General features: G+C 31.5%; 61 protein-coding genes (1 of these 61 only partly in view). 38 read left to right on the forward strand and 23 right to left on the reverse strand.

Going from position 1 to position 57,671, the window contains the following annotated elements; genetic code table 11:
• Both CD135_RS01760 and CD135_RS01765 read left to right on the forward strand, forming a co-directional pair.
• Positions 1–325, forward strand: partial view of a DUF423 domain-containing protein gene (locus tag CD135_RS01760; RefSeq protein ID WP_016999450.1) — the 3' portion only. The gene continues 38 nt to the left of window position 1, outside the view; 325 of the gene's 363 nt are visible here — the last part of the coding sequence; its start codon lies beyond the left edge, outside the window; the stop codon is at positions 323–325.
• Between the two features lie 53 nt (positions 326–378).
• On the forward strand, positions 379–1,857 hold the full coding sequence (locus CD135_RS01765) for an APC family permease (RefSeq protein ID WP_064211521.1): 1,479 nt from the start codon (positions 379–381) through the stop codon (positions 1,855–1,857).
• Between the two features lie 86 nt (positions 1,858–1,943).
• Here the strand turns inward: CD135_RS01765 and CD135_RS01770 are convergent, their stop codons facing one another.
• Positions 1,944–3,302: an APC family permease gene (locus tag CD135_RS01770; protein WP_064204230.1), complete on the reverse strand. Its 1,359-nt coding sequence runs from the start codon at positions 3,300–3,302 to the stop codon at positions 1,944–1,946.
• Positions 3,303–3,778: 476 nt separating this feature from the next.
• On the opposite strand from CD135_RS01770, the gene gltS reads away from it, so the two are divergent.
• Positions 3,779–4,987 carry a sodium/glutamate symporter gene (gene gltS, locus CD135_RS01775; RefSeq protein ID WP_103268676.1) on the forward strand — a complete coding sequence of 403 codons (1,209 nt, stop codon included), beginning with the start codon at positions 3,779–3,781 and terminating at the stop codon, positions 4,985–4,987.
• A 259-nt stretch (positions 4,988–5,246) separates the two neighbouring features.
• Here gltS and hemQ read toward each other — a convergent pair whose 3' ends face one another.
• Entirely contained in the window at positions 5,247–5,999 is a 753-nt protein-coding gene (gene hemQ, locus CD135_RS01780) for a hydrogen peroxide-dependent heme synthase (RefSeq protein WP_016999454.1), read from the reverse strand.
• Positions 6,000–6,248: 249 nt separating this feature from the next.
• Here hemQ and CD135_RS01785 point away from each other — a divergent pair, with 249 nt between their 5' ends.
• The 19 genes from CD135_RS01785 to CD135_RS01875 all read left to right on the forward strand — a co-directional run bounded on the left by CD135_RS01785 (position 6,249) and on the right by CD135_RS01875 (position 22,470).
• Positions 6,249–6,941 (forward strand): methionine ABC transporter ATP-binding protein, encoded by a 693-nt coding sequence (locus CD135_RS01785; RefSeq protein ID WP_245942542.1) that lies wholly within the window; start codon positions 6,249–6,251, stop codon positions 6,939–6,941.
• Between the two features lie 25 nt (positions 6,942–6,966).
• Positions 6,967–7,638: a metal ABC transporter permease EmtB gene (gene emtB / locus CD135_RS01790; protein ID WP_064204227.1), complete on the forward strand. Its 672-nt coding sequence runs from the start codon at positions 6,967–6,969 to the stop codon at positions 7,636–7,638.
• 7 nt (positions 7,639–7,645) lie between these two features.
• Complete coding sequence (locus CD135_RS01795) at positions 7,646–8,449, forward strand: MetQ/NlpA family ABC transporter substrate-binding protein (RefSeq protein ID WP_016999457.1); 804 nt, start codon at positions 7,646–7,648, stop codon at positions 8,447–8,449.
• 118 nt (positions 8,450–8,567) lie between these two features.
• Positions 8,568–9,554, forward strand: a complete 987-nt coding sequence (pta, locus tag CD135_RS01800; RefSeq protein WP_103268677.1) for a phosphate acetyltransferase — start codon at positions 8,568–8,570, stop codon at positions 9,552–9,554.
• 2 nt (positions 9,555–9,556) lie between these two features.
• Positions 9,557–10,393, forward strand: coding sequence for a lipoate--protein ligase family protein (locus CD135_RS01805; RefSeq protein WP_026023639.1), 837 nt, complete (start codon positions 9,557–9,559; stop codon positions 10,391–10,393).
• Between the two features lie 81 nt (positions 10,394–10,474).
• A complete protein-coding gene (locus CD135_RS01810; protein WP_016999460.1) occupies positions 10,475–10,801 on the forward strand; it encodes a YuzB family protein in 327 nt (108 codons plus the stop codon).
• A 273-nt stretch (positions 10,802–11,074) separates the two neighbouring features.
• The gene (locus tag CD135_RS01815) at positions 11,075–11,551 is read left to right on the forward strand and encodes a GNAT family N-acetyltransferase (RefSeq protein WP_016999461.1); all 477 of its coding nucleotides are present in this window, start codon (positions 11,075–11,077) and stop codon (positions 11,549–11,551) included.
• Between the two features lie 13 nt (positions 11,552–11,564).
• A complete protein-coding gene (locus tag CD135_RS01820; protein ID WP_103268678.1) occupies positions 11,565–12,326 on the forward strand; it encodes a 2-keto-4-pentenoate hydratase in 762 nt (253 codons plus the stop codon).
• Between the two features lie 23 nt (positions 12,327–12,349).
• Complete coding sequence (locus CD135_RS01825) at positions 12,350–13,648, forward strand: HD domain-containing protein (RefSeq protein ID WP_016999463.1); 1,299 nt, start codon at positions 12,350–12,352, stop codon at positions 13,646–13,648.
• Positions 13,649–13,715: 67 nt separating this feature from the next.
• Entirely contained in the window at positions 13,716–14,228 is a 513-nt protein-coding gene (locus CD135_RS01830) for a YwhD family protein (protein WP_103268679.1), read from the forward strand.
• A 202-nt stretch (positions 14,229–14,430) separates the two neighbouring features.
• Entirely contained in the window at positions 14,431–14,850 is a 420-nt protein-coding gene (locus CD135_RS01835) for a YwiB family protein (protein ID WP_245942539.1), read from the forward strand.
• Positions 14,847–16,505 (forward strand): arginine--tRNA ligase, encoded by a 1,659-nt coding sequence (gene argS / locus CD135_RS01840; protein ID WP_103268681.1) that lies wholly within the window; start codon positions 14,847–14,849, stop codon positions 16,503–16,505. Before CD135_RS01835 ends, argS begins: the two co-directional genes overlap by 4 nt.
• 95 nt (positions 16,506–16,600) lie before the next feature.
• Positions 16,601–17,488, forward strand: a complete 888-nt coding sequence (locus tag CD135_RS01845) for an ABC transporter substrate-binding protein (RefSeq protein WP_103268682.1) — start codon at positions 16,601–16,603, stop codon at positions 17,486–17,488.
• Positions 17,466–18,464 (forward strand): FecCD family ABC transporter permease, encoded by a 999-nt coding sequence (locus CD135_RS01850; RefSeq protein ID WP_016999468.1) that lies wholly within the window; start codon positions 17,466–17,468, stop codon positions 18,462–18,464. Before CD135_RS01845 ends, CD135_RS01850 begins: the two co-directional genes overlap by 23 nt.
• Positions 18,465–18,596: 132 nt before the next feature.
• Positions 18,597–19,289, forward strand: coding sequence for an HAD family hydrolase (locus CD135_RS01855; protein ID WP_016999469.1), 693 nt, complete (start codon positions 18,597–18,599; stop codon positions 19,287–19,289).
• Between the two features lie 2 nt (positions 19,290–19,291).
• Positions 19,292–20,083 (forward strand): alpha/beta fold hydrolase, encoded by a 792-nt coding sequence (locus CD135_RS01860; RefSeq protein ID WP_103268683.1) that lies wholly within the window; start codon positions 19,292–19,294, stop codon positions 20,081–20,083.
• Between the two features lie 111 nt (positions 20,084–20,194).
• Positions 20,195–20,722, forward strand: coding sequence for an SA0570 family protein (locus tag CD135_RS01865; RefSeq protein ID WP_103268684.1), 528 nt, complete (start codon positions 20,195–20,197; stop codon positions 20,720–20,722).
• A 105-nt stretch (positions 20,723–20,827) separates the two neighbouring features.
• Complete coding sequence (locus CD135_RS01870; protein ID WP_016999472.1) at positions 20,828–21,544, forward strand: MFS transporter; 717 nt, start codon at positions 20,828–20,830, stop codon at positions 21,542–21,544.
• Positions 21,545–21,684: 140 nt separating this feature from the next.
• Positions 21,685–22,470 carry an alpha/beta fold hydrolase gene (locus CD135_RS01875; protein WP_064204218.1) on the forward strand — a complete coding sequence of 262 codons (786 nt, stop codon included), beginning with the start codon at positions 21,685–21,687 and terminating at the stop codon, positions 22,468–22,470.
• Positions 22,471–22,569: 99 nt separating this feature from the next.
• Here the strand turns inward: CD135_RS01875 and sarA are convergent, their stop codons facing one another.
• The 11 genes from sarA to CD135_RS01930 all read right to left on the reverse strand — a co-directional run bounded on the left by sarA (position 22,570) and on the right by CD135_RS01930 (position 34,217).
• Complete coding sequence (gene sarA, locus CD135_RS01880) at positions 22,570–22,938, reverse strand: global transcriptional regulator SarA (RefSeq protein ID WP_016999474.1); 369 nt, start codon at positions 22,936–22,938, stop codon at positions 22,570–22,572.
• Between the two features lie 370 nt (positions 22,939–23,308).
• Positions 23,309–24,427: a mannitol-1-phosphate 5-dehydrogenase gene (locus CD135_RS01885; RefSeq protein ID WP_103268685.1), complete on the reverse strand. Its 1,119-nt coding sequence runs from the start codon at positions 24,425–24,427 to the stop codon at positions 23,309–23,311.
• Positions 24,427–24,861 (reverse strand): PTS mannitol transporter subunit IIA, encoded by a 435-nt coding sequence (locus CD135_RS01890; RefSeq protein ID WP_016999476.1) that lies wholly within the window; start codon positions 24,859–24,861, stop codon positions 24,427–24,429. The genes CD135_RS01885 and CD135_RS01890 overlap by 1 nt, the downstream gene beginning before the upstream one ends.
• A gap of 6 nt (positions 24,862–24,867) precedes the next feature.
• Entirely contained in the window at positions 24,868–26,910 is a 2,043-nt protein-coding gene (locus CD135_RS01895) for a BglG family transcription antiterminator (protein ID WP_103268686.1), read from the reverse strand.
• Between the two features lie 24 nt (positions 26,911–26,934).
• Positions 26,935–28,449 carry a PTS mannitol transporter subunit IIBC gene (locus tag CD135_RS01900; RefSeq protein ID WP_016999478.1) on the reverse strand — a complete coding sequence of 505 codons (1,515 nt, stop codon included), beginning with the start codon at positions 28,447–28,449 and terminating at the stop codon, positions 26,935–26,937.
• 336 nt (positions 28,450–28,785) lie between these two features.
• Complete coding sequence (locus tag CD135_RS01905) at positions 28,786–29,565, reverse strand: transporter substrate-binding domain-containing protein (RefSeq protein WP_016999479.1); 780 nt, start codon at positions 29,563–29,565, stop codon at positions 28,786–28,788.
• Positions 29,566–30,903: an MmgE/PrpD family protein gene (locus CD135_RS01910; RefSeq protein WP_103268687.1), complete on the reverse strand. Its 1,338-nt coding sequence runs from the start codon at positions 30,901–30,903 to the stop codon at positions 29,566–29,568. It lies immediately after the preceding gene.
• Positions 30,900–31,658, reverse strand: a complete 759-nt coding sequence (locus tag CD135_RS01915; RefSeq protein ID WP_016999481.1) for an amino acid ABC transporter ATP-binding protein — start codon at positions 31,656–31,658, stop codon at positions 30,900–30,902. Before CD135_RS01915 ends, CD135_RS01910 begins: the two co-directional genes overlap by 4 nt.
• 11 nt (positions 31,659–31,669) lie before the next feature.
• Positions 31,670–32,296 (reverse strand): amino acid ABC transporter permease, encoded by a 627-nt coding sequence (locus CD135_RS01920; protein WP_050988897.1) that lies wholly within the window; start codon positions 32,294–32,296, stop codon positions 31,670–31,672.
• A gap of 34 nt (positions 32,297–32,330) precedes the next feature.
• Positions 32,331–32,900 (reverse strand): GNAT family N-acetyltransferase, encoded by a 570-nt coding sequence (locus CD135_RS01925; RefSeq protein ID WP_103268688.1) that lies wholly within the window; start codon positions 32,898–32,900, stop codon positions 32,331–32,333.
• Between the two features lie 9 nt (positions 32,901–32,909).
• Complete coding sequence (locus tag CD135_RS01930; RefSeq protein ID WP_372508397.1) at positions 32,910–34,217, reverse strand: LLM class flavin-dependent oxidoreductase; 1,308 nt, start codon at positions 34,215–34,217, stop codon at positions 32,910–32,912.
• 372 nt (positions 34,218–34,589) lie between these two features.
• Here CD135_RS01930 and CD135_RS01935 point away from each other — a divergent pair, with 372 nt between their 5' ends.
• From CD135_RS01935 to CD135_RS01955, 5 genes are all read left to right on the forward strand, one after another.
• On the forward strand, positions 34,590–34,922 hold the full coding sequence (locus CD135_RS01935) for a YflT domain-containing protein (protein ID WP_016999485.1): 333 nt from the start codon (positions 34,590–34,592) through the stop codon (positions 34,920–34,922).
• Between the two features lie 145 nt (positions 34,923–35,067).
• Positions 35,068–35,391, forward strand: coding sequence for a hypothetical protein (locus CD135_RS01940; RefSeq protein ID WP_103268690.1), 324 nt, complete (start codon positions 35,068–35,070; stop codon positions 35,389–35,391).
• A 13-nt stretch (positions 35,392–35,404) separates the two neighbouring features.
• The gene (locus CD135_RS01945) at positions 35,405–35,590 is read left to right on the forward strand and encodes a helix-turn-helix transcriptional regulator (RefSeq protein ID WP_016999487.1); all 186 of its coding nucleotides are present in this window, start codon (positions 35,405–35,407) and stop codon (positions 35,588–35,590) included.
• A gap of 21 nt (positions 35,591–35,611) precedes the next feature.
• Positions 35,612–35,818, forward strand: a complete 207-nt coding sequence (locus tag CD135_RS01950; RefSeq protein WP_016999488.1) for a hypothetical protein — start codon at positions 35,612–35,614, stop codon at positions 35,816–35,818.
• A 59-nt stretch (positions 35,819–35,877) separates the two neighbouring features.
• Entirely contained in the window at positions 35,878–37,098 is a 1,221-nt protein-coding gene (locus tag CD135_RS01955) for an MFS transporter (protein ID WP_103268691.1), read from the forward strand.
• 19 nt (positions 37,099–37,117) lie between these two features.
• Here the strand turns inward: CD135_RS01955 and CD135_RS01960 are convergent, their stop codons facing one another.
• Complete coding sequence (locus tag CD135_RS01960) at positions 37,118–37,429, reverse strand: thioredoxin family protein (protein WP_016999490.1); 312 nt, start codon at positions 37,427–37,429, stop codon at positions 37,118–37,120.
• Between the two features lie 68 nt (positions 37,430–37,497).
• On the opposite strand from CD135_RS01960, the gene CD135_RS01965 reads away from it, so the two are divergent.
• Both CD135_RS01965 and CD135_RS01975 read left to right on the forward strand, forming a co-directional pair.
• Positions 37,498–37,695, forward strand: coding sequence for a DUF6440 family protein (locus CD135_RS01965; RefSeq protein ID WP_103268692.1), 198 nt, complete (start codon positions 37,498–37,500; stop codon positions 37,693–37,695).
• A 435-nt stretch (positions 37,696–38,130) separates the two neighbouring features.
• Positions 38,131–39,633: a carboxylesterase/lipase family protein gene (locus CD135_RS01975; RefSeq protein WP_167543694.1), complete on the forward strand. Its 1,503-nt coding sequence runs from the start codon at positions 38,131–38,133 to the stop codon at positions 39,631–39,633.
• A gap of 125 nt (positions 39,634–39,758) precedes the next feature.
• On the opposite strand, the gene CD135_RS01980 is transcribed toward CD135_RS01975, so the two are convergent.
• The 7 genes from CD135_RS01980 to CD135_RS02010 all read right to left on the reverse strand — a co-directional run bounded on the left by CD135_RS01980 (position 39,759) and on the right by CD135_RS02010 (position 46,149).
• Positions 39,759–40,175 carry a DUF2188 domain-containing protein gene (locus CD135_RS01980; protein WP_103268694.1) on the reverse strand — a complete coding sequence of 139 codons (417 nt, stop codon included), beginning with the start codon at positions 40,173–40,175 and terminating at the stop codon, positions 39,759–39,761.
• An 87-nt stretch (positions 40,176–40,262) separates the two neighbouring features.
• Complete coding sequence (locus tag CD135_RS01985; RefSeq protein ID WP_103268695.1) at positions 40,263–40,850, reverse strand: undecaprenyl-diphosphatase; 588 nt, start codon at positions 40,848–40,850, stop codon at positions 40,263–40,265.
• Positions 40,851–41,073: 223 nt separating this feature from the next.
• Positions 41,074–42,423, reverse strand: a complete 1,350-nt coding sequence (gene mgtE, locus CD135_RS01990) for a magnesium transporter (protein ID WP_103268696.1) — start codon at positions 42,421–42,423, stop codon at positions 41,074–41,076.
• Positions 42,424–42,541: 118 nt separating this feature from the next.
• On the reverse strand, positions 42,542–43,387 hold the full coding sequence (locus tag CD135_RS01995) for an NmrA/HSCARG family protein (protein WP_103268697.1): 846 nt from the start codon (positions 43,385–43,387) through the stop codon (positions 42,542–42,544).
• Positions 43,388–43,494: 107 nt separating this feature from the next.
• Positions 43,495–44,052, reverse strand: a complete 558-nt coding sequence (locus CD135_RS02000) for a TetR/AcrR family transcriptional regulator (protein WP_016999497.1) — start codon at positions 44,050–44,052, stop codon at positions 43,495–43,497.
• A gap of 229 nt (positions 44,053–44,281) precedes the next feature.
• The gene (locus CD135_RS02005) at positions 44,282–45,103 is read right to left on the reverse strand and encodes a trypsin-like serine peptidase (protein ID WP_239738744.1); all 822 of its coding nucleotides are present in this window, start codon (positions 45,101–45,103) and stop codon (positions 44,282–44,284) included.
• 59 nt (positions 45,104–45,162) lie between these two features.
• Entirely contained in the window at positions 45,163–46,149 is a 987-nt protein-coding gene (locus CD135_RS02010; RefSeq protein WP_103268699.1) for a YeiH family protein, read from the reverse strand.
• Positions 46,150–46,246: 97 nt separating this feature from the next.
• Between CD135_RS02010 and CD135_RS02015 the strand changes: the two genes are divergently transcribed.
• Positions 46,247–47,089, forward strand: a complete 843-nt coding sequence (locus tag CD135_RS02015; RefSeq protein ID WP_016999500.1) for a LysR family transcriptional regulator — start codon at positions 46,247–46,249, stop codon at positions 47,087–47,089.
• A gap of 44 nt (positions 47,090–47,133) precedes the next feature.
• On the opposite strand, the gene CD135_RS02020 is transcribed toward CD135_RS02015, so the two are convergent.
• Entirely contained in the window at positions 47,134–47,886 is a 753-nt protein-coding gene (locus tag CD135_RS02020; RefSeq protein WP_103268700.1) for an IclR family transcriptional regulator, read from the reverse strand.
• Positions 47,887–48,044: 158 nt separating this feature from the next.
• On the opposite strand from CD135_RS02020, the gene CD135_RS02025 reads away from it, so the two are divergent.
• The 8 genes from CD135_RS02025 to CD135_RS02060 are packed head-to-tail and all read left to right on the forward strand — an operon-like array spanning position 48,045 to position 56,411.
• The gene (locus tag CD135_RS02025; protein ID WP_103268701.1) at positions 48,045–48,683 is read left to right on the forward strand and encodes a bifunctional 2-keto-4-hydroxyglutarate aldolase/2-keto-3-deoxy-6-phosphogluconate aldolase; all 639 of its coding nucleotides are present in this window, start codon (positions 48,045–48,047) and stop codon (positions 48,681–48,683) included.
• 9 nt (positions 48,684–48,692) lie between these two features.
• A complete protein-coding gene (locus CD135_RS02030) occupies positions 48,693–49,637 on the forward strand; it encodes a sugar kinase (protein WP_037539266.1) in 945 nt (314 codons plus the stop codon).
• A gap of 14 nt (positions 49,638–49,651) precedes the next feature.
• Positions 49,652–50,668, forward strand: a complete 1,017-nt coding sequence (locus CD135_RS02035; protein ID WP_103268702.1) for a zinc-binding alcohol dehydrogenase family protein — start codon at positions 49,652–49,654, stop codon at positions 50,666–50,668.
• 18 nt (positions 50,669–50,686) lie between these two features.
• Positions 50,687–51,769: a mannonate dehydratase gene (uxuA, locus tag CD135_RS02040; protein WP_103268703.1), complete on the forward strand. Its 1,083-nt coding sequence runs from the start codon at positions 50,687–50,689 to the stop codon at positions 51,767–51,769.
• Positions 51,762–52,595, forward strand: a complete 834-nt coding sequence (locus CD135_RS02045) for an SDR family oxidoreductase (protein ID WP_103268704.1) — start codon at positions 51,762–51,764, stop codon at positions 52,593–52,595. The genes uxuA and CD135_RS02045 overlap by 8 nt, the downstream gene beginning before the upstream one ends.
• Before the next feature lie 16 nt (positions 52,596–52,611).
• Positions 52,612–53,859 (forward strand): MFS transporter, encoded by a 1,248-nt coding sequence (locus CD135_RS02050; protein ID WP_103268705.1) that lies wholly within the window; start codon positions 52,612–52,614, stop codon positions 53,857–53,859.
• Between the two features lie 26 nt (positions 53,860–53,885).
• Complete coding sequence (locus CD135_RS02055) at positions 53,886–55,385, forward strand: tagaturonate epimerase family protein (RefSeq protein ID WP_103268706.1); 1,500 nt, start codon at positions 53,886–53,888, stop codon at positions 55,383–55,385.
• Positions 55,386–55,406: 21 nt separating this feature from the next.
• Complete coding sequence (locus tag CD135_RS02060) at positions 55,407–56,411, forward strand: zinc-binding alcohol dehydrogenase family protein (protein ID WP_103268707.1); 1,005 nt, start codon at positions 55,407–55,409, stop codon at positions 56,409–56,411.
• Between the two features lie 135 nt (positions 56,412–56,546).
• On the opposite strand, the gene allD is transcribed toward CD135_RS02060, so the two are convergent.
• Positions 56,547–57,563, reverse strand: a complete 1,017-nt coding sequence (gene allD / locus CD135_RS02065; protein ID WP_103268708.1) for an ureidoglycolate dehydrogenase — start codon at positions 57,561–57,563, stop codon at positions 56,547–56,549.
• Between the last annotated feature and the right edge of the window lie 108 nt (positions 57,564–57,671).

Here is a 57,671-nt window from a genome sequence, read left to right on the forward strand (position 1 = left end):
GATTGCTGTTGCAGCAGGTGCTTTTGGAGCTCACGGTTTAGAAAACAAATTATCAGCTAAATATTTAGATATTTGGGAAAAAGCAACAACTTATCAAATGTATCACGCACTAGGCTTAATACTTATTGGTATTGTTTCTGGCACAACAACTGCAAATTTAAATATTGCAGGTTGGTTGATGACATTCGGAATTGTATTCTTTAGTGGTTCTTTATATATATTAGCTTTAACACAAATTAAAGTATTAGGTGCTATTACGCCGATAGGTGGCGTGTTATTCATAGTTAGTTGGTTGTTACTTGTAATCGCGGTTTGGAAGTTATAAGGTATAAAAGTTAGTCGCGTTTCACGAAAAATAAAAATAAGGGTGGAACATTAATGGCAAGACGAAAGAAAGATTTATCAAGAGGGAATTTAGAACAGAACTTATCTGAGAAATTTGTTTGGGCCATAGCTTATGGCTCAAGCATAGGTTGGGGCGCATTTATACTTCCAGGAGATTGGATAGGCCAAGCAGGTCCAATAGGTGCTTCAATAGGTATCTTTATAGGTGCATTATTAATGATTGTTATAGCTATAAGTTATGGCGCATTAGTAGAGAAGTTCCCTGTATCAGGTGGAGCTTTTGCATTTGGTTACTTAGGATTCGGGAAATATGTGTCCTTCTTTTCATCATGGTTTTTAACCTTTGGGTACATATGTATTGTTGCTTTAAACGCGTCAGCATTCAGTTTGTTATTTAAATTTGTAATGCCTGGGTTTTTAGAACAAGGTAAGCTATACACTATCGCAGGATGGGACGTTTATATCACTGAAATTATATTATCTTCATTAATTTTATTAATATTTGCTTGGATAAGTATTAAAGGTTCAAGTTTTTCAGGAAATTTACAGTATATATTCTGTGTTATATTAGCAGTTGTTGTCGTTCTACTATTTGCAGGTTCATTTTTCACACAAGACTTTTCATTTTCAAATTTACAACCTGCAATAAGTGAGAAAGAAGGTTGGCTAGGCTCGATACTATTGATATTAGCTGTAGCACCTTGGGCTTACGTAGGCTTTGACAACATTCCACAAACAGCCGAAGAATTTAACTTTGCACCAAGTAAGACGTTCAAACTCATCGTATTTAGTTTATTAGCATCAGCAATAACTTATGTAATGATGATACTTCTAACAAGTTGGTTATTCAAAGATCCTTCTTCAATTGGAGGGAATTTATGGGTAACAGGTTCAGTTGTAAAAGAAGGGTTCTCATTTGTAGGTTTAGCAGTGTTAATCGTTGCTATTATGATGGGGATATTCACTGGATTAAATGGCTTTTTTATGAGCTCTAGTAGATTGTTATTCTCAATGGGTAGAGCAGCAGTTATGCCAAGCGTGTTCAAAAAATTACATCCTAAATACAATACGCCATATATTAGTATTATATTTATACTCGTTTTAGCATTAGTAGCGCCTTGGTTAGGTAGAACAGCATTAACATGGATTGTAGACATGTCTTCAACGGGTGTTTCAATCGCATACTTTATCACATGTTTATCAGCATTTAAGTTGTTCTCATATGATAAGAGAAGTATGATGTATCATCCGAAATATAAAACATTTGCTTTAATAGGTGCGATTATTGCGTTAATATTCTTAGGACTATTACTGATTCCAGGATCACCAGCGAGTCTTTCATTACCTTCATATATTGCACTATTTGTTTGGTTAATCTTAGGCTTAGTATTCTTTATGGTTAGATATCCTTCACTTAAGAAAATGACAAATGATGAATTAAATTATCTAGTATTAGATAAATCAAAAGAAGAAATGATTGAGCTTGAAGCAAAAACAGAAGTGAAAAATTAAATAATTCGTGATCGAAAAAAAGCTCCTAATCCGTTAGAAACTTAACGGATTAGGAGCTTTTTATTTAATAAATTTAGTTATCTATATTATGAGCGACGTTGTTTATTTTTATTTAAATACATATAAACTGGTACACCAATAGCTAAAATGATTAATGAATATAATGAACCCATAAAATCAGATATTAAAGTGTTAATGATAATGAATGCGCCACCGAAAAGAGCTAGTAAAGGTACAAATGGATATAGCGGTACCGAATAATCTCTTTTAGTTCCTTTATTTTGTTTTCTAAGTATAAATAGTCCTACAAATGCCATCATATAGAATAAATATATGATGAAAATCGTAACTTCAGATAAATAATCAGCGTTAACTGTGTTCGGGAATAAAATCGTTAATATAATTAATATTACAGATATTCCAAATACAGTCATTAAAGCGCCTAATGGTGATTTTAACTTAGGACTAATATAACCGACATATTTATGTAATGGTAATAACCCATCTTCAGCCATCGCAAATGGTATGCGTGGGAATGTAATGATTTTTCCGTTTAAACAACCGAAAATTGAAATAATGACACCAATATTCACGATTTTTGAACCGATATCTCCGAATAGTGCTTTTGCTGCTTCGGCACTTGCAGTATTACCTAAGCCAACTAGTTTTTCAGCTGGGATAACGTGAAATACTGAAATGTTAATTAATACGTATGCCAAGGTTACGACAGATAAACCAATTAACATAGCTAGAGGTAGGTTTTTCTGAGGTTTTTTCATTTCCCCGGTCATGTTCGTTAACATAATCCAGCCATCATATGCGAATAATGTAGCGAGTACAGCCCTACCAAAATTGATTTCGCCGTCTGTTTTGATAAGAGATGTAACATCTTTACCGAATATACCTTCGTCTCCCCATAAAAGACCAAATACAATAATAGCAATTACAGGAATTAATTTTGCAATTGTCGTGATATTTTGCATAAGTCCGCCAAATTTAGTACCTAATATATTTACAAGGGTTAAAAATATTAGCGCTATAAATCCAATCCAAACACTTAAATCGTTACTAATATTAAAAAAGTTTGTAACTAAAATACCAAAAAATAGCACGAGTGAAACAATAATTGCAGGACCATAAATGATCGTTTGAACCCATCCTGTTAAAAAGCCCCAAAATGGACCATAAATGTCACGTATGTATGCGTATAAACCGCCTGTTTTTGGAATTTGAGCACCTACTTCAGCAATTGTAAGTCCTGCTGCTAATGTAAGCACGCCTCCTACTACCCAAGCCAAAATGGCAAGATTACTTGTACCTGCATGTGTTAATACAACAGCAGGTTTTACAAATACGCCTGACCCGATAATTGTACCGATTACAATAGTAATTGCGGTCATTAGACCAATAGATTTTTGTAGTGATTGTTCTTGATTATTTTTCATAAATACTCCTTGAAAATAGATTTTGTAAGTAATATTTATCTATTACTTAATATACACGATAAACGAGGAATGTGAATGGATTTTTTAAACCATTAATGAATTTTTAGAGAAAATAGCTAAGTAATGAAACAATATAAACAGTGAACTTTTAAAAAGATTGCTGATAGCTAATTATATTGATAAAGATACTTATCCAATAACTACAGTAACAAAAATGTAAGTAATTGTTAATATCAGTATGATAAGGGCTACGAGAAGCATTAAATATAATAATAAAGAATAAACAATAATGCATATAAACGAATATGCAACTAATGACGAAATGAGTTATATTACACTATTAAATATTTGCTAGATTTATTTAAATAAAGTATGTATAATGTTCAACGTGGCTTTGTAAGCACTTACTTAAAAATAAAAATAAATGACATTTAGCATGAAAACAATCAGGATTGTCGTTTGAGGAGGAATGTAAAATGTTAGAGCTCGATGCTATTACAACGTTGGCGCTAGCATGTGTCTTGCTTTTATTAGGGCAGGCAATTGTAAATAATGTTTCTATATTAATGAAATTATGTATACCTGCTCCAGTAATAGGTGGGTTAATTTTTGCAATTTTAGTAGCAATTTTACAATCAACAAACGTGGTTACAATAAAATTAGAATCTGAATTTATTCAAGATTTCTTTATGTTAGCATTCTTTACTACAGTAGGTTTAGGAGCATCTTTAAAATTATTACGACTCGGCGGTAAAGTATTAATAGTATACTTTATTTTCTGTGGTATTTTGGCTACATGTCAAAACATTATTGGTGTTTCACTTTCAAAGGTGTTAAATATACCTCCGTTACTAGGTTTAACAGCAGGTTCTATGTCAATGGAAGGTGGACATGGGAACGCTGCAGCATATGGTAAAACTTTAGAAACTTTAGGCGTAGATTCAGCTGTTACTGCTGCGCTTGCTGCCGCTACGTTAGGATTAGTTGCAGGCGGATTAATAGGTGGTCCAGTTGTTAGATTCTTAATTAAAAAATTCGATTTAAAACCAGAGCAAGCAGAAGCTTCAGCTCTAGATTATAGTGATGTTGACTATAATAAAGAATTACATAGTAGAATGAATCCAACTACAGTATTTATCGTTCAATTTACAATTATCACTGTTAGTATGGCGATTGGTACATATTTAGCTGATACATTTACAGACTACACGGGTATTAATGTTCCTATTTATGTGGGCGCTATGTTTATAGCTGTTATTATCAGAAATATTTCGGACTATGGAAAATTAAACATTGTAGATATGAAAATTACAAACCGAGTTAGTGATGTATCATTGAGCTTGTTCTTATCAATTGCTTTAATGAGTATTAACTTAACAGAAATATATAATTTAGCGTTACCATTAACAATTATAGTATTAGTACAAATAGTATTTATTGTACTGTTCTCAGTATTTGTAGTGTTCCGCGCATTAGGGAAAAACTACGATGCAGCTGTTATGATCGGTGGATTTATTGGTCACGGGTTAGGCGCAACACCAAACGCAATGGCAAACTTAGACGTTATTACAAAGAAATTTGGTGCCTCTCCAAAAGCTTATCTAGTTGTACCAGTCGTAGGTGCATTCTTAATAGACTTACTTGGCGTACCAATCGTAACGTTCTTTATTAATGTATTCAGTTAATAATAGTACATCGAAATAATTCTCCTAATCCACTCGATTAGGAGAATTTATTTATATATGGGCTTTATAAAATAATGTTTAAAATGCGGTTCGATAAATAAAAATTATCGAACTGCAAATGCGAAATACAGGTCGATAAATAAAAAATATCGAACCGCAAACATGAAATACGGTCCGATAAAATAAAATATCGAACCGCAAATTAAAATGAGGCTGAAACACCAATAGATGTTTCAGCCTCTATATTTATCTTGAAATCTTAGTTTAGTTTAAAGAAGTCATTTAATTCGTCAATATTTAAAATGTTACCTACGTAGAATGCTCCGAAGTCACCATATCTTGCTGATACTTCATCGAAACGCATTTCATAGATTAATTTTTTGAATTGTAGCATATCGTCGCTGAATAAAGTTACGCCCCACTCGTAGTCGTCCAATCCTACTGAACCGGTAATGAATTGTTTAACTTTACCAGCGTAACTGCGTCCGATTAAACCGTGTGAACGCATTAAGCTACGTCTATGTTCCATATCTAACATGTACCAGTTATCTTCACCGTCACGTCTTTTATCCATTGGATAGAAACAAACATATTCTGAACGTGGTACTTCAGGATATAATCTAGCTTTTACATATGGGTTTTCATATGGATCTTCATCTGAATCACCAGCTAGATAGTTAGATAATTCCACTATTGAAACATAAGAATATGTTGGAATTAAGAAATCACTAATATCTAATTTGTTTAATTCATTTTCTAAAGCATTTAATTGCTTAACATCAGGACGTAAGAACCATAACATTAAGTCTGCTTTTTGACCTGTTATGTTATAAAAAGCATGAGAGCCTTCTTTATTATTATGAACAGTTTCTAATCCTTCAAGGAATTTTTTAAACTCTTCAACTATCGTATTTCTATCATCTTCTGGCACAGTTTTTAGGCTTGTCCAATCTATTGCATAGAATAAATGTAAGCTGTACCAACCATCTAATGTTTTTGCTGCTTCGTTCATTATGATTTCGCTCCTTTTAGATTAATTCTTTTCTCTATCTAAGTTTATCATACTAGAAAAGAAATAGAGGACTCAACTTTTACAGTGTTGTGAAGAAAAGTACTTCGGACATGACGCACTGACTTATATTTAATTGTATTTTTAATGTTGTTGATTATCTTTTTTGTTTGGTGGATAATAATTAAATAAATATTATAAAAATATTTTAAATTAGATGCCTGAAAATTTTATTATATAGGAGTGTAAAAAGTGTATAAATTAGAGAATGTATCGAAAAAGTATAGAGGGAAGTTTGCTGTTGAAAATCTTTCCTTTTCAGTAGCATCTGGTTCTATTACTGGTATTGTTGGTAAAAGTGGTTCTGGCAAAACAACGTTATTAAAGTTACTTAATTTTATAGAAAAGCCAACTGAAGGTAAAATTATTTTTGATGAACAAGAAATTAATAAGTTGTCAAAAAAAGTGATTAGAAAGTATAAGGAAAGAATAGGTATGGTCTTTCAACATTATAATTTATTGAATAACTTAAATGTGTATCAAAATATAGCTTTGCCTTTGAAAATCATAAATGCAGAGAATGAGGATAGAGTGAAAGAACTTATTCAATTTGTTGGATTAGAAGATAAAATGAACGATTATCCTTCTAAATTATCAGGAGGCGAGAAACAACGTGTAGCATTAGCGAGATCTTTAGTTAGAAACCCAGATATATTGCTATGTGATGAAGCGACTAGCAGTTTAGATGAGAATAATACTGAAGAAATCATAAAAATGCTTAAGAAAATTAACAAAGAATATAGTATTACCATTATTTTTGTTACACATGAATTGAGTGTTGTTAAACAATTGTGTGAAGAAGTGTTTGTGATGGAGGACGGACAGTTGCTAGATATTATTGAAAATAAAAACAAAAGCATAGAAAAAATACAGGTACTTATTTAGAAAATGTTAAACGGAGTATTGAAGGATGACTTTCTTTGAAAAAATAAATTATTACTTACCAGAATTACTTCAATCTTTGCAGGAAACTTGTATCATGCTAGGATTTTCCATGATTATTACTTTACTAATTGGTTTACCTTTAGGTATAGCTTTGTTTTTATCCAATCCAGGTATTAAAGAATTAAATAGAAATTATTATTGGTCTTTTAATTTTTTAATTACTTTTATTCGTTCATTTCCATATTTATTATTTGTCATCAGTTTAATTCCCTTAACTCGTTTAATTTTAGGGAGCGCTTTTGGTCCATACCCATCGATAATACCTTTAAGTATTGTAGGTATTGCTATTTTTTCAAGACTAGTAGAACAAGTTTTATTAGATATACCGATAGAAATAAAAGTTTTAGCTGAGTCGCTAGGTGCAACAAAATTAAAATATATATGGAATTTTCTTTTAGTTGAATCACGTAGCGGTATTATATTAGCTTATACGACAACGATAGTAAGCATGGTCTCATATTCAACAGTGATGGGCATTGTTGGTGGTGGAGGTATTGGAGATTTTGCTATTCGCTATGGTTATCAAAGTTATGAAACGGAAATAATGTATTTCGCAATTATCATCATTATTATTGCTGTATTTATCATTCAAATGTTAGGAAATAATATCTCTAGAAAATTAGATAAAAGAAAGTAGTGTAGACATGAAAAAAGTTTGGTTTATTTTTATATTGTTGTTTAGTGTCATTATCTCCGGTTGTGGAGCAAAAAAAGATAACGAAGATAAAGTGATTAAAGTTGCTTCACAAGCACCACCTATGACAGATGTTGTAAAAGTTGCAGCAAAAGAAGCGAAAAAAGAGGGTTGGGAAATCAAGCTTGTACAAGTAAATGATAACGTTGCTTATAATGATATGGTAAGTAGTAAAGAAGCAGACGCGAGCTTTGCACAGCATAAACCCTTTATGGAAAAATATAATAAAGAAAGAAAAGCGAATTTAGTTGATCTACAGCCTATATATGACGCAAAAGTAGGTTTTTATTCTAAAAAATATAAAGAAGTGAAAGATATCCCTAATGGAACGAAAGTCGCTATACCTAACGATATTTCAAATGAAGGTCGAGCTTTAGCGATATTAGAAGAACAAGGATTAATTAAATTAAAAGACGGAGTGGGCGTTAACGGTACAACTAAAGATGTTGTAGAGAATCCAAAAGATTTCCAATGGTTAAAAGTAGATTTATTAAATTTATCAGAAGCTTATAGCGAGTCAAAAGTATCTTTAGTTTATAATTATCCTACATATATTTCGAAAATCGGTTTAAAACCTTCTGATGCTTTATTTTTAGAAAAAAATATTGATTCTCGATTTTCTATTCAATTAGTAGCGCGTGAAGATAATAAAGATTCCGAAAAAATTAAAGAATTAAAGAAAGTTATGAAAAGTAAAGCAGTTAGTAAATATTTAAAAGAAGAACATAAAGATACATTGATTCCATCATTTTAAGATTCTCGATATATCCTATAGCCTACGATACATTTACAGTTCGAAAACGTGAAAATTTATGAAAAAATGTTATAATAATTAGTGGAAAAATAATAGTGAGAATATATAGGAGGCAATTATGTCTAAATTACTTAATGTCTTAAGCGACAAATTATCAGGTAAGAATGTACGTATCGTTTTACCAGAGGGTGACGATGCTCGTGTTTTAACAGCAGCAGTTAAATTACAAACTACAGATTTGGTTTCTCCAATCGTACTTGGTAATGAAGATAAAATTAAAGAAACAGCTGACGGTGCTAATTTATCAATAGAAGGTTTAACAATTATCAACCCAGAAACAAGCGAATTAAAAGCTGATTTAGTTGAGAAATTCGTTGAACGTCGTAAAGGTAAAGCGACTCAAGAACAAGCTGAAGAATTATTAAATAATGTAAACTACTTCGGTACAATGTTAGTTTATACAGATCAAGCTGATGGTTTAGTAAGTGGTGCTGCGCATTCTACTGCAGATACTGTGCGTCCAGCATTACAAATTATTAAAACTAAACCAGGTGTTACAAAAACATCAGGTGTATTCTTCATGACAAAAGGTGAAGAACAATATGTATTCGGTGATTGTGCCATTAACCCTGAATTAAACGCACAAGATTTAGCTGAAATCGCAATCGAAAGTGCTAAAACTGCTCAAGCATTCGGTATGTCTCCGAAAGTAGCGATGTTAAGTTTCTCTACTAAGGGTTCAGCAAAATCTCCAGATACTGAGAAAGTATCAGAAGCTGTACAAATAGCTCAAAAGAATTTACAAGAAACAGACTTAAAAGATGTTGTATTAGACGGAGAATTCCAATTTGATGCAGCAATCGTTCCAGAAGTGGCAGCTAAAAAAGCGCCAAATTCTGATATACAAGGTGATGCAAATGTATTTATTTTCCCAAGCTTAGAAGCGGGTAACATTGGATACAAAATTGCACAACGTTTAGGTGGATACGATGCAGTTGGTCCTGTATTACAAGGCCTAAACGCACCAGTTAACGATTTATCACGTGGTTGTTCAGCAGAAGACGTATACAGTCTTTCAATCATTACAGCTGCTCAATCTCTATAATCATGGAAAACTTGCAAGATTATTTTACACAAGAATGGCGATACATTGACCACACTTCAGGACTGCAACCTATGCAGTCCTTTAGTTTCGATGATACATTTTGTGAACAAGTAGGTAACGACAATAGTCCAAGTGTTGTGCGCACATGGATACACAATCATGTTGTTATTTTAGGCATACATGATTCTAGACTTCCATATTTAAAAGACGGAATAGCATTCTTGAATGACGTTAAAGGATATAGCGCGATTGTAAGAAATTCGGGTGGTCTAGGAGTTGTGTTGGATAAAGGTGTTCTGAATATATCTTTAATATTTAAAGGTAGACATGATGTATCAATTGATACAGGCTATGAAGTGATGTTACGTCTTATACGTGAAATGTTCAAAGATGAAACAGATAAAATTGTAAATAAAGAAATCGCAGCATCATATTGCCCAGGAAGTTATGACTTAAGTATTGATAACAAAAAATTTGCAGGCATATCACAAAGAAGAGTACGCGGTGGCATAGCAGTGCAAATATATTTGTGTGTTGAAGGATCAGGTTCAGAAAGAGCTGAAATGATGAAGGAATTCTACCAACATGCTCTGAAAAATGAAAAAACAAAATTTATTTATCCTACAATTATTCCTGATTGCATGGCTTCTATAAATGAACTATTGAATACAGAATACACGACAAATGATATATTATTTAAATTATTAGGAAGCCTTAAAACATTAGGTGCAACTTTAAATATGGACCCAGTTTCCACAGAAGAATGGGCGTTATACGATAAATATTTCGAACGCATGATAGAGCGTAATAATAAAATGATACGCAATATGCAAAAATAATAAAATGACATTCTCAAAAATCTGTGAAGGTGGTATAATAATTTATTGCTAAAACAGAAAATATGAAAGGTGGGGAAACAAGTGCGAAATAAATTTCAATTATGCGATGACTGCCAAGCTGTCAATCTTCCATCATTAATGAAGAAAATTAAAAAATTAGATCCAGATGCGGAAATTGAAGTAGCATGTCAATCATATTGTGGTCCAGGTCGCAGAAAGACATTCGCATTCGTTAATAACCGCCCGTGTGCCGCTTTAACAGAAGATGAACTAATGGAAAAAATCCATAAACAACTTCAGAAAAAACGTAATCCAGAAGAAGAAGAAAGATTACGACTTAGAAACGAAGAACGAAAACGTCGACAAAAAGAATTAGACGAAAAGCTTAATAAAAAATTGAAAAAGTAAAAAGAAAACCTACGAGCTAAAATTAGTTCGTAGGTTTTTAAATTTTAAATATTTTATTCGAATGTTATTAATATGTGTTAACATTCTTAACAAATAATACCTTTCCACAGGCTTTTCGGTTATAATTAAGTATTCTGAATATTATAGTTTTTTGTATATAAATGATATAATTATAAATAAAGATAGGATTTTAAAGTAATTTAATAATTGTCATTCGTTTAATATAGTAAAGGCCAGTGAATGGCGTGGATGGTAGATAGAGGAGAGGTATTTATGACAAAGGTAAGGAAAGCAACAGTAGGGGATTATTCTGGAATTAAAAATGTAGCGTCTAAAGCTTGGTATGACACATATACGAATATTTATACAGCAAGTACTGTAACAGCGTTTTTAAACGCTTCTTATTCTAAAGAGATGATAGAAAAGCGCATTAATGATTCTGATTTCTATGTTGCTGAAGAGGATGGAAAGATTATTGGCTTTGCTAATTTCATTAAAGGTACTGAGCTATATTTATCATCCCACTACGTATTGCCAGAAGCTCAGCGAGATGGTTATGGTAAAGCCTTGTTGTATAAAGGTTTGAATAGTTATAAAGGTGAATATCATGAAGTATATTTAGAAGTAGATGGCAAAAATGATATCGGCATTGCTTTCTATAAGAAAGAAGGATTCGAAGTAGTGCGTGAATATGAAGAGTTACTTTTCGGAGAAACGATGCATACAACGCTCATGAAAAAAACTTTCTAGGAGGTAGAGGATAATGGAACAATCACTTAATAAATGGGTAGCACAATTTTATGAAGCATATGAGAATAAGACGATTATTCCTAATGGTGTTTTACCTTCGAATATCACAGAGAACGCTGCTTATGATGTTCAAGAAGGTGTTCTTCAGCGTAAAGAAGAAACTGAGTTGCATAAAGGATATAAAATTAGTTTAACAAGCCAAGAAACACGAGATATATTTTCTTCTACAACCCCTTTATATGGTGCGATGGGAGATACAACGATTTTCGGTAAACGTGTTCAGTTAAACGACTTAAATGAACCACTTATTGAAATGGAACTTGTATTTCTCGTTCAAGAAGAGTTAAACGAACAAGACAGTCTAGAAGATATTATGAATAAGTGCTTAATCGCACCAGGCATAGAGATACCAGATTCAAGATTTAGTAATTGGTTCCCTAACTTGAGTGTCACTGAAATTATAGCCGACAGTGCAGTGAGTGGTGGTGTTGTATATGGTGAGCCTAAACAATTATCATATGAAGATATTAATAATATTAAAGGGACTTTATATTTAGATGGTAAAGAAATTGCTTCTGGTAATAGTACAGAAGTTGAAGGCCATCCAGCAAAAGCAGTAAAATGGCTGATTTCTGAAATTAAAAAATATAACCGTTCATTGAAACCAGGTATGTTTGTTTCTAGCGGCACATTTATACTGCCTAAACCTTTAACTCAAGGGGTTTATAAAGCAGAATATGAAAATGTTGGTAACATTGAGTTTACAGTTGAGTAATAATTTCGAAAGGAGGAAACTAAGTGACTTATGAAGATTATGGGACGAAAAAATTAACAGAAGAAAAAGTTTTTAAAGATCCTGTGCATCGTTATATACATGTGAGCGATCAATTAATTTGGGATTTAATTAAAACTAAAGAATTTCAACGCTTAAGAAGAATCAAACAACTTGGAACATTATATTTATCTTTCCATACAGCTGAACATAGTCGCTTTGGTCACTCCTTAGGTGTTTATGAAATCGTAAGAAGAATGATAGATGAAGTATTTGTTGGAAGAGCGCAGTGGGACAATAAAGATAGACCACTTGCTTTGTGTGCTGCTTTACTACATGACTTAGGACATGGTCCTTTTTCTCATTGTTTTGAGAAAATATTTTTAACAGATCATGAACAATTTACGCAAGATATTATTAAAGGTGATACTGAAGTAAATGAAGTGCTGAGCAGAGTATCTCCAGATTTTCCAACTGAAGTTGCGGATGTAATTAATAAGACCCATAAAAATAAACTTGTTATTTCTATGATTTCTTCACAAATAGATGCCGATAGAATGGATTATTTACAACGAGACGCTTATTTCACGGGTGTGAGCTACGGTCAATTTGATATGGAACGCGTATTACGTTTGATGCGCCCTTCTAAAGATGAAGTGCTGATTAAAGAAAGCGGTATGCATGCAGTTGAAAATTTCTTAATGAGCCGATATCAAATGTATTGGCAAATTTATTTTCATCCAGTTAGCCGTGGTGGAGAAGTATTATTAAATAGATGTTTTAAACGTGCTAAAGTGCTTTATGATAATGGATACTCATTTAAAGAAGCACCGAAATATTTAATACCGTTTTTCGAAGGTGATGTAACAATTAAAGATTATATTCGTTTAGATGAATCAGTTGTTATGTACTATTTAGAAGAATGGACTGAAGAAGACGATGATATATTAAGTGATTTAAGTAAACGATTCGTCAATCGTGACTTATTTAAATATTTACCTTTCGATGGATCTATTATTACAATAGGTGAATTAACTGAGTTATTCGAAAAAGGTGGCATTGATCCGGAATATTACTTTGTTTGTGATTCATTTTCCGATTTGCCATACGACTATGATCGTCCTGGTTCAAATCGCCAACCAATACATTTATTACAAAAGACAGGTCATATTAAAGAGATAAGCAGCCAGTCAGTAATTATTCATAGTATTACTGGAATTAAACGTCTAGATTATAAATTATATTACCCGAAAGAACTCATTTTAGAAATGGAAGATGAAGATATTAAGGGAGATATCATCAATTTATTAAACGAATTGGTATAATTTACAAACTTGAATATTAATCTTAAACTCTAGTATGATATACACAAGAATTAAATGAGGTGAAATAATGGCTGAAAAGAAAGGCTTTCAATTTAACATTATTAAAAATGACCCACTAGATGGACATAAAGGTACGAATATAGGATCAATCAGCTTAGATAACGTAGCCCCTGTATTTGTTGATGTAACTGAACAAACAGCTTTTATAGATGTAGGTGCAATGCATGCAAGAGCTGAAGTTGAAAAGCGAGTTAAGTGGGTTAAAGATACGGAAGAAGTCAAAGGCGAGGACGCGAGAGAATATTGGCTTTGTTGGGTTACGACTGAACGTGGAGAACAAGGTCCATATTATGCAGGTTTAACGGGATGTTACTTATTAGTAAATAAACCGAAGAAACGTGGATTTAAGAGTATGCCTGAACATGTTAATATGATGGATAAGTCCATGAAACACCAAATTAAAATTGACCAAATTGGTGATGAAAATCGTAAAGTACTCAAAAAATTCCTTCAAGAACATAACATGGAAATGTGGAATAATAGTAGCGATGAATTAAAGGCATCATTAGAGACAAAGTAATTGTGACTATTTTGTGACTTAATTGTGAATTATAGCAATAAAAGTAAATTGCTATTGTCTTTTCTGAATTTCATCAGTAAAATAGTTGATAGCTACTATAGCTAGGACACTAAAGAAAGCAGGCGCTTTTAGCCCTGCTTTTTTTAATTTTATTTGTCATATATGCTATAATTATAACGGTTCTAAAACGGTGAGGTGAGATATGATGAAAGAAAATATCAGCGTTAATGTCAGACAAGTAGTTAAACAAAATGGCGATAAATCAACATTTCAAACTAATACTACAGGTACATATCACAAAAGGAATAGTGATATTATTAGGTATGAAGAAACAATAGATGACCAAGTTGTTAAGAACATGCTTAAAATAGACAAAACTGGCGTTAAAATTCACCGTATGGGTACAGTTAATACAACTTTTCATTTTGTAGAAGGTAAGGATACGGTTAGCTATTATGAAACTGAAGCGGGTCGTATGACTTTGAACGTCAAAACATTGTCAATCAAACACTTTATAGATGAAGAAAAAGGTAAATTAAAAATACACTATCAATTAAGTGATCCATCAGGCTTACTCGGAACATATCAATTTCAAATAAATTACAAGGAGATAAATGTATGAATATAATTGATCAAGTTAAAGAAACATTAATAGAAGAAATTAAAGCGAGTATATTAAAAGCTCAACTTGTAGACGAAGTACCCGAGATTAAAATTGAAACACCTAAAGATTCAACAAACGGAGATTATTCAACAAACATTGCAATGGTATTAACAAAAATAGCGCGTAAAAATCCACGTGAAATTGCTAAACAAATTGTAGAAAATTTAGATACTACAAAAGCAAATGTAAAAAAAGTAGATATCGCTGGGCCTGGATTTATTAATTTTTACTTAGATCAACAATATTTAACAACTGTTATTGAAACAGCTTTAAATAAAGGAGAAACTTTTGGTCAAGCGGATGAATCTAAGAATGAAAGTATTATAGTAGAATATGTATCTGCAAATCCAACTGGTGATTTACACATCGGTCATGCTCGTAATGCTGCAGTTGGTGATACGCTATCTAATATTTTAAGTGCAGCAGGCTATGATGTAACTAGAGAATACTATATAAATGATGCAGGTAAACAAATTGAAAACTTAGCACATTCTATAGAAGCACGTTACGATCAAGCAATGGGTGTCGACACTGAATTACCCGAAGATGGTTATTATGGCAAAGATATCATCTCAATAGGGAAAGATTTAGCTGAGAAACATCCAGAAATTAAAGATCAACCAGAGGAAGAAAGAATTAAGACTTTCCGTAAACTTGGTTTAGATTATGAAATGGCTAAATTAAAAAATGATTTAAATGATTTTAATATACATTTTGATAGTTGGTTTAGTGAAACATCTTTATATGAAGCAAATGAAATTACAGCTGTACTTGATAAAATGACTGAACTTGGTTATACATTTGAGAAAGACGGCGCAACATGGTTAAGAACTACTGAATTTGGTGACGATAAAGATCGTGTACTTGTTAAACAAGACGGTACGTACACTTACTTCTTACCAGATATCGCATATCATTATGATAAAGTAGAACGTAAATTTGATAAATTAATCAATTTATTCGGTGCTGATCATCACGGTTATATAAACCGTCTTAAAGCATCTTTAGAAACATTTGGCGTTGACTCAAACCGTCTTGAAATCCAAATTATGCAAATGGTAAGATTATTACAAGATGGTGTAGAAGTTAAAATGAGTAAACGTACGGGTAATGCTATTACTTTACGAGATATTATGGATGAAGTTGGCGTTGATGCAGCGCGTTATTTCTTAACTATGCGTAGTCCTGATACTCATTTCGATTTTGATATGGAACTTGCGAAGAAAGAATCTCAAGATAATCCAGTTTATTATGCACAATATGCTCATGCGAGAATATCATCTATTATTCGCCAAGCAGAAGAAAAAGGCATTAAGCTAGATAAAGATGTTGATTTATCTTTAATTACGCATGATAAAGCTTTTGAATTATTGAAGAAAATTGCTGAATTTGAACCAACGATTGTATCAGCTGCAGAATCACGTAGTCCACATCGTATGACGAATTATATTCAAGATTTAGCTGCACAATTCCATAAATTCTATAACGCTGAAAAAGTATTAACAGATGATATAGAAAAGACAAAAGCACATTTAGCTTTAATCGAAGCAGCACGTATTACTTTACGTAACGCTTTAAAACTAATTGGTGTTTCTGCCCCAGAATCAATGTAATTTAATATATTGTTTTAATTGAGGTGCAGCTCAAGCTTATTTGAGTTGCGCCTTTTTGTGTATCATTTTTTAAGTAAAGATAGGAGAGAGATAAAATGAAATTATTTAGAGTTGTGTATTTATTATTTGCAGCAATAATTGTACTTTCAGGCTGTCAAAGTAATACAGATAATGAAAAAAATGAAGCAAAACAAGAATCAAAGGAGAAAGTAGAATACAAACGAATTATTTCATTAATTCCAAGTAATACAGAAATATTATATGAACTGGGTCTTGGTGATAAAGTTGTAGGGGTTTCTATAGTGGATGATTATCCTAAAGATGTGAAAGATAAAAAACAATTTGATGCATTTAAATTAGATACAGAAGCATTAATGAAAGCTAAACCAGATTTAATATTGGCACATGAATCTAATAAATCTACACAAGAAAAAGATTTGAAAAAATTAACTGATGCTGGCGTTAAAGTCGTATACATAGATGATGCTAATTCCATCAATGAAATGTACCAAACATTTAAACAAGTTGGTAAAGTTACAGGTAAAGAAAAAGAAGCTAATAAGTTTGTAGATAAAGTGAAAAACGATATCGAAAAGGTGAAAAAAGATATACCTGAAGATAAACAAGGAAAACAAGTATTTATGGAAATTTCATCACAACCAGATATTTATACATCAGGTAAAAACACATTTTATGATGATATGTTAACTTCAATTAAAGCTAAAAATGTATTTCATGATGAAGAAGGCTGGATTAAAACAGATAAAGAAAGTATTTTGAAACGCAATCCAGACGTTATGATAACAACTAGCGGGCAAAGCGAAGAAGAATATAAAAAATTGAATAACAATAGAGACGGGTTTGATCAAGTAAATGCAGTTAAAAACGACAGCGTTTACGCATTAAACGCAGATAAAATATCAAGACCAGGTCCAAGACTAGCTGAAGGATTAGAAGAGCTTGCAGACAAAATATACGACTAATCAATCTAGTCATTTTAAGTATATTTTGATTTGGTTTCTCGTTCTATTGTTATCTGTTGCAGTGTCTTTGTTTATAGGTTCTACAGGTATAACATGGAAATTTGATAATCAACTAGAATGGACGATTTTTTATAAATTAAGAGTTCCGAGAACATTACTGGCTTTAATTGCTGGTATGGGACTAGTAATGAGTGGTCATATTTATCAAACAATATTAAATAACCCATTAGCAGATAGTTTTACATTAGGTCTTGCTAGTGGCGCAACATTTGGAAGTGCACTTGCAGTATTTCTTGGTGTATCCATTTGGTTTGTGCCGTTGTTTTCAATATTTTTTAGCATGTTAACGTTAATAATCATCGTATTAGTTACGGAAACAATGGTAAAAACTTTTCATGTAGCTACGATGATTTTATCGGGTATATTTATTGGCGCATTTTTTAGTGCAGCATTATATATACTACTATTAATAAAGCCAGACAAAGTTAATAACATGGTTTCATATATGTTTGGAAGTGTTGCTTCAGCTGAGAGAATAACCGTCGAAATAACTGGAGTCGTAACTATTATATGTATTGTCTTATTATTAGGTATGAGCCATGTAATCAAGCTTATACAACTAGGTGAAGATAAAGTTATTACGCTTGGTGTTAATGTTAGATTTATATCATGGTTCTGCTTATTAATAGCTGCAGTTATGACGGCCGTTATAATAAGTTTCACAGGCATTATTGGCTTTATAGGTATGATTGTACCCCAAGTAGTAAGGAGAGTATATAGAGTGCCTATGTTCATTAAAATGATACTTAATATTTTAATAGGTGGATCGTTGTTATTAATAGCAGATACCATAGGCCGTGTCATTATAAGTCCGATACAAATTCCAGTAGGTATTGTATTGTCAATTATCGCTATACCCGTTATGATGTATCTAATGATAACGGAACAACGCAAAAAAGAAAAAGGCAACCTTTAATGTTGTAATATTTCATATAGTAAACACCAATTTGTTAGTAGTTTATCTAACAAATTGGTGTTTTTAGCTATAAAATTGTTGTTGCTTTCTGAATAGAATAGTTTAAAATATTTCTATGAAAGGGATGATGACATGGATTCATGTGACATTCAAGCAATTATCTTTGATTTAGAAGATACGCTTGTAGATCGTGAAAAGTCACGATTAAAATTTTTGGAAGAACAATTTGAAAGATTTCATGAATTGATGGTTACAGTCCAAAGACGTGATTTTGAAAAGGTATATTTAACGTTAAATCCCTACGGTTTAGAGGATATAGAATGGGTTTATCAAGAACTCGTTAAGAGATTAAACATTGAAAAAATTACTTGGAAGATGTTTTATAATGACTATAAAATGCATTATTATAGATACCACTTTCCGTTTTACGATACATTGTTTACTTTAGATAAATTGGAAAGTATGGGATATAAACTAGGTGTTATTGCAAATGGTGAAAGCGAGAAAGTTACACATGTAATCAACGCTATTGGTATAGACCCATACATCGACTATATTTCAATTTCAGAAGATGTAGGTGCGATGAAACCCGATCCTATTATTTTCGAAGATAATATGAAACATTTAGGTGTTAAGCCAGAACAAGTATTATATGTTGGTGATTGTCCAATCAATGATATTGCTCCCGCTTATGCGATGGGGATGAAAAATGCTTGGGTTGCTAATTCGGTATTAGGAACACCTGAAGAAAATGAATTAGATTATACAATTGAAAATTTAAGTGATTTAATAGAGATATGTAAACAAATTCAAAGAGGTGAATAATCATGAATTTATTCTTAACTAAAGAGAATGTAGCAATACATTATGAAACAAAAGGAAAAGGTTTCCCGATAATCTTATTGCACGGTGTTTTTCAAAATATGGAAGTATTTGCACCTCTTATCAAAAATTTGAGTAAACAGTATCAAGTGATATCTATAGATATGAGAGGGCATGGTTTAAGCGATGCACCATTTGATAGTAGAGTTGATGATTACGTTTCAGATATCCAGCAATTACTAAATGGATTATTTATTAATCGAGCTTTTGTTATTGGTTTAGAACTAGGTTCAACTGTAGCACTAGGGCTTGCTTATAAAAGTCCAAATTTAGTAGAAGGTTTAATATTGATTAATCCTACAGATAATCATAAAACTTTCCCGGAAAACCGTATTTACGATAGACATGCAGATGAAATAAGAACAATGAATGATGAAGAAAAAGAAAAATATTTAATGAAATTTAGATACAAAAACATTAAAAAAGCTAAAAAGTTTGTAAAATCGCATATACCTTCTCATGCATTACAAACAATGGAAGAAGAAATCACAATAAAACGTTCATTCAAAGATTTTGATATTCTTGCTTTATTACATGAAATTAAAGTGAAAACACTTGTCATTTCAGGAAAGTATGATGGAAAAATCCTATATAGTGAAGGTCAAAAAATAAGCGAACTGCTACCAAATAGTGAATTTGTATTATTTGAGCAGTCTGGAGAACTACCATTTGTTGAAGAAAAAGAGAAATTTATTAGTGAAATGAATGAATTTTTAAGTGGAATTCCTCAAAATTAATCGTTTTGTTACATGATTGTAATAAAAGTAGTCAAATTGTAATGACTATGTTATAATAATCGCAGGTTGGATGCATAATCAAAAAGACAGATAAATGGAGGAGAACCTCATATGAAAAAATGTCTCTTAACTATTGCGATGTTACTTATGGTTTTACCATTTTCACCGTTTACTGAGGCACAAGCAGCAAATGATACCCACTTAGATATAAATGAGAAGAATATAGAATCATATAAAGAGGGTACTCAAGCCATTGAGAATATTAAAATTGGAGATAAAGTTTCAAAAATTAAAAACAAGTATCCTAATTTAATGTACTCATACTCTGATGACAGTAATGAAAAAGAAAACTATTATGAATTTGACACAAAAAATGGTCATATGATTATTACAGGAACAGGCAAAGGTCAGAATGAATCAGTTAAACGTATTACAATGATTTATGATCAACAGACTAATGTAGATTTAAATCAGTTAGTAGACCTTTTAGGTGAAGATACTACTAAACGTGTACAAAATAATAAATATACTGGCGGTTATGCTTACGTGAATAATGATAAAGCGCATTTCCAACTATCGAAAGCTACACCAGACAGTAAAGATTATAAAGTGTATCGTATTGATTTAGGCCAATATTAAATAGCTTGATAGCTCAATAGCTTAAACGAATCTCCCATTATTGTAATATACATATTGCATAATGGGGGATTAATTTATACAATATGAGAATAAGGTGGTGTGTTAATGCGTCCTAACAATACAGTATTACTTGAAAATGTGAATGATTATTTACAACATGTAGGTGTATTGCCTGAGCGAATAGACAAAGTTCAGCATTCATTAAAGAAAGATATGAAAAAATCAGACGAAAAAGAAGTTGATTATGCTGAATACAGACATAAATCACACGCTGAAATTCTTCAAATTATACAACGAAATTTAGCAATTGTTAGCTATAACCCTATTCTTTTTTATACATTAAATTTCTTATTATTTGCATATTTACTTGATAAGAAATTGGTTTTATTTAGTGCTGTGACAGGATTATATGTATTATATGTAATTTTTATATTAACAACATCACTAGGTGTATATTTAACAATAAAACGGAACAGTTATTTGTATCCCAATAGAAAATTGATGATTACCAATATTACTGTTTTTGGTATAGGCCTTATCCTTTGTGTATTAAAAATCTTTAATTTGAACTTAGGCATTTATGTTTTGCCGTTAGTCATTTTCCAAGCGATATTCGTAATAGGCCTTATGTTGTTAATTCTCGCGATTTTCCTACGTAAATTAGAAGTTGCTGCAATGGGATTTATTGTTTTACAAAAAACAATCTCATCTGTGACAACTAATGAAACGATAATTATGAGCGTGACTATTGCTAGTTGGGCAATTATATTGATGATTATTTTATTCTTCGTAATGAGATATTCGACAAGAAGATACGTTTAACTAAATAATATTAAAATCAGGCTGAGACATTTATTTTATGTCTCAGCCTGATTCATTTTCATTTTATTAAATTAAATATATAAAAGTGTGAAATTGTGTTAATCGGGTATATTATTACTGTAAAGTTGGGAGGATTACTTATGGGTAAACTAATAACAAGGGATGGTACTCAAATCGCTTTTGAGAAAAATGGAAACGGGACTCCATTAATTATGTTGCATGCATTGAGTATGAATTTAGCAGCATTTCATTCTACAGTCGAACAGTTAAAAAACGATTTTAAAATATATTCAATTGATTCCAGAGGACATGGAAAATCAGATAAACCAACAGAAATTTCAATACAAGAACATATCAATGACATCATTGATTTAATGGATGCTGAAGGCATTGAATCAGCATATATTGTAGGTCACGATATGGGTGGTGTAATCGCTCAAGAATTGACGATACAACAACCCAAACGTGTTAAGAAACTTATCTTAATATCATCTATTTCTAATAAAGGAAAACAGCCTCTCATTAAATTAATTGCAAAACATAGAGATAAAGTTGCCGGCTTTAGTAAAGAAGAAGCAATGTTAATTTTGTTTAATGAAATTTTTTATAACACTGATACAACGTTCAAATGGTACCAAGAAGTGAAAAAATATTATCGAATGACAGAAGAACAAGATGCTATATCAGTGCGAACAATTAATGGTATTAATATTGAGTCAGATGATATTAAAGTCCCAACACTTATAATAAAAGGGAAACATGATCCATTCTTAGATGAAGATGAAACAAATCATATTAAAAATGCACATACAGAACTCTTTGAAAATTCAGGACATGCACCTTTTATCGAAGAAAGTGAAAAATTTAAAAAAGTAGTTACTAAATTTTTAAAACAATGCACTTCTATGAAACAATCAATATCATAAGTATTATGTCTTAATAAATTTATACAATAAAAAGGTACACCAAATAATTTTGGTGTACCTTTTTATTTGTATCAAGAATATTTAATGCTTGATGCAAAATTAATCATTTATATCAGTATTAGCTATTTCTTTATCGATTTTTGCGATGACGTCAGCTATAGATTTGCGTTGTTTTTTATTAACTAAAATTAATACAGTACGTTCGTCATATTCATTTCTTCTCTTAGTGAAATAGTCTTGTTGTGATAAGTTTTTTACAGCTTTAACAATTTGCGGTTGTTTATAGTTGAGTTTATTAATGATTTTCTTTAAATGATATTCTTCTTCATCCGTGTCATTAATGTAAGTAAGTACAGCAAACTCTTCGAAGCTTAGTGAAAAATCTTTTTTAATGATTGACTTTAATTTGTCCACATACGTTACAAGCGATAATAAATCCGAACAATTTTCTATTTTAGAAATTGCCATTTTGAATCCCCCTAGATAATGGTTTTTTAAATTTTGAAGAAACACAAAGTAATACAACCCCTTGTATCATTCAATAAAAAGCTTTTTGTATTTCAAAACTATGATTTTAGTTAATCAATTATTTTCTTATTTTAGCTCAAATATAGCTATATGTAAACTAATAAGAGTAGGATTTAATTAAATATTAATACAAATAATATAAATGTCACAAATGAAAGTCACACATAATATAATGTTAAGAAATTTAAGTGTGCAAAAAATATTAATTCTTCTAATAAAATAAATAAAACATAACGAAATGATGAGATATTAATTGTATTATTTATAGAATGAAAAGAAAAAGCCGTATATTTATACGGCTTTTCAAAAACTACTTTTCAATTTCTGTGTATTGTATGATGACTTCTTCAATTGTTTCAGCATTTAACTCTGCATATTTTTGTAAGAATTCTGCCACACTATGTTCTTTGATATAAGTGTCTTTTTCGACAGTTTCTTTGTCATTTACATCTTTGTATTCTAGTAAATAACAAACAGCTTTAACAAGTTCAGAATGCTTTTTATTTCTTTTTGCTAATTCGATTAAAGGTTTAACGATTCGATCATTTGGTCCAACTTTACGTAGTACACCTCTACCAACTCTTGTAACATCATCTGATAGGTAAGGATTATTAAAGCGACCAATTATTTTTTCAACATAATAAGCTTGATCTTCTTTAGTGAATTCATCAAATGTTGATATGAGGTACTCACTTGTTTCGTTAAGTACTTCATGTAAACCGGCTTTAATTTCTTTATCTTGAATGGCTTCAAGAATTGTATTGTAACCTTTGTATTGTCCATAATACGCTAAGTAAGCATGACCAGTGTTTACTGTCATTAATTTTCTTTCGATATATGGCGTTAAATCATCAACGTAATGTACATCTTCTAATTGTGTTCCTTGCCATTTTGACGCTTCGACAACCCATTCAAAGAATGGTTCCACTAATACGTCTAATGAACCTTCTTTTTGACCTTGAGGAACAATACGGTCGACTGCTGAATTTGGGAATGAAATATCTTCTGATAGTGGACCAGTTATATTTAATATTGCTTCTTTCAACTGATCTGTAGCCATGATTGCATTCTCACAAGCAACGATATTAAGTTTTTTACCAGGTTCGCGTTCTGTTAAAAAGTTTGCAAAAGATTTAGCAATGATAGGTAAAATATTTACACCTACAGCTGTTGTAATAACATCTGCTTCAAGGATTGCTGCTTTTAAATCTTCTGTATTTGAAATGCTATTAATACCTTTGACGCCTGAAACAGGTTCTTTAGTATTTTCTTCATTAGCTATAATGACGTTATAAGCTTGTTCTTCGTTAATTTGATTGATAACATCCGCGTTTACGTCTACGAAAGTAACTTCGTAACCATTATCACTTAAAACTTTGCCAATGAAACCACGGCCGATATTACCGGCTCCAAAATGAATGGCTTTCATTAAAGCTCAACCTCCTCAAAGACTGCAAGAATTTCTTCTTTTGTTTGAGCATTTATAACTTTTTCAACGTTTTCTTCTTCACTAAATGTAATTGCGATTTGTGAAAGGATGTCTAAATGTTCGCCATCTTTACCAGCAATGCCTACAATAACTTTAGCTTCGTTACCGTCCCAATCAACGCCTTCTGGGATGTGTAGTAAAACTAACCCTGATTTTAATACTTCGTTTTTAGCTTCGTCTGTGCCATGTGGAATAGCTAAGAAATTACCCATATAAGTTGTTACAATTTGTTCACGTTCTTTCATAGCAGTGATGTATTTCTCTGTTACTGCTCCATCTTCTACTAATACTTGTCCTGCTTTTTCGATTGCTTCTTCTTGTGAATTTACTGATAAGTTCATAATAATGTTTTCTGGATTAAATAATTGTGTCATGATAAGTCACTCCGTTTTCGTTAATTTTTGTTTTAGTTTATTTAAGAAAAATGATTTAAGTGTATTTTCTATTAATACACGATCGTTTAATAGATGATTAATGTCATCTAAATGTTCTGTAATTAAAGATGATACTTCGCTCATTAGTTGTCCTTGTTCTGAATTAGCCGGTATAAACATTGAAACTAACCAATTAACCTCTTGCTCTTTATTTTCTATCGTCTTTAAGCTTAATGGTTTTATTAATTCTGTAATAATGAGCTGAGGTTTCTTTATTGATTCGTCTGATAGGTGAGGTATTGCTACTGGATACCCTGTAAGTGCAAATCCTTGTAACGCTGTTCTTTGTTCAAACTTTTCAATAAAATCATTACTATTTTCAAGGACGTGGTGTTTTGTCAGTGTTTGTACTAGATATCGAGTAAGATTGGTTACTTTTCTTTGTTCGAAAATCATGTTTTGAATCAAAGTTAAACTATCTTCTATAAAGTTGACTGTTTGATCATAATCTTTATGTGATAGCTGAGACTTTTCACCTACATCATCTTTTAATGCGTAATGTATATTTTGTTGTAAATCTAGGAAGTATTTAACACTTTCGGCATCTTGTTCAGGTAATAATGGATTAACTGTAATATGTGGATATTTCGTATCTAAAGAAACTGTTGAAATCATACCGTCATATTTAGAGTAATCAATAGATTTTAAATCACTTACTGAAACTTCTGTTGTCTCTGCTATTTCAGAAAAATGTTGTTTCAATCGATTAGATAAGATTCTACTTGTACCTATACCACTACTACAGACGACTAACACATGAAGTGAAGGACTTTGTTTTTCATTGAGCATGCCACCAAAGTGTAATGCAATATAAGCAATTTCACTTTTAGGAAAATGATAATCACTGAGTACAATCTTTAAACCTGACGAAACAGCTTCAAAAAGTTCTTTATCATAAGTTTCAATCATTTCGGTAAGCGGATTGTAGGTTTCAATGTTTGCTTCAAGTCTATTAATAGCTGGTTCTAAATGTAAATTTAAACCATTGAATAAAGACGTTTCATCTTTAAAAGAGAAACCGCGTGATTTTACAAAATCAATTAATCTAGTTACATGTTGTTCGTGAATCTCGCTATTTTCATAAGTTGTTTCATGACGTCTTCTTGCGCCTCTTAAATGCATCGTAATAAAAGCAATTTCTGAACTGTTAAAAGTCACATCGTAAATGTCACTTAATACATTAGTTAAGCGAGTTGAAACTTTGAACTCTTCAGTTGAAATCAATTCGTTTAAAATATCGTTTTCAATTTCAACATGACCATCTTGTTTAATGCGTTCTATAGATAAAACGATATGGATAGTTAATGTTAAATAACTAGCTTCCGTTAACGTATAGGGTAGAACACCGAGTTCGTCCATTAGGAGTCTCTCAACGTTAAACAATCTATCTATATCTACGATGCCTTGTAAATGCGTTTCGTTTAAAGAGTGATAGACGAAGTGGTCTTCAACAACAGAATATACACTATCACTATCTAATTTTTCTAACATGATACGAGCTAAGAGTTGTCGCTTGTTAACTTCTTCACCAATTAACAATAAACCTTCGCCACGTTTTCTTTCTATAGATAAATCAAAAAGTGTTAATTCAGGTTCTAACTGTTCTAAAATTTTATTTAAAGTTCGTGTGGATGCACCAATTTCATTAGCCAAACTATAAAGTTTAACTGGATCTTTAGACTGTATTAAATTGTATAGAATAATTACTTTTCTTTCTTCATCTGACAAATCGATTGTATCTTGCTCATTTAGTGCTTGCATAAATTGATCTATATCATCGGGGTCGCCCTCAATGCGTAAACCTAATTTAGGCACTCTAGATAAAGATAAATGATAATTTTCTAAAGTCTTTTCTACTCTTTTCATTTCTCTATGAACAGTTCTTGAAGAAATACCTAGAGTTTGGGCAATGTCATGAATCGTTAAAAAAGAGTGAAGGCGTTCAGATAGTAACTTGAGAACACTTTTTTCCCGATTACTTATCATCATTAACCTTCACTCCTTTGTTTAAAATTATTTTTTTAATTCATTGATAAGTTCTTCATATCTTGGAGAATTCAAGAAATTATCTACTGAAATATGAATTGCTTTAGGATTTTTCTTAATCGCTCTATCTGTTAGCGTTTTTTGAGTAATAACAACATCTGCGTCGTCAGGTAATTGGTTGATTGCAGTATTTGTAACTTCAATATCTGATAGGTCAGCTTTTTTGAATTTATTTCTTAACATACCTGCACCCATTGCACTTGAGCCCATACCAGCATCACAAGCGAATATCACTTTTTGAACGTTAGAGAAATCGTGAGCATCTATGTTTTCAGTATCGTATTTATCTAATAATTCTTCAGATTCATCTTTTTCTTCTTCATTTTCAGAAGTTGCTTCAGCTTCTGTTCCTGTGTTATCAGCTGTTAAAGCACTGCTTACTGAAGATTTTTTCCCTTTGCGAGCTTCCATATCTGCAGTTGCAGATTCTAAGTCGCCTTCAGGGTCTTTAGTGAATTTCAAGATAATCGATGCGACGATAAATGAAACGAGTGTAGCAAGAAATATGCCTAGTAACATGACTAAATAACTGCCTTTAGGTGTGATTGCGAAGTATGCAATTATAGAACCTGGAGAGGCAGGTCCTGTCGTACCAAAGCCGAACATACTAAATGTTGCAACACCTGTCATACCACCAAGTACAGCAGCTACTAATAATAAAGGACGCATTAATACGTATGGGAAGTAAATTTCGTGAATACCACCTAAGAAGTGGATAATACCAGCACCATATGAAGTTGCTTTAGCTGTTCCTTTACCGAATACCATGTAAGCAAGTAATATACCAAAACCTGGACCAGGGTTAGATTCTAAAGTATACAAAATAGATTTACCAGCTGCTGAAACTTGTTCAGAAGCTAACGGTGTTAACACACCATGGTTAATCGCATTATTTAAGAATACTGTCTTGGCAGGTTCGATGATGATACTTACTAAAGGTAGTAAGTGATGAGATACTAAGAAATCAACGCCCATACCAAGTAATTTCATTAAACCTTCAACTAATGGCGCTAATCCTTTGAAACCGACAATTGCCATTAAGAATGCTAGAATACCAGCTGAGAAGTTGTTAAATAACATTTCAAAGCCTTGAGGTGTTCTTGGTACTAAGAAATCATCAACTTTCTTCATTAACCAACCAAGAAGCGGTCCCATAATCATTGCACCAATTAACATTGGTGTGTCTGGGAATGCAGCAATAACACCCATTGTAGCAGTGGCACCAACGACACCACCACGTAAACCGTGTACTAAACGACCACCACTAAATGCTATAAGTAATGGTATTAAATATTTGATCATTGGATCTACCATAGTTGCAAGTTCTTCGTTAGGTAACCAACCATCTTCAATAAATAGTGCAGTTATAAGCCCCCAAGCAATAAAAGCACCAATATTAGGCATAATCATACTACTTAAAAATGAACCAAAGGCTTGGACTTTCGGACCTATACCCTTTTTCTTTTCAGTTTGTTCTGCCATGTAAAACACACCTTCCTTTACGTAAAAGTATTTGTACCTTTATCTTACGGAGAAGCGAGTCTATATACAATGAATACTAAATGTAACTTTGTCACATCAACTCTGCCATGTATGACAAAGCAGAGCAAAATAAAAGTACAGATGTGAAAATAAAACTTTTGTATAATTATACCCTTATATAGGTGTGATTACTAATAAAAGCCTTGGAGATGAATTTACGGTTCGATAAAAAGGAATTATCGAACCGCAAATGCGAAATACAGGTCGATAAAAATAAATTATCGAACCGCAAATACAAAATACAGGCCGATAATTTTATCGGCCTGTATTTAATTATTATTTTTTAGTTGTTGTATCTGTGCCAAAATATTTATCAGATAAATCGGCTAGTGTACCGTCTTCTTTGAGCTTTTTAAGTTCTTTATTTAGTTCATCGCGCAAGTCTTTATTTTCTTTTGTGAATGGGAAACTTGTGCCAACAACATTAAATGGTTTACCTACGAACTTAATATCTTTTCCACGTTTGTTTTTGTCTGCAGATAATACTGAGTCTGAGTTTACGTAACCGTCTATTCTTCTATTCTCTAAGTCGAGTAGGGCGCCTTCACGATTTTCATATGTTTTTGTTTTGATGCCATATTTATTTTCTTTATTAAAGTTTTCAAGTGCTTCTGTGTGATTTGATCCTAATATACCTGATACTGTTTTTCCTTTTAAGTCTTCATAGTTATTAATATCTTTATTTTTAGATGAAGTCACAATTTGACTGCCGATATATGAATACGGATCAGAGAATAAATATTTTTCTTTGCGCTCATCAGTAGTTGCAACAGCATTAGCAACTGTATCTACTCTTCCTGATTCCAATTGACCCATAATGCCTGAAAAATCAGCTTTTACCCATTTAACTTTATATCCTGCTTCATGTGCAACTTTTTCGAAAGCTTCTATATCATAACCTACTAATTTACCGTCTTTTTCATAAGAATTTGGGTAACTTTGTCCTGTTGTACCTGCAACAATGGTACCTTTATCTTTACCGGATTTACTTGAATCATTTGAACAACCGGCTAGTATAATTAAACCAATGATTAATAAAGTGAATATTTTTTTCATTCAGCAAACTCCTTTGTGTATAAATTGGTGTAAAGCGTCAGTGTTTATAATTTGGTAAAACTGTTTGATATTCTCCCAATGTATGGGAGAAGAATGTTTTAACTTATTTAAATGTTCTTCTGGAGCTAATGGGTTATATGGACTGCCCTTAGGTGTATCTATTCTTTTCTTATAAATAGTCCCATCATTCATTTTGATTTTTACAATTGTAAATCGATTTTTGGGTAATGCAAATTTATTGGGAACAATTGTGTCATCATACAGTCTATGTACCTTAGCCATTAATTCATGTATTTCTGACTGAATAGGATTGTTTAAGAATTGTTCAGGGTTTAAATGCTTGCCTAATAGTAATAAGGAGGACACATATTCTGCACTAAAAGCTCCTTCTTGACCAGTTGTTGGATGAGTGTATTTAAGTGCTGCATCTCCATTTGAAGGGAAAATAATATCAATTGTTTCAATTTTATCTATAGGAATGACATTAGTTGCTTTAATACTATTAATAGCATCGATCAAATGATAATTAGCAGAGCAACATGGATAGAGTTTAAACCATAAACCAGGATTTGTTATTGACCATTTTTTTCCGAATTTTTCTATTAGTGTTTCAGGCATGTGTTGTGAATTTCCAAAAGTATCGTAAAAATCATCTAGCATATTTTGGTTACCTTTTAAAATTTGTTTCTGTGCCACTCTTGTTGACCAGTAGGCTTTTTGTGCAGCTAGTCCAATATGTAATGCTTTAATATCTGAACCGAATTGCCCACGTAACCCACTAGCTTGAGTAACAGCTATACCGATTGCATTTGCAAAATCATTAGTATCCAAGTTTAGATAATAACTACAAGCTACAGTAGCACTTATTAAACCAATTGTAGAACTAGCATGCCAACCATTTTCATAATGCTCAGAACCTATTGTTTCTCCTATTTGTGTCGCCATTTCAACACCTATAATATAACTATCGATAAAATGATTAAAAGTTTGGTTATTGTGTTCTGATATTGATAGTAAGCTAGGTAAAATAATTGCGCTAGGGTGCCCCCTCATACTTGAATGTACATCATCAAAATCTAGAATATGTGCAATAAATCCATTTATTAGCGCTGCATTAGAAGAGGTTACTTCACCTTCGTAGCCTATGATTGAGGATTTCCCTTTACCATCTTCATTAATAGCAAATTGTATAAGTGAGTGAACTGCTTCTTTATTTTGTGCAGCAAAACAAGTCGAAATAAAATCTAGAATGCCTGTTAATCCATTATCGCGATCTTTGGGCGTAATATATTGAGAACGATTGTATATCGTATTGATGAGTTGTTTAGTCTTTGTCATTGAATAACCTCTTCATCATTAAGAGTATCTACTTTTTTAATGAAAGACTGGGTACGATTGTGAGAAGATGGGTCGAAAATTTCTTCTGTCGTACCACTTTCAACTATTTCGCCATCTTCCATAAACACTATTTTATCGGCAACATCTTTAGCAAATGACATTTCATGAGTGACGAGTATCATTGTTTTCTTCATAGATGCAACGTCTTTTATAATTTTTAATACGCCTGATACTAGCTCTGGATCTAACGCTGAAGTGGGTTCATCGAATAATAATAATTGTGGATTCATAGCCAGTGCACGAGCAATACCTACACGTTGTTGTTGGCCCCCTGATAATGTGGCAGGATATTTATCTTTGAATTTTAATAAACCAACTTGTTCTAAGTATTTTTCTCCAATTTGAATTGCTTCTGGTTTAGATATTTTTTGAGTGGTAACCAATCCTTGTGTAACATTTTCTAATACTGATTTATTTTTGAATAGGTTATAATGCTGAAACACCATTGTTGATTTTTGAATGAGTTGTTGTATTTGTTTTTTCTTATAACTTTCAGCATTTATTGAAACATCGTCAATTGATATAGTACCTGCATCTGGTGTTTCTAACCAATTAAGACATCGTAATAAAGTTGACTTTCCTGATCCAGAAGGTCCGATAATTGCCAAAACTTCCCCTTTGTTTAACTCAATATCTATACCTTTTAAAACAGTTGTTTTGTTGAAAGATTTCTTGATTCCTTCGATTTTAATCATAGAACCTTCACCTAACTTTCATATGGTTTGTTTAATTTTTTCTCTAATAGACTTTGTAGATACGTATATATAATAGTAATCAACCAATAAACAATAGCAACCGCTAAGAATGTTTCTAAATATTTATACGAAGCGGACGATAATAATTTACTTTTCGCAAAAATTTCAGTTACTCCTAGTGTAAATACGAGTGATGTTTCTTTAATTAAGCCAATAAAAATGTTACCTGATGCTGGTATAGCGTTTCGTGTAGCTTGAGGTAATACAATTTTTATATAAGTTTGTGTTTTACTAAGGCCAATTGAATGAGCGGCTTCGAATTGTCCTTTATCAACTGAAGTAATTGCAGCTCTAAAGATTTCAGCTAAATAAGCAGCATTTTTAATACTAAGGCCAATTATTGCGGCAGTTAAAGCATCAATTACACGCATCCCGGGTATAAGTTGTGGTAATCCATAATAAATTAAAAATAGTTGTACTAAACTTGGTATAGATCTAAAGAATGATATATACACAATGGCTATTTCTTTCAATACAGGAATTTTTGCGCGTAATATTAGCGCAATGATTAAACCGCCAATTATAGATAGAATTAATGAAACAATAGCTAACATTAAAGTTATAGGTAAGTAAGGCATAAGCTTTGGAAATGTTTCAAAAAAATATATTGGGTCAAAGTTCAATTGTTTCACCTTCTTCAAATTTGACTTGAGTAAACTTTTTCTTTAATTCTTGTTCACCTTTGAATTTCTGTTTATTTAATATTTTTATAAAATATTGTGTAATGTGCCCTTTTTTTAAATCCTGTTTCCCGAATTTTTGATAACCTTTATTTAAATACATATTACTTAGCCAAGGATGGTTAGAAGCTGTACCTAAAGTTACAGCAGGTGAGTTTAATTCGTTGAGTAAAATGTTTTGTTCTACATATGTTAATAATTTTGAGCCAAAATGTTTGTTTTTATATTTAGGTGAAGTAGCAAACCACCAAATGTGTGGAAAGTAATAAGGTCCAGGATTATTACTCCATGGCATGCGTAATGAAATCGTACTCACTATTTCATTGTTTATTTCTAATACATAACATAAGTTTTCTTCTAAATTTTTAGTTATAGATTCTATTGTAGGATTTGCAGATTGAAAATTAATACCTAAAGTGCGTATAGGTTCATATGCAAGAAACATAAGTTCTTTTAATGCCTTAGTATCTTTTTTGTTTGCTCTTCTAATAGTTTGTTCCATATTGCACCTCTATTCATTATTCAATCCCAGTTTTTCTCTTAAAGTTCCCTTGTTATAAGATGTTTTGTATAATCCTCTTTTTTGCAAAATTGGTATAACTTTTTCAATAAATAACTCAAATTGAGAGGGTAATATAGGAGGCATAATATTGAAACCATCTGCTCCAGATGAGTTAAACCATTTCTCCATCTTATCGGCTAGTTGATTAGGTGTTCCCACAAATATATGGTGACCTCTAGAACCAGCAACTTTTTTATAAACTTCTTCTAGCGTTAAGTCTTTAGCAATTGCTTCTTTATGAATGACTTCAAAACGACTTTGTACACCATCACCAACTGTTAAATCTAATTCACTAAATTTTTTGTCTAACGGGTATTGAGATAAATCAATATTCCCTACATAAGGTGATAATATATTTAATCCTACGTGAGGCAAAATTAAGTCTTGAATTTCTTGATAATTTTGTTCAGCTTCTTCGACTGTTTCACCTAAAATCGGGAACAAACCAGGCATGATAAAAATGTCATTTGGATTTCTGTTTTCATTAATCGCTTTATTTTTCAACTTTTGGTAAAAGTCTTTTGCATCGGTTAATTGGCTTTGTGCAGTGAATATAACATCAGCTACTTTTGCTGCTAAATCAGTTCCAGTAGGTGATGATCCTGCCTGAATTAATAATGGTCTTCCTTGAGGTGAACGTTCAATATTTAATGGTCCTCTTACTTTAAAATGTTTACCTACATAGTTAATAGTGTGCAGTTTTTTACCATCAATAAATTCTCCTGTTTCTTTATTTCTAATAAGTGTATCTTTTTCCCATGAATTCCAAAGTTTATTTGTTACATCAACAAATTCGTTGGCACGTTCATATCGTAATTCATGCTCCATTAACTTAGTTCCATTGAAATTTTCTGCGGTAGATGGAATGGAAGAAGTGACGATATTCCATGCTGCTCTCCCATTACTTATGTGATCTAAAGAACTAAATTGACGTGCGATATGAAAAGGTTCGCTATATGTAGTAGAAGCTGTAGCAGCTAATCCTATATTAGTGGTATGTGTTGATAATACTGATAATAAAGTTAGAGGTTCAAAGCGACTCAAGATATTTGGATGTGAACTCTCAGAGACAAATAAGCTATCAGCAAGAAAAACTAAATCAAATAAGCCTTTCTCTGCTAGTTGAGCCGTACGAATTAAATGATTTAAATCCATAGGTCCTTGTTCATTAACATTTTCGTGGCGCCAACTTGCCACATGATGACCATACCCCGCTAAAAAAAGTCCAAGTTTGATGTGTGTATTCTTAGTCATAATATCCTCCTAAACATTCTAATCCGATAGTTTTAATATGCATTAAAGATTACCACTTTAAATAAGCTAGTGTCAACGCAATTCTGATAAGTATATTCGGGATTAAAAGGTGGAAAAATAGAGTAGTATTATAAGAATAATTAAAATATTAAATTAACCTTATCAAATAAAGTTTTTTTAGTAAAAAGATGAATAGATACAATGTCGAAATTTAATAAGAATAAATAAAGTCATAAAATATATACAAGAAGTTTTATTTACTTTTGAATTTTAACAACAAAAAATCGTTGAATAGGAAATATATGCCAAAATGATGTTTGAACAATTCTTCAGTGGGAATACTAATAATATAATATAGAAATGGATGCTTTATTCATGACAGTAGTAAAAACTTATAATAATGACGAAGCGTTACAGAACGACATTAACAAACTAAAAGATGTGAATATTGATCCGTCAAATGTTTTTGTATTATCACACGATGATGATCGTACGGCACGTATTGTAGAACACACAGATTATTCTGGTATTGACTACAATAACAAAGACTTAGGTCAAAAATTCGACAAGCAAGGTGACGAATTAAGAGCTAAATTACAAGAGCTTGGATTATCAAAAGAACAAGCGGAAGAAAACGAAGAAAAAATGGACGAAGGTAAAGTATTTCTAATTGTCAAAGATGACAAAGCAAAAGAAGTATTAGGATAATTAGCAAAACCTCTCATATAGCAAAAGCCTATCTCAATTTGAGATAGGCTTTTTTAAATTATAAATGTCAAAAGTATTTGACATTTATCTCTGAAATGTTATCATAAAAATGTAAAATACTTTTGACATTAAGGAGTAGTAATTTATGAATGTACTGAAGTGGATAGCTTTTATTATTATCACATTTGTGATGTGGCAATTTTATTTTAAATTTATTACGATTGATACTAAAGAATTTAGTAGAGAAAAAAGATTAGACGAACGAGCACTAAGAATGAGATTAGAAGTATTATCAAGAACATTTGGATTCATGTTTCTTATCATTATGTCCTACATTGCCTTAAAAATATCAGGGCTTAAAGGTGATGGTAATAATGTATTTACGGAAAATCTTGAAATAGTATTTTTAGTTGTATTACTTGTTAACTATTGTATAAATGTAATAATGGTAAATAAAAAGTACAATTGAAAGCGGGAAAATAATGAAAAATAGAATTAGGGAATATCGTAAAAAATTAGGGATTTCACAGGATACATTAAGTAAAAATGTAAAAGTAACAAGACAAACAATAAATGCGATAGAAAACGATAAATACGATCCTACATTAGCTTTGGCATTCAAATTGGCTAAAGAATTTAATGTAACAGTAGATGAATTGTTTTCATAAATAGCTTTAGGAGGAATCAAATTGAAAAAGCAAGACGAAATGGAGAAACAGCATTTTTATATCGCTTCAAAATGGACAACAGCATATTTTTTAATTGTGCTAGTGATATACAATTTATATACAAAATTCACAACAGGGGAATTTGATGTCGTGTGGCTAATTCTATTAATAGGGCTTATTTTATTCACAAGTATTCTAACTTTTTATAAATATAAAACGAAGATATAATATAGCACCTTTAGTGTATTATGTGTATAATGTATAAAAACTTAAAGTGGTGATTTTTCTTGAAGAAAAACTTCTTATTCATAATTTTATTTACTTTTTTCAGTATTATAGGAAGTAAATTATTTACTTTCGCTTTATCTTTTCACGTCTTAAATATTACTGGAAGTGTTCAAAGTTTCTCGAATATCATCATTATTTATTCTGTTGTTTTTATATTGGGTAGTACACTTATGGGTTATTACATAGATAAAATTAATAAAAAACTTTTTATTATATCAATGCAGTGTATTTCAGTAATCTCAATTATTGGAATATATATAATTCCTAATAGTCTTAATCAACTTATATACATATATATCATTGTTACCATACTTACAATCACAGATATAGCGGTAACTTTGGCTTTTAATAGTGGACTTCTAACTTTAGTAAGTGAAGAATATTTAGATAAGACCGTTTCGTATAGAAATGTCATACAAAATATTATACAAATTGGCGCACCAGTATTAGGCGGTATTATTTATGCATATTTTGATATAAAAACTTTTACGATTATTATGCTGATAACTGAATTAATTTCTTTATTGTTCGTATTATTTATTAGCTTTAATAAACTAAATGTTGAAAATGAAATAGAAGAAATGAAAGATACATTTTTTAATAGTTATAAGACAGTTTTTAATTTTTTAAAGATGAAAAAAGATTTATTTATAATTATTTTATCAGGGGCTATTATTAATTTTATGTTTGGGTTTATAACAGTTGGCATACCCGGGAGTTTTGTTACTTTATTTAATATGAATTCTAAACAACTAGGGTTAATTGAGACTGCTATGCCAATAGCAGGAATTATATTTGGAGTTGTGTATCCTCGAATTAAAAATAAAGGATCATTAATATTTAATATGCAATGCGCAATGATAATACTAGCTTTAGGTCTTCTTATATTATGTACGCCTTTAACAATAGGTTTAACTAGCCAGTTTGTAGTCATTATTTATTTTGTAAGCATGTTTATTATGGGTATAGGAATCATATTGAGTAATATCCCAATCAATATTTATGTTCAAAAAAATGTACCCGAAAATATTAAAGGAAAATATCTTGCTTTGCATCAAACAATGTCTCAAATTATGATGCCTGCAGGAATTTTAATATCGGGTATATTATTTGATATTCATAATTATTTTTATTTAATATCATTCTTGCTTACGACGTTATTAAGCATAGCAATAGCTTTTTCATACCAATATTTAAAAAGATATGATGGTGCAGTTTAGAACACTAAAAACTTATGTTTTATCCTACTACTTGTTCTATGCGATAACGTAGTTCATTAAAGTCTAAAATACGTGCTTGTCTATGAACTTCTTTTTCGTTATAAAAAAGCATAACAACAGGAGACGTGAACAAATTCAATTGTCCTACTGCTTCTGGTACGTCATTTGCCACAATTTCATAAGCGGGTATATTATATTCATTTACTATATCTTGAACGATAGGGTGGTCTGCTTTACATACAGAGCAGTTTTCACTTGATACATAAATTAATACAAAATCATTCGAATGAATGATAGTGTTGAATTCATCGAAATTTTGAATGATTTCCATATTATCACCTTCTGATTTGATTATAATAACAAGTATTGTAACATGATATATGATAAGGAGTGGAAAATATGTTTGGTAAAACAAATAATCCCAAAAAGGATAAAAGATTTTACATAAAATCTAATGAAAATTTAGGTACGTTAGGTAAAGTAATTGTGTTAGTTGACAGTGAAACAGGCGTGAATTATTTACAGTTTGCTAACGCAGGAAACTCAATTACACCATTGTTAGATGAAAACAGAAAAGTGATCGTTGATAAAGTTTAAAATATATCATAAATTGGCACCTTTATATTGGCTATATTGAAACTATAACAGGTCTCATATATGAAGAAAGGAGATCAAATATGTTTATAGCATTTATAATATTAATTATTTTGACCTTCTTGATGCTTCTATATTCCTTAGCGATTCTTATGGGAAAAGATAGCGATGTGTACTCGATGTTATCTAAAGAAGAGAAAAATCTTTCTGAAAAAAAGAAGATGATTATTTATTTTGTTAGTGTCGCATTGTTATTTGGATGCTTGTTATATTTCTTTTATTTTTTCACTTAAATAATTGAGTGATGATTGTTTTAAAGGTTCCAAAAATTGAATGAATATAAAAAAAGAGCGACTTAATGGTAACTATTAAAAAGTGGGTAATCCTATAATAATAGGTAGATTAGGAATGTTATTATATGATTCGGAAGTGATATGTTTGAATAATAATCTTTTAATTAATACTAAATATGGCAAGGTACAAGGATTTCAAGAAAATAATATAAATAAATGGTATGGTATTCCTTTCGCTAAACCACCGATTCACGAATTGAGATTTAAAAGAGCTCAATCCCCTGAACCTTGGCAAGGAACTAAAGAGTGTACAAAGATGGGTAATCGTCCATATCAATTTACTGATGAAAAAATTTTGAAAAAGATGGGTCTAGCCAATGAAAATATTCGTTCAAGTGAAGATTGTTTAAATTTAAATATATGGGCGCCTAAAAGTACTAAAAAAGCGCCAGTTTTTGTATGGATTTATGGTGGAGGTAATCATATTGGAGAAGCATCTTCACCAGCTTATTCATTAGAAAGTTTTGCTGAACAAGGTGTTATTGGTGTTTCATTTAACTATCGTCTTGGTCCTCTAGGATTTTACAATTTTTCGAAATTAGATAGTAGTTTTGATTCAAACTGTGCGGTGTCGGATATGATATTGGCGATGCAGTGGATTAAAAATAACATTGAAAACTTTGGTGGAGATTCTAATAATATAACTATTGCAGGTGAGTCTGCCGGAGGTACAGCTGTTTATTCATTACTAGCAGCACCTAAAGCTAAAGGAACTTTTCAGAAAGCTATAGCAATGAGCGGACTATCTGGTAATATTACAACTCAAAAAACGCATGATTTAAATAATGAAATATTCTTTGATAAATTAGGATTAGATTCGCAAGATATTTATAAATTAAAGGAAATGCCAGTTGAAAATATGATTAATCCATCCAAAGCTGTGTTTGAAGAAAGTTGCTCTGTAAATCCAGGTATTTTTGTGACAGGTCCAGTCATAGATGATTTAATACCTAAAAAACCATGGGATGCTTTGAATGAAGGTATAAATAAAGATGTTAAATGTATGTTTGGTACATGTCGTGATGAGGGGACACTTTTTTATTCTATGCACGCAATCCCTAAAAGTTGGAGCGAAGTAAGTACGATGTTATCTAGGAATAATCGATTAGATAAATATCCATATTTTAAAGAATTGTATGGGAATCAATCTGAGAAAAAAGCAATGTTTGAAATAGGGAGAGACCGTTTGTTTTGGGCGAACACAATTAAATGTGCTATAGCTCAAAGCAATTACAATGATGTTTATATGTATCGTTTTGATTATTCAAATCCTCTAAAAGAAATGATTGGTCTAGGTGCACATCACGGCGCAGATGTAAGTCCAGCTTTAAATACACAAATTAGTAATAAAAATCGTATTCTTAATACTGTTAAGAACAGAGGTTTAAAAAAAGTTAGAAATGTATTACATGGTTCATTTGTAAACTTTGCAATTAGTGGTAACCCTAATGGAGGATTACCTTTAAAATGGCCGAAATATACAAATGATACTCAATCGACGTATATTATTAACACAAAATGTTCAGTATTAAATAATCCTAATTCTAATTATTTTGCAATTTGGGATGATTTAAAACTATATGAGTAATTATTGGCAGTAGATGACTAGGTATGAAAAAAGCTTATTATAAGGGCATATTCATACCAGTCAGCTACTGCCATTATAATAAAAGAGGCTGAGACATGTATTTATGTCCCAGCCTCTTTTTGTGTTTAATTTTCATTCTTTTTATGTTCTATAATCTGTGTTCCACGGTTAGATGTGATGTTTCTTGCTCTTTTCAGTGCATCTTCTTTTTTATCAAAGGAGTCACTGGCTTGCTTAGCGCCGTCTGTTTTAATCTTCCATTTATCATCTTCATAATAAACGTGGACATCTCGATCATTTAATTCAGGGTTTGATGACTCGTCTTCTTCGTGCTTAGTAATTTTTTTGTTTTTGAGTTCATCGAGTTCTTTTTTAGATGCATCTTTATACCATGATTCCGCTTGTTCGGTTGCGATAGGAATTGTATCTTCTTCTTTATAACCATCTTTAAGCATAGCGTTACCGATATCAATTGCTTTTTTTCGTTTTAATTTTTCGAAGTTTTTCCAACTTTGCGGATAATCGTCCATCGTCCAAGGCATATACAATTCATCCTTTCATAATATCTATACATATCAATACCACTTTATAGAAAAATGAAACAATGGTAACTCTCATATAGAATTTAACTACTTGGATACTTTGGAGAGGACGTAATCTTCGCCTTGTTCATAGATGTCTATTAGCTTTTTAATGACATTTAATTGAGGGATGATCCAATAACAAAGTGCAGCGCCTATTATACCTAATATTGCTCCGACTAATATATCTGCAGGATAATGAACGCCTACCCAGATGCGTGAAAAACTTACTAGAATAGCTATTGCTAACCATACGTATCTTAAATTCTTTTTGAAAAGTAAAAAGGTAATACATATCGAGAAAAATTCTATTGCATGGTCACTCGGAAATGAGTTATCAATCGCATGACCAATAAGTTGATTAACATTGTTTAACTCAACAAATGGCTGATTGTTGGAATGAATCGCTCCCGCTATAGCTCCAAATACTTCCGCGATCACAAAAGCAAACATACTGCTAATAATCATAATCCTATTTTCCCGTTTTCTAGTAAACCAATACATGATGATCCCGAAAAGTAAAAAGTATTTCATATACTTAGCAAAAAATATCATTATTGGATTTAAAAATATTATTTCTTTTCCTAAATCATTAAACATTCTAAATAGTTCAATGTTTATTTCCGATAAATTCATAAAACCATTCCTTCAATACTATAATTTTAATTTTAAAGTTTAATATAGTTAATCTCTGACTATACCAAAGTGAAGCAACAAGATAAACCTCAAAATAAAAAATAGTACTAGGTATCAATCTCCATTTTGAAAAAACTCCCAATTCGTTAGACTTTGAATGTCGGAATTGGGAGTTTTATTTATATAATTGATTTTAAAAGTGCATGCTTGCTCATCACAATATTTATGTTAAATAACTCATAAATGAAGTTGCTAGGCTAAAGTAGATTAACATGCTGACAATATCGTTTATTGTAGTAATAAATGGACCGCTTGCTACTGCTGGATCAATGCCTATTTTGTTCATAAACAATGGGATAAGTGATCCGATTGTTGTACCAACTGTCATAGCTGTCGTTAAGCTTATCCCAACGATAGTTGCTAATAATGGTTGGCCATATAGTATTACAATGATAGAAAACAGTATAAGACTACATACTAAACCAGAAATAAAACCACTCGCGGACTCGTGTAATGCGTGTCTGACTTTATTTTCTTTTTCCATATCACCAGTAGAAATACTTCGTACGGAAACGGCTAATGATTGTGTTCCTGTATTACCTGACATACCACTAATAATAGGGATAAATGCTGCAAGTAGGGCGACTTGTTCAAGTGTGTCTTCAAATGAACCTAATATTGTAGCAGTTATCATACCTAAGAATGTAAGTAAGATAAGCCACGGTAAACGTTTTTTTGCAGTTTGTAAAACAGATTCTTTTGTCTCTTTTACATCATTAATACCAGCTAATTTTGAGTAGTCTTCGCTAGCTTCTTCTTCCATTACGTCTAAGATATCATCAACGGTAATGATACCTAGTAAATGATGTTGATAATCTACAACTGGAATGGCGATGATGTCATAGTCTTGAATTGTTTGAGCAACAATTTCTTGGTCTTCTGCAACGTCTGTGCTCACAAAGTTTTCGTTCATTACGTTTTTAACATGGTCGTCCATATCGGCGTTAATTAAATCACGTAATGACATAACGGCTATTAATTTTTTTTGATCATTAACAACGTAAAGTGCATAAATTGTTTGAGCTGAAGATGATTTCTCTTTAACGTGCATAAGTGCTTCTCTTACACTCATTTCAGGCGTTAACGAAACATATTCAGTAGTCATGATACCGCCGGCAGTATCTTCCTCGTAATTAAGTAATGATTTTAATGATTCAGATTTATGTTTATCCATAATCGTTAACAAGCTAACGCGCTGCGTTTTACTTAATAGATTAAGTACGTCAACAGCATCGTCATCTGACATGTTTTGAAGAACTTCACTTGCATAGTTTGCATTCATTTCATCGAACATTGATTTTTCTTCTTTTTGACTTAATTCTAAGTAACTCCAGAAGTTTGCTACTTCATCAGGAGATAGAAGTTCGAAAACCTTTTTCTGTTCTTCTGTAGAAAGCGAATCGAAGTACTCACTTTGCTCATAGGCGTGCAAGTGTAAAAATCCTTCTCTAAAATCACTGACTTCGTTGCGCTCTAGTAATTGAGTTAGGCGCTCGTTAATATATTCGTCCAATGCCATTCCTCCTTAATCCATTAAAATAAGTACATAACCAATTCTAGATTATATTGTTAAATTAGCAATGGTAAAAATATTAATTAAAAATTTAAAAAATTATATTTAATCATTTAAATTATTTTAGGGGATTCCATCCAGAGTGTTTAACCCAAGCATCAAAATCAAGAAGCTGGGGGTTTATCTCACGTAATTTAGAGATGTTGGCTTCATAACCTCCGAATTCAAACCATTCAAACATCTTCATCATTTTTTGGAACTTTTCTCGTGAATCTACAATTTCGCAAGGAGCATCAAATGTTTTACTTATTTTTTCAGATATCTCAGTTAATGTTTTTTCTTCACCAGCTATTTCGATAGATTCTCCTATAAGCTGTTCTGGATTTTTAAAAGCGATATTAGCAAAAGCACCGATATCTTGTACAGCTATCATTTGTAATTTGATTTCAGGATCCATAAACCCTTGGATGACGATCTTTCCATCTTGTCGTTTTGCAAATCCTTCAAAATTATCCATGAAAAATGTTGGTCTTAAAATTGTAGAAGGTAAATCTAAAGAACGGATGTGCTCTTCTATTTGCCATTTTGTTGCAAAGTTTTGAGCTCCATCATATCTTTCTGCACCTGCTGCTGAACTATATACAAAATGAGAAACGCTAGCTTTTTTAGCTAAGTCTGCAACTCTTTTTCCTTGTCGTATTTCTTTTTCAGGATCATTATTATCGAATGATTGTACACTATACACACCGTAAACACCTTTCATTACATCTGAAAGTGATTGTTCATCATCCATATCCGCTTTAACCACAGTAGCGCCTTTTTCTTTAAGTGCTTGTATAGAGGGTTGTTCCGGATTACGTGTCATAGCACGTACTGCCCAACCATCAGACAGTAAATTTGTAGCTACTGCATTACCTTGGTTTCCTGATGCGCCGATTACTAAAATTGTTTTAATATTATTCATGATAAAACCTTCGATTTATTAATAGAATTTTGTATAAAAATTAAATATTATATAAATAAATATATTAAGTTTTATTGAGGCATCGCTTCAGTTTTCGAACACTTTTATTAAAAATCCTCAGTCATATTAAACAAGTTCTGTAAAAATTGTTTTAACTGTTCATTGTTTAATCCTCTCTTATCCACTTGATATTGATAAGATTTAGTGGACAAAGCATTCAATAACATATCAGTTTTAAATGTCTTCCATTCAGGACTTTCTTCATTATCGAAAGTGTTCCAAAATTTCTTGGATAATTTCTGAAATGTTGGCGTATCTCTAAAGTCGCCATGAAACTCTTTTTTCTCTACACAATTTAAAGTGTCTAAATGTTTCGATTTAAAATCAATAAAGAGTTCTAAGTAAATTCCAAATTTTTCATAATTCGTTATTTGGTTATTTTGTTCTGCATAATCCATCTCTTTGAAAAGTCTATCAAAATCATTTTCGATTAATTTATAACAAAGAGCACTTTTATCTTCAAAATGACGGTATAAGGTGCCCATTCCAATACCTAGCTCTTTAGATATACGATTCATGCTCGTATTTTCAACGCCATATATTTCAAATAATTCTTTAGCTGTATTTTCAATTCTTAATCGATTTTCTATTGCATCTTTCCTCAATTGTTTCACCTCTGAAGGGACTTTAAATTTAACAAACGGATACCTCTCCGTTTATTGTAAGGGAACATATAATAAATTACAAATAAAGAGAAACGAGTACTTATATATCTAAATAAAAAACTCCGAGAATCAAGATTTCGCCTGATTCCCGAAGTTTTTATTATGAGTTAGAAATGCTATTTAGTTCTTATTTACAACGAATAAGTGTTCTGAAAATACTAATATAGTATTACTCTCGATGCTGATTGATAAAATCACGTGTTTTTCCTGTTATTAATGGACCGCCTGTATATATGTCTCGTGTGGATTGATGCTTTGTATTAATTTCAGGACTTATACCGTGAGCATGCAAACCAACCACGTGATTGTGTTCATTTAATACTGGAGATCCTGAAAACCCAGTTGTTCTGTGTAAATGTCCGATATATTCAATGTAATCTTTAGTTGATTTAAGGTAATATCCATTTGATTGATACATGAATTGTCCGTTATATGGTTTTTTATTTGGATAACCTAACATATAAAGCGGTTCTTTAGGTTTCAAATCCTTTATTTCTTGTTCTGATGCAATTTTTAATGGCTTAATCTTTGTCGACAAACGTTGTTGAGTGATGAGTACAGCCACATCTCTTTCAGATGACTTATGAAAATTTTTAACTTTGAATTTAATAGGTACACGTTGATCTGCTTTTGAAGGATAGAAATAAAATTGCTTTGTTTCTTTATTACCAACTTTATCACTTGCTACATGTGAAGCGGTAATAATTGTATAATCATCTATAACAAAGGCAGTTGCTCCGTTACCTGATTTACCAGTTTCATCTGATGATATTTTACCTACTGCTTCAATGTGGTTTTTACTATGTGTGTTGTATAGTTTAAGCGTTAATAAATCGTTCGGTATTTGTGAACCTATTTTAAAAGCATCATTATAGTCTGAATGTGTTGCTTTATTGAATGTATCTTTATAAGTTATAGGCTCATCATGAGGAATAAAGATATAATTAAACAATGACATGAGAAGCACTAAATATAATTTAAGATATAACATAGTTTAATCACAATCTTTCTCGAAATTAAATGATATCTTTGTTATACCCATTAATCATCTTATAAAATCGTAGCGACAAAAAATACAATAACTGAAAGTACTACTGAAGTTATTGCCATTGCAACCATTGGCTTAAATGCTTTTGTTTTTAAGTCATTAAATGAAACATTTAATCCTAATCCTACCATTGCCATAATAAGTATGACGTTAGTAATTGTACTGATTACACTTAATACACCTTCTGGAATAGCTACAAATGTGTTTACCGCACTCATAATTAAAAATCCAAGTAAAAAGTATGGAAAATCAATTTTTTGAGAAACTTTATTTGTTCTTTTTCTATTAACGATTATTAAGAAAATAATACTTAAAGGAATTAATAGAAATACTCGGCCTAATTTAGCTAATAAACCAATAGCTAGAGATTCACTACCACCTGCATCTGCCGCTAATACAACATGTGCTATTTCATGTAAACTAGCACCAGACCATATACCATAAAGTTCAGGATCCATAGGGAATAAAGCATATAGAAGTGTATATGTTAATGAGAATATCGTTCCCATTATTGCTACTAATCCAACACTTATGCCAACGTCACTTTCTTTAGATTTCAAAATAGGAGAAATAGCTGCTATCGCTGCAGCACCACATACCCCTGTACCAACGCCTAATAATAGAATTAAGTTTTTATCTCCTTTAATAATTTTATTTAAGAAAATAATAAAGAATATTGAAAAAGCAACTACACCGACATCTAGTAATAATAATGTCCCGCCTTCATTAATAATTGTAGACAAGTTCAATTTTAACCCGTACAAAATTATAGCTAAACGTAGTAGTTTTTTAGAAGAAAATTCGATACCTGTTACGTATCTTGTTGGATATCCTAGGAAATGTCTGTACAAAATCGCAATGATGATAGCTATCGCAAGTGCGCCAACTTTATTTAAAATTGGTAAATTTGATAATAATATGCTGGCAATTGCAACAACTAGCGTAAAACCGACACCTAGGAAAAATGCTTTATTTAATTTAATACTCACTGTCTTCACCTCACATACATTCTATGATGAGAACGATTATTTGTGAAATGCCATTTTTAAATATATAATATAACAAAAATGTTATGGAGGTGCTTTTGTGGAAGATAAACTCAATATATTAAAAGCAATCGTAGAAGAAGACGGATTTACTAATGCAGCAAATAAATTATACAAATCACAACCATCCATAAGTCGAGATATTAAAAATTTAGAACAAAAATACCAAATTAAAATTTTTGAAAATACACGAAAAGAAATCATATTGACAGAAGAGGGGCAAGAACTGTATAACTATGCCTGTCAATTGGCGTTATTAGATGAACAATTACACACGAGAATAAACGCAAATAAAGAAGAAGTAAAAGGTAAATTTGTTATAGGTACAAGCCATACATTCGGACAATCTAAACTATTAGATCTTACGCTATACTTACAAACAAAATATCCAAATCTGAACATACATATTTATATTTACAATTCTGCAGATATTATTACGCATTTGAAAGATTATACGATTGACTTAGGAATAATAGAAAAACCTGTAATCGACGATAAAATTAACAGTGAAGTATTAACAGAAGATAGATTATTAATCATAAAAAATAAGCAAAATAAAAAACCTTTAAATGAATTAAGGTGTTATGTAAGAGAAACAGGGTCAGGAATTAGATATTACCAAGACAAACTATTACAACAACTGAATTTGCCGTCACGCAAAGTCGTCATTAATGACAATCAACTTATACTAGAATTAGTAAAACAAAATATGGGCTATACAATACTCTCTAATTTCTCTATCAAATCAACCGATAGAAAATATATAGAAACAAGCGAAGTAGACTTATATAGAAACTTCTTTATAGTATCAAATAACTCAAGATATAAAACGAATAAATATAATACTATTGTCGATGAGATAAAAAAATATGGTTTTAAATAATAAAGCCCCAAATCTAGTTCTTACGAACATGATTTGGGGTCTTTTTAATGGTAACCAAGTAATCTAGAAATTTTTATTGCACATGTTTGTAATTCTTCTATAAAAAATTCTTTTCTGTGTAGTTCAGTTGTAGGGAAAGATAAACTAATCGCACCTTGCACTTCATTACGATAGTTAACGAAATATGTACTCACACAATATATACCTTTTTCATTTTCCTCATTATCTACAGAATAACCTTGTTCACGTATTGTGGCTATCTCATCTATAAACTGATTGTAGTCAGTTATAGTATTATCAGTCAGTTTAACGATATCAGATTGATTCCAGATTTCTTGTATCATTTCATTTTCATAAGTTGAAAGAATAGATTTACCTACCGCCGTACAATACATTGGCGCACGTTTCCCAATTTTAGACGCCATTGAACGGTTGTTATCACTTGGAATAAATTTATCAATATAGACAACCTCATTATTATCCTCTACAACTAAATGACAAGTTTCACCTACAGTCGTCATCAATTGACTAATCATGCTTTTAGCAACATTTAAGAAATCAATATTTTGTACACGTTTGTTTCCTAATTGGAACATTTTAAAAGTAATTTGATATTGGTTAGTTAAAGGATCTTGTTGTACATATCCGTTAGTAATTAATGAATTTACAAGACGGTGGACTGTTGCTTTTGATAATTCTGTCGCTTCTACTAAATCTTTCAAAGATATTTGTTCTTGCTCTGAAATAATTTCTAAAATATTTAAAGCACGATCAATAGATTGCACGTTTGAAGCCATATTTATCACCTCTTTATTAAAAATATATCACATATATTGTCATATATAGTAGTTTTTTATAATTACATAAACAATTGACAACGTTTACATAAGCGTTATAATAATACTAAATATCGCTATACAATACATTGTATCATAATGTGGAACGGAGGTAAATTTTGAAAAAATATAAAATATTGAATCAGCTGCATGAACATTATTTAGTAGCAGTAGTAAGAGGCAGTAACGAAGACGAAACGAAAAAGATTATTGACGAAATAATTAGAGGTGGATTTAAAAATATAGAGATTACATTTACTGTGCCAAATGCAGAATCTGTTATTGAAAGAGTCAATAAAGAGTATGGAAGTGACATCGTTTTAGGTGCAGGAACAGTGTTAGATGCTACTACAGCTCGAATAGCAATAAGTAAAGGTGCTCAGTATATTGTAAGTCCTCATTTAGATACTGAAATATCTAAGGTTTGTAACATTTACTCAATACCTTATTTACCAGGGTGTAGTAGTGCATCCGAAATTATTGAAGCATTACGTTATGGATCAGATTTAGTAAAGCTATTCCCTGGTGGACATTTGGGTGCAAGTTTCATTAAAGATATTAAAGGACCTATTCCAAATGTTGAATTAATGCCTTCAGGGGGAGTTAATTTAGAAAATATTTCAGAATGGATTGAAAAAGGTTCATTTGCAGTAGGCATTGGAAGTGATTTAACAAAAAGATTCAATGGAAATAATTATGAAGTAATATCAGAAAAAGCAAAAGCTTATGTTGACGCTTATAGAAATAGACGAAAGTGAGTGGGATTGATGAAATTATTCACAATAGGGGATTCGATGATTGCTATGAACCCTAAAAACAAAGGTCCTTTAAGATTCAATCATACATTTGAAAGGACAATTGGTGGTGCAGAATTAAATGTAGCAATTGGTGCTAGTAGATTGGGACTTGATACTACATTTTATTCAAAAGTAGGAAAAGATGAATTTGGCCAACATATTATCAATGTATTAAGAGGCGAAGGAATTGATACTGAAATAATCGAACAAGTTAAAGAAAAATCGACTTCAGTATATTTTAAACAAATTAATGCAGATGGAAGCGGTGCTTCATTTTATTACCGAGACACTGCCCCGATTAAGGGAATTACTCAAAAAGATCTTGAAAGTGTAGACTTTGGAAATTTTGATTACTTTCATGTTAGTGGCGTATTTGTTGCATTGTTACATCATAAAATTGATTTAATTAAATCATTAATGAAAAAAGCACGTGCACATGATGTCAAAATCAGCTTAGATCCGAACATCCGGCTTAAAACATGGGATAAAGAAACGGCAAGTAGTTTCTTAGGAGAATTACTTCCTTATGCAGATATCTTACTCACTAGTGATGATGAACTTGAAGTATTAAAAATAGCTACGCCATTTAAAGACATAAAATCATTATTAGAAGAATGTCATTTGGATGAAATCATTGTAAAACGTGGCCATTTATCAACGCAGTATGTAAGTAAGGATAAACAATTTGATAAAGAAGTATTTAAGGTTAACCCGATTGATACAGTAGGAGCTGGAGATGGATTTGCTAGTGGGTATTTGTATGCAATGAGTAGAGGCTATGATGCTGAAAAAAGAGTGGTTTTTGCAAATGCTGTTGGTGGCATGGTGACTGAAGTATTAGGAGATAATGAAGGTCTACCATATCTAGAACAAGTTGAGAATTTTTTAAATGATGAAAAACTAATCTTGAGATAAAAGAAGGGTGAAAAATGAAAGCAGCTAGAGTGATAGATAAAAATGAAATTGTTATAGAAGAAATTGATAAGCCTGTACCAGATGAAAGCAAGAATATATTAGTTAGAACTAAAAAAGTTGGTATATGTGGTTCAGATAGACATATTTTACACGGAACTAATCCATTAGCTACGATACCACGAGTAGTAGGTCACGAAGTAGTGGGTGTAGTAGAAGAAGTTTATGGAAAGTCTGAACTAAATGTGGGAGACCATGTAGTTGTTGAACCTATAACACCATGTGGTGAATGTTATGCATGTAAAAAAGACAGACCAAATGTATGTCAAAACTTAGTAGTGTTTGGTGTTCATGAAGACGGAGGGATGAGAGAATTCTTTATTGCTAATGAGAAACAATTACATAAAGTTCATCAAGATGTTCCGTTTGAAAAAAGTGTTTTAATTGAGCCACTAACTATAGGTGCACAAGCCACGAGTAGAGGAGATTTACAAGATGGAGATACAGTACTAATTCAAGGTGCAGGCCCGATAGGATTGTGCATTCTAAAATACGCTAAGTTGAAAGATGTAACGGTATATATTTCTGATTTAGATCAATCAAGATTAGATTATGCTAAAAAACAAGGTGCTGATGTTGCGATAAACGTACAAAACTTAGATTTAATCAAAGAAATTAATAAATTAACAGACGGTGAAGGCGTTAATGTATCAATCGATGCAGTTTGTATGCCAAAAACTTTTGAGTTAAGTATTGATGTTGCTTCGGCTGCGGGTAGGGTTGTTGTTCTAGGGTTTGATGAAAAACCGGCCAATATTACACAAATGCCAATTACTAAAAATGAATTAACAATTGTGGGTTCAAGATTACAAACTTATAAATTTAAAGATGTAATTGAAAATATGGAACAACATAAATTTGATGATTTTGATTTAGTTACTCATCAGTATGATTTGAATCAAGTGAAAGAAGCATTCCAATTTATAGATGAACATCCGGATCAAGTTAAAAAAGCAATTATCAATTTCAATTAAACAGGGGAGATGATGACAATGGAAATGACTTTTCGTTGGTATGGAAGAAATAACGATACAATTTCGTTAGAAGATATTAAACAAATACCTAATACAACTGGGATAGTGTGGGCTTTGCATGAGAAACCAGTTGGTGCTGTATGGGAGAAAGAAGAAATTAAAGAAGAAGTTGAATTTATAGAATCACATGGATTTAACGCTAAAGTTGTAGAAAGCGTTAACGTTCATGAATCAATAAAATTAGGTAACAGTGAACGTGACGAACTTATTGAGAATTATAAAAAAACTATAGAGAATTTAGCTGAATATGGTGTAGAAGTAATCTGTTACAACTTTATGCCAATATTTGATTGGACAAGAACAGATATGTTCCATCCACTTGAAGATGGTTCTACAGCTTTATATTTTGATTATGAAAAAGTGAAAAGTTTAGACCCTAGAGAGTTGATTGAAACAGTTTCGAGTTCTAGTAATAATTTAACGATGCCGGGTTGGGAAAAAGAAAAGCTCGACCAAATTTCTGAATTATTTGAAGCTTATAAGAGTGTGGATGAAGAAAAACTTTGGGAAAACTTTAGTTACTTCATAAACGCTATCATACCAACTGCTGAACGTTGCGGTATAAAAATGGCGATACACCCAGATGATCCTCCATATTCTATATTTAATTTGCCACGTATTATCACAGGAGCAGAAAGTTATGAAAGAATGTTTGAAATCAATGATAGTCCTAATAATGCGATAACTTTATGTACTGGTTCGATGGGAGCTTCTAAGAAGAATGATATGGCTGAAATAGCAGAAAAATACCATAAGCATGCTCCATTTATGCATATTAGGAATGTTCACATTTCAGATGATGGTAGTTTTGTTGAGACTTCTCATTATACAGAAGATGGTGATATAGATATCAAACAAATTATGAAACATTTATCAAATTCTGATTATAAAGGTTATATTCGACCAGACCACGGAAGACACTTGTGGAAAGAAGAATGTCGTCCAGGATACGGTTTATATGACAGAGCATTAGGTATTATGTACCTTAATGGGCTTTGGGATGCATATCAACTTGAAAAAGAGGGTGAAAGAAATGTTTAGTAAACACGAAAACTTAAAAGGTAAAGTTATTGTAATTACCGGTGGAAGTGGAGTGCTTTGTCGCACAATAGCAAAGGCATTAGCAAAACAAGATATGAAAATTGCAATTTTGAACCGTACCTTTGAAAAAGGCGCGCAAATTGTTAAAGAAATCGAACAAGAAGGCGGAACAGCAAATAATTACTCAGCAGATGTTACAAGTGAAGAAGATTTAGTTAAAGCAAAAGAAGCAATCTTAACTGATTATGGACAAATTGACTATTTAATAAACGGAGCGGGCGGAAATCATCCAGATGCTATAACTGAAGGTGAAGCATATGATTCAAAAGATAAGAAAAACTTTTTTAGTTTAGAAAAAAGTGGGTTTGAACAAGTGTTTAATAATAATTTTATTGGTTCATTTGTTGCAGCAAAAGTGTTTGGAGAAGAATTATTGAAGTCAGAACATGCAGGCATAATCAATTTTTCATCTATGAGTGCCTATTCACCAATGACTAAAGTACCAGCTTATAGTGCAGCTAAAGCAGCTATTAATAATTTCACTCAGTGGTTAGCAGTTTATTTTGCAGAAGAAGATATACGAGTCAACGCAATAGCACCAGGATTTTTCTTAACAGAACAAAATAAAGATTTACTTTTAAACGAAGATGGTAGTCTAACCGAGCGTTCAAATAAAATTATAAGCCAAACACCACTAGGCCAATTCGGAGAACCAGAAGCATTAATTGGTACAACTTTATGGTTATTAGATAAAGAATACTCTTCTTTTGTAAATGGTATAACTGTACCTGTTGATGGCGGATTTATGGCTTATTCTGGTGTTTAATTAAGGGGATGAAAATATGGGGAAAATAAACAAAGATGGAAAAATAATTTTAGTATTTCTTTTTCTAGCAGGTGTGATTAATTATCTAGATAGATCTGCTCTTTCAGTAGCAGCACCATTTATACAATCTGATTTACATTTGACTCCAGGTCAAATGGGAATAATTTTTAGTAGTTTTTCCATTGGGTATGCAGTGTTTAATTTCGTTGGGGGCATAGCTTCAGATAAATTCGGAGCCAAAATAACATTATTTGTTGCGATGATAGTTTGGTCATTATTTAGTGGAGCAATTGTCTTAGTAGTAGGTTTTGTGAGCTTATTTATAGTCAGGGTTCTTTTTGGTATGGGAGAAGGCCCATTAAGTGCCACTATCAACAAAATGGTGAATAATTGGTATCCACCTTCTAAAAGAGCTACTGCAGTTGGTTTAGCTAATAGTGGTACGCCATTAGGTGGCGCAATATCTGGACCAATAGTAGGATTTATAGCATTACATTTAGGATGGAGGGTATCTTTCGTAGCTATCATGATTATTGGTATTGTTTGGGCAATCTCTTGGTGGTTCTTTGCGAAAGAAAAACCTGATCGTATAGAAGAAACAACAATAGATAAAAAAGCAGAAATAGCTCCAGTTGTAACATTTAAATTAGGATTTTACTTAAAAAATCCGACTGTACTTTTCACGGCATTTGCATTTTTTGCTTATAACTATATTTTATTCTTCTTCTTAACTTGGTTTCCTAGTTATTTAGTAAACGCTAGAAATTTAAGTGTAGAAAATATGAGTTTAATTACAGTAATACCATGGTTACTTGGTTTCTTAGGTCTAGCTTTAAGTGGTATCGTATCAGATTTTGTTTATAAACACACAGTTCAAAAAGGTGTTTTATTCTCAAGAAAAGTTGTTCTTGTAGTTTGTTTATTTATCTCTGCAGTTTGTATAGGAATATCAGGTATTGTTACCACTACGGTTGGAGCAGTAACTTTAGTTGCGTTATCAGTACTATTCTTGTATTTAACTGGCGCAATATATTGGGCGATTGTACAGGATGTTGTAGATAGTAATAATGTAGGTTCAGTTGGTGGTTTCATGCATTTATTAGCTAACACAGCAGGTATTATTGGTCCTACTGTAACAGGTTATATTATTCAAACTACTGGAACTTATACAGCGGCATTTTTATTGGCAGGTGGGTTAGCAGTAGTAGCCTCAATTGCAGTTATTTTCTTTGTGAAACCAATAGCAAAGCCAGAAGAAGCATAAGCATATTTTAAAAAGGGGAATATTTAATGGATAATTTATTAGAAATAATTGAACCATTGAAAAATAAAAAAATACCAATTTCAAATGAAATAAAGATATACAAAAGTTCTTTGCACAACTATGAAGAAACAAATTTCATTATGGTTAAATATGATGGAATTAAATATATAATAGCTGTCGGAGAAGGCTCTCTATTTAATGATTTAACAGGTGAATTAATTAGAAATGACGCAAAATTATGTGACTTAAGTCATGAGAACAGATTAGTTTTAAATGATTATTTTGAGTTTACGAAACCTCAAGCTTTTGGTAGAAAACAAACAACGATAGGTCTGGGAGATAGATTAGGGGTAGCAACCCCAGGCCACGTCTTGGCAATGAATAAAACTGATGCAAAACCTATTTTTGCTCAACAAAGTATTAGAGAATTAGATTTAACAAACCGGTCAATGGAAGATGTTATAGATAAAGCAGCATTCGGAGCTATTCAAGAAGGATATGATGGCGGTTATGGAGCAGATGGAGATCATTTAAAGAAAGAAAAGGATATTGAACATGAATTAAAATTAGGAATTTCTATGCTTACTTTGGATTGTTCGGATTATATAAGAAAAGATATAAACTTAGATGATGAATCCGATATTGAAAGTGCATATAATCGATTAGATGACGAGACTAGAAAATACTATGAAAATAAATATCTAGACAAAACTTTCAAAGTTAATAATGAGTCACTTGATTTTACTAAACCAGACCTTATGAAAGTTGTTGTAGTTTATACTAAAGCACTAGAATATATGGTTCATGTTTATAAAACTTATATTAAAACTTTAGACAGAGATATCGATTTCGAAATCTCTATAGATGAAACGAAGACAATTACATCTCCATTTGATCATTTCTTTGTCGCACAAGAATTATATGACCAAGGTGTTGAGGTAACAAGTTTAGCTCCGAGATTTTGTGGAGAATTTCAAAAAGGTATTGATTATATAGGTGACATAAAACAATTTGAAAAAGATTTAAAAATTCATGCACTAATTGCTAATCACTTTCAATATAAATTAAGTATACATTCTGGTAGTGACAAATTTTCAGTATTTCCTTTAATAAATGAAAAAACTAAGGAGCTATTTCACCTTAAAACTGCAGGAACTAATTGGTTAGAAGCTATAAGATTAATATCAATATATAAACCAGAATTATATAAAGAACTACATGAATATTCTTTTGATTATTTCCCTGAAACTCAAAAGTATTATCACATTACCCCTGATATTGATAATATTACACCGATAAAAGATTTAGAAGAAGCAGAATATCGAACATACTTAGAAGATGATAATGCTCGACAAGTTTTACATGTTTCTTATGGATTATTATTAACTGCTAAAAATGAAAAACATGAATATTTATTCAAAAAAGATATATATAATGTTTTAGAAAAATATGAAGACGAATATTATCAATTATTAAATAAACATATCGGTCATCATCTAGAATTATTAAATATAATTTCTAAATAATAGAGAAAGAAAGTGAATATTATGAAGTCAATAATTTGTGAAGAACCAGGGAAAATGGTTATTAAAAATGAACAATTAAATGAAGACATTCCCGATGATCATGTTCTGATTAAAATAAAATATATAGGAATATGTGGTACTGATATTCATGCATACGGAGGGAATCAGCCATTCTTCGAATACCCTAGAATTTTAGGACATGAATTATCAGGAGAAGTGGAAAAAATAGGCGAATTAGTGAAAGATTTTCAACATGGAGATAAAGTCACAATTATTCCCTATGTATCTTGTGGATATTGTCTGTCATGTGTAAATGACAAACCTAATTGTTGTGAAAACATCGAAGTAATAGGGGTCCATAGAGATGGGGGGATGACTGGATATTTAGCTGTACCTCAGCAAAATGTTATAAAAATAAATGATTTACCTTTGAAAATGGGGGCTATGATTGAGCCATTGAGCATTGGTGCACATGGTGTCAGAAGAGCGAATATTCAGCAAGAAGAAACTGTATTAGTAGTTGGTGCTGGACCAATAGGTTTAGGTGTTGCAAGGTTTTCTAAGCTACAAGGCGCAAAAGTAATAGTTGTGGATTTGAGTGAAGAAAGGTTGGAATTTTGTCAGGAATGGTCTGAATGTGATGAAGTCATAAAATCAAATGAAAATATCATAGAGGATATTAAGACAATAAATGACGATGAATTACCAACAGTCGTATTTGATGCAACTGGTAACAAAAATTCAATGGAACAAGCATTCAATTATGTAAACCATGGCGGTAGAATTGTATATGCAGGATTAGTTAAAGATAATATACAATTTGTAGATCCTGATTTCCATGCAAAAGAGATTACTTTAATGGCTAGTAGAAACGCTACTTTGGCAGATTTTGATTTTGTTATAAATCAAATAAGAGATGGAAAAATACAGGAAAGTTATTTCACAAAAGAACTAGGATTTGAAAATACTCTAGACTTCTTTGAACAAGGTGTTTTTAAAACAAACAAGACTGTTATAGAAATATAAAGTTGCTAGAAAGGTCACTACTTAATAAGTGAATATCAAACGATTTTAAATAGAAAACCTCACCTGTTGAAAAATCAATAGAGTGAGGTTTTGAATATGAATAGGCGGTTTATATTTTAGATATTCTTAGCTTTATTAAATATTTATTTCATTTTTAATAAATTCATAAACATTTTCAGAAAGTTGAATCCCATGTATTTTATTATTTTTTTCATTTATTTTTTCAATATCGCCTGGGACTAAAACTTCTTTAATACCATTAGATGGTTTTACTTGTTTTATTTCTTGAGTCATTTGTATCAATCTATTTGTAAAATCATCTATAGATACAAATTTTGAAGGGTCAATTAATATAAAGAAATGACCTAATTCTCTGTTTTTATTATAATCTCCATACATTTTTGTTATGTGTGGACCAAATGCAGATCCACTTAATAAAGAAGAAAAGATTTCGACAACCATAGCTAAACCGTAACCTTTAGGTCCACCAAATGGAGTTAAATATGCTACTTTATCAGGGTCATTTGTTGTATTTCCTTCAGAATCTACACCCCAACCATCCGGAATAGTTTTATTGTTATTCTGTGAGTTTAAAATTTTACCTAGAGCGACAGTACTAGTTGCGAAATCTAAAATGACATTATCATCTTTAGACATAGGAAAACCAAATGCTATAGGATTTGTACCAAAATAAGGCTCTTTTCCACCAAATGGTATTACACTACTATCAGTATGAGTCATAGCAATACCAATAAGTTTCTTGTTTGCAATTTTATCGACAAAATAAGATAAAGCACCACAGTGACTGCTGTTTTTAACAGCTACTGCAGAAATACCATTGTCTAAGCATAATTCGACACCTTTTTCTACTGCTTGATTAGATATATAATGACCAAATCCATTATCCCCGTCCATAATTCCAGTAGACTTTGATGTAGTTTCAAATTGGACTTTTGGATTAGTGTTTATCCCTCCAGATGAAATTCTTTTAATATAATGTTCTAACCTAAGTACACCATGAGAATCTACTCCTCTTAAATTTGCATGTACTAAAACATCAGCAATAACTTTAGCATGTTCTTCTGGAACATCGTACTTTTGGAAAACTTTCATAGTATAATCAAATAAATCTTGATAATTGACTGTATACAAATGCTCATCCCCTTAAATTTACAGTTTATATCATAATATGGAACATTATATTATATTATGGTATATTTAAATGTTAAAAGTTATTGTAAGCGTTGTCAATAGAAGGGT

The organism is Mammaliicoccus lentus (assembly GCF_002902755.1).
GTDB classification, from domain to species: Bacteria; Bacillota; Bacilli; order Staphylococcales; family Staphylococcaceae; genus Mammaliicoccus; species Mammaliicoccus lentus.

Coding starts and splice junctions, on each gene's coding strand:
- CD135_RS01765 (WP_064211521.1), top strand. CDS start 379: ATGGCAAGACGAAAGAAAGATTTATCAAGAGGGAATTTAGAACAGAAC.
- CD135_RS01770 (WP_064204230.1), bottom strand. CDS start 3,302: ATGAAAAATAATCAAGAACAATCACTACAAAAATCTATTGGTCTAATG.
- gltS (WP_103268676.1), top strand. CDS start 3,779: ATGTTAGAGCTCGATGCTATTACAACGTTGGCGCTAGCATGTGTCTTG.
- hemQ (WP_016999454.1), bottom strand. CDS start 5,999: ATGAACGAAGCAGCAAAAACATTAGATGGTTGGTACAGCTTACATTTA.
- emtB (WP_064204227.1), top strand. CDS start 6,967: ATGACTTTCTTTGAAAAAATAAATTATTACTTACCAGAATTACTTCAA.
- CD135_RS01795 (WP_016999457.1), top strand. CDS start 7,646: ATGAAAAAAGTTTGGTTTATTTTTATATTGTTGTTTAGTGTCATTATC.
- pta (WP_103268677.1), top strand. CDS start 8,568: ATGTCTAAATTACTTAATGTCTTAAGCGACAAATTATCAGGTAAGAAT.
- CD135_RS01805 (WP_026023639.1), top strand. CDS start 9,557: ATGGAAAACTTGCAAGATTATTTTACACAAGAATGGCGATACATTGAC.
- CD135_RS01815 (WP_016999461.1), top strand. CDS start 11,075: ATGACAAAGGTAAGGAAAGCAACAGTAGGGGATTATTCTGGAATTAAA.
- CD135_RS01820 (WP_103268678.1), top strand. CDS start 11,565: ATGGAACAATCACTTAATAAATGGGTAGCACAATTTTATGAAGCATAT.
- CD135_RS01830 (WP_103268679.1), top strand. CDS start 13,716: ATGGCTGAAAAGAAAGGCTTTCAATTTAACATTATTAAAAATGACCCA.
- CD135_RS01835 (WP_245942539.1), top strand. CDS start 14,431: ATGATGAAAGAAAATATCAGCGTTAATGTCAGACAAGTAGTTAAACAA.
- argS (WP_103268681.1), top strand. CDS start 14,847: ATGAATATAATTGATCAAGTTAAAGAAACATTAATAGAAGAAATTAAA.
- CD135_RS01845 (WP_103268682.1), top strand. CDS start 16,601: ATGAAATTATTTAGAGTTGTGTATTTATTATTTGCAGCAATAATTGTA.
- CD135_RS01855 (WP_016999469.1), top strand. CDS start 18,597: ATGGATTCATGTGACATTCAAGCAATTATCTTTGATTTAGAAGATACG.
- CD135_RS01860 (WP_103268683.1), top strand. CDS start 19,292: ATGAATTTATTCTTAACTAAAGAGAATGTAGCAATACATTATGAAACA.
- CD135_RS01865 (WP_103268684.1), top strand. CDS start 20,195: ATGAAAAAATGTCTCTTAACTATTGCGATGTTACTTATGGTTTTACCA.
- CD135_RS01870 (WP_016999472.1), top strand. CDS start 20,828: ATGCGTCCTAACAATACAGTATTACTTGAAAATGTGAATGATTATTTA.
- CD135_RS01875 (WP_064204218.1), top strand. CDS start 21,685: ATGGGTAAACTAATAACAAGGGATGGTACTCAAATCGCTTTTGAGAAA.
- sarA (WP_016999474.1), bottom strand. CDS start 22,938: ATGGCAATTTCTAAAATAGAAAATTGTTCGGATTTATTATCGCTTGTA.
- CD135_RS01885 (WP_103268685.1), bottom strand. CDS start 24,427: ATGAAAGCCATTCATTTTGGAGCCGGTAATATCGGCCGTGGTTTCATT.
- CD135_RS01890 (WP_016999476.1), bottom strand. CDS start 24,861: ATGACACAATTATTTAATCCAGAAAACATTATTATGAACTTATCAGTA.
- CD135_RS01895 (WP_103268686.1), bottom strand. CDS start 26,910: ATGATGATAAGTAATCGGGAAAAAAGTGTTCTCAAGTTACTATCTGAA.
- CD135_RS01900 (WP_016999478.1), bottom strand. CDS start 28,449: ATGGCAGAACAAACTGAAAAGAAAAAGGGTATAGGTCCGAAAGTCCAA.
- CD135_RS01905 (WP_016999479.1), bottom strand. CDS start 29,565: ATGAAAAAAATATTCACTTTATTAATCATTGGTTTAATTATACTAGCC.
- CD135_RS01910 (WP_103268687.1), bottom strand. CDS start 30,903: ATGACAAAGACTAAACAACTCATCAATACGATATACAATCGTTCTCAA.
- CD135_RS01915 (WP_016999481.1), bottom strand. CDS start 31,658: ATGATTAAAATCGAAGGAATCAAGAAATCTTTCAACAAAACAACTGTT.
- CD135_RS01920 (WP_050988897.1), bottom strand. CDS start 32,296: ATGCCTTACTTACCTATAACTTTAATGTTAGCTATTGTTTCATTAATT.
- CD135_RS01925 (WP_103268688.1), bottom strand. CDS start 32,900: ATGGAACAAACTATTAGAAGAGCAAACAAAAAAGATACTAAGGCATTA.
- CD135_RS01935 (WP_016999485.1), top strand. CDS start 34,590: ATGACAGTAGTAAAAACTTATAATAATGACGAAGCGTTACAGAACGAC.
- CD135_RS01940 (WP_103268690.1), top strand. CDS start 35,068: ATGAATGTACTGAAGTGGATAGCTTTTATTATTATCACATTTGTGATG.
- CD135_RS01945 (WP_016999487.1), top strand. CDS start 35,405: ATGAAAAATAGAATTAGGGAATATCGTAAAAAATTAGGGATTTCACAG.
- CD135_RS01960 (WP_016999490.1), bottom strand. CDS start 37,429: ATGGAAATCATTCAAAATTTCGATGAATTCAACACTATCATTCATTCG.
- CD135_RS01965 (WP_103268692.1), top strand. CDS start 37,498: ATGTTTGGTAAAACAAATAATCCCAAAAAGGATAAAAGATTTTACATA.
- CD135_RS01980 (WP_103268694.1), bottom strand. CDS start 40,175: ATGCCTTGGACGATGGACGATTATCCGCAAAGTTGGAAAAACTTCGAA.
- CD135_RS01985 (WP_103268695.1), bottom strand. CDS start 40,850: ATGAATTTATCGGAAATAAACATTGAACTATTTAGAATGTTTAATGAT.
- CD135_RS01995 (WP_103268697.1), bottom strand. CDS start 43,387: ATGAATAATATTAAAACAATTTTAGTAATCGGCGCATCAGGAAACCAA.
- CD135_RS02005 (WP_239738744.1), bottom strand. CDS start 45,103: ATGTTATATCTTAAATTATATTTAGTGCTTCTCATGTCATTGTTTAAT.
- CD135_RS02020 (WP_103268700.1), bottom strand. CDS start 47,886: ATGGCTTCAAACGTGCAATCTATTGATCGTGCTTTAAATATTTTAGAA.
- CD135_RS02030 (WP_037539266.1), top strand. CDS start 48,693: ATGAAATTATTCACAATAGGGGATTCGATGATTGCTATGAACCCTAAA.
- CD135_RS02035 (WP_103268702.1), top strand. CDS start 49,652: ATGAAAGCAGCTAGAGTGATAGATAAAAATGAAATTGTTATAGAAGAA.
- uxuA (WP_103268703.1), top strand. CDS start 50,687: ATGGAAATGACTTTTCGTTGGTATGGAAGAAATAACGATACAATTTCG.
- CD135_RS02045 (WP_103268704.1), top strand. CDS start 51,762: ATGTTTAGTAAACACGAAAACTTAAAAGGTAAAGTTATTGTAATTACC.
- CD135_RS02050 (WP_103268705.1), top strand. CDS start 52,612: ATGGGGAAAATAAACAAAGATGGAAAAATAATTTTAGTATTTCTTTTT.
- CD135_RS02055 (WP_103268706.1), top strand. CDS start 53,886: ATGGATAATTTATTAGAAATAATTGAACCATTGAAAAATAAAAAAATA.
- CD135_RS02060 (WP_103268707.1), top strand. CDS start 55,407: ATGAAGTCAATAATTTGTGAAGAACCAGGGAAAATGGTTATTAAAAAT.